The sequence below is a fragment of the Dulcicalothrix desertica PCC 7102 genome (genome assembly GCF_003991905.1).
GTDB lineage: Bacteria > Cyanobacteriota > Cyanobacteriia > Cyanobacteriales > Nostocaceae > Dulcicalothrix > Dulcicalothrix desertica.
Map to the genome: position 1 here is coordinate 1 of NZ_RSCL01000040.1, position 57,671 is coordinate 57,671.

General features: G+C 38.2%; 49 protein-coding genes and 1 pseudogene (1 of these 50 running past the window's edge). 25 read left to right on the forward strand and 25 right to left on the reverse strand.

The features are described from left to right. Positions 1 to 141 precede the first annotated feature (141 nt). Positions 142 to 975: a nucleotidyl transferase AbiEii/AbiGii toxin family protein gene (locus DSM106972_RS45575; RefSeq protein WP_127086911.1), complete on the forward strand. Its 834-nt coding sequence runs from the start codon at positions 142 to 144 to the stop codon at positions 973 to 975. Between the two features lie 219 nt (positions 976 to 1,194). On the opposite strand, the gene DSM106972_RS45580 is transcribed toward DSM106972_RS45575, so the two are convergent. Together DSM106972_RS45580 and DSM106972_RS54455 are read right to left on the reverse strand one after the other, a co-directional pair. Further along, the gene (locus DSM106972_RS45580; RefSeq protein WP_127086912.1) at positions 1,195 to 1,746 is read right to left on the reverse strand and encodes a Uma2 family endonuclease; all 552 of its coding nucleotides are present in this window, start codon (positions 1,744 to 1,746) and stop codon (positions 1,195 to 1,197) included. Between the two features lie 579 nt (positions 1,747 to 2,325). Continuing rightward, entirely contained in the window at positions 2,326 to 2,559 is a 234-nt protein-coding gene (locus DSM106972_RS54455) for a hypothetical protein (protein WP_233787717.1), read from the reverse strand. A gap of 309 nt (positions 2,560 to 2,868) precedes the next feature. Here DSM106972_RS54455 and DSM106972_RS45595 point away from each other — a divergent pair, with 309 nt between their 5' ends. Continuing rightward, entirely contained in the window at positions 2,869 to 4,371 is a 1,503-nt protein-coding gene (locus DSM106972_RS45595) for a hypothetical protein (protein ID WP_127086913.1), read from the forward strand. 23 nt (positions 4,372 to 4,394) lie between these two features. Here DSM106972_RS45595 and DSM106972_RS45600 read toward each other — a convergent pair whose 3' ends face one another. Then, complete coding sequence (locus tag DSM106972_RS45600; protein ID WP_127086914.1) at positions 4,395 to 9,344, reverse strand: beta strand repeat-containing protein; 4,950 nt, start codon at positions 9,342 to 9,344, stop codon at positions 4,395 to 4,397. Positions 9,345 to 9,464: 120 nt separating this feature from the next. Further along, the gene (locus DSM106972_RS45605; protein ID WP_127086915.1) at positions 9,465 to 11,819 is read right to left on the reverse strand and encodes a PhoX family protein; all 2,355 of its coding nucleotides are present in this window, start codon (positions 11,817 to 11,819) and stop codon (positions 9,465 to 9,467) included. 572 nt (positions 11,820 to 12,391) lie between these two features. Between DSM106972_RS45605 and DSM106972_RS45610 the strand changes: the two genes are divergently transcribed. The 8 genes from DSM106972_RS45610 to DSM106972_RS45645 all read left to right on the forward strand — a co-directional run bounded on the left by DSM106972_RS45610 (position 12,392) and on the right by DSM106972_RS45645 (position 21,145). Further along, positions 12,392 to 12,922 carry a hypothetical protein gene (locus tag DSM106972_RS45610; RefSeq protein ID WP_127086958.1) on the forward strand — a complete coding sequence of 177 codons (531 nt, stop codon included), beginning with the start codon at positions 12,392 to 12,394 and terminating at the stop codon, positions 12,920 to 12,922. Continuing rightward, positions 12,923 to 13,291: a hypothetical protein gene (locus tag DSM106972_RS45615; protein ID WP_127086916.1), complete on the forward strand. Its 369-nt coding sequence runs from the start codon at positions 12,923 to 12,925 to the stop codon at positions 13,289 to 13,291. Then, entirely contained in the window at positions 13,239 to 15,986 is a 2,748-nt protein-coding gene (locus tag DSM106972_RS45620; RefSeq protein WP_127086917.1) for a putative type IV secretion/conjugal transfer ATPase, read from the forward strand. Before DSM106972_RS45615 ends, DSM106972_RS45620 begins: the two co-directional genes overlap by 53 nt. Before the next feature lie 3 nt (positions 15,987 to 15,989). Next, positions 15,990 to 16,832 carry a hypothetical protein gene (locus DSM106972_RS45625; protein ID WP_127086918.1) on the forward strand — a complete coding sequence of 281 codons (843 nt, stop codon included), beginning with the start codon at positions 15,990 to 15,992 and terminating at the stop codon, positions 16,830 to 16,832. A 2-nt stretch (positions 16,833 to 16,834) separates the two neighbouring features. Next, positions 16,835 to 17,881, forward strand: coding sequence for a hypothetical protein (locus tag DSM106972_RS45630; RefSeq protein ID WP_127086919.1), 1,047 nt, complete (start codon positions 16,835 to 16,837; stop codon positions 17,879 to 17,881). 33 nt (positions 17,882 to 17,914) lie between these two features. Next, the gene (locus DSM106972_RS45635) at positions 17,915 to 18,730 is read left to right on the forward strand and encodes a hypothetical protein (protein WP_127086920.1); all 816 of its coding nucleotides are present in this window, start codon (positions 17,915 to 17,917) and stop codon (positions 18,728 to 18,730) included. Positions 18,731 to 18,740: 10 nt separating this feature from the next. Then, positions 18,741 to 19,409, forward strand: a complete 669-nt coding sequence (locus DSM106972_RS45640) for a hypothetical protein (protein ID WP_127086921.1) — start codon at positions 18,741 to 18,743, stop codon at positions 19,407 to 19,409. A 119-nt stretch (positions 19,410 to 19,528) separates the two neighbouring features. After that, positions 19,529 to 21,145 (forward strand): TrbI/VirB10 family protein, encoded by a 1,617-nt coding sequence (locus DSM106972_RS45645; protein ID WP_158632985.1) that lies wholly within the window; start codon positions 19,529 to 19,531, stop codon positions 21,143 to 21,145. Between the two features lie 89 nt (positions 21,146 to 21,234). On the opposite strand, the gene DSM106972_RS45650 is transcribed toward DSM106972_RS45645, so the two are convergent. The 5 genes from DSM106972_RS45650 to thrB form a co-directional block, all read right to left on the reverse strand. Beyond that, positions 21,235 to 21,651, reverse strand: coding sequence for a hypothetical protein (locus DSM106972_RS45650; RefSeq protein ID WP_127086923.1), 417 nt, complete (start codon positions 21,649 to 21,651; stop codon positions 21,235 to 21,237). Continuing rightward, complete coding sequence (locus DSM106972_RS45655; protein WP_127086924.1) at positions 21,605 to 22,087, reverse strand: hypothetical protein; 483 nt, start codon at positions 22,085 to 22,087, stop codon at positions 21,605 to 21,607. The genes DSM106972_RS45650 and DSM106972_RS45655 overlap by 47 nt, the downstream gene beginning before the upstream one ends. A gap of 553 nt (positions 22,088 to 22,640) precedes the next feature. Further along, positions 22,641 to 24,233, reverse strand: coding sequence for an NAD(P)H-quinone oxidoreductase subunit 4 (locus tag DSM106972_RS45660; protein ID WP_127086925.1), 1,593 nt, complete (start codon positions 24,231 to 24,233; stop codon positions 22,641 to 22,643). A gap of 296 nt (positions 24,234 to 24,529) precedes the next feature. Then, complete coding sequence (locus DSM106972_RS45665) at positions 24,530 to 25,036, reverse strand: hypothetical protein (RefSeq protein WP_127086926.1); 507 nt, start codon at positions 25,034 to 25,036, stop codon at positions 24,530 to 24,532. Between the two features lie 129 nt (positions 25,037 to 25,165). Further along, complete coding sequence (thrB, locus tag DSM106972_RS45670) at positions 25,166 to 26,086, reverse strand: homoserine kinase (RefSeq protein WP_127086927.1); 921 nt, start codon at positions 26,084 to 26,086, stop codon at positions 25,166 to 25,168. Positions 26,087 to 26,246: 160 nt separating this feature from the next. On the opposite strand from thrB, the gene DSM106972_RS54460 reads away from it, so the two are divergent. The 4 genes from DSM106972_RS54460 (at position 26,247) to DSM106972_RS45690 (ending at position 28,126) form a co-directional block, all read left to right on the forward strand. Next, positions 26,247 to 26,522: a hypothetical protein gene (locus DSM106972_RS54460; protein ID WP_127086928.1), complete on the forward strand. Its 276-nt coding sequence runs from the start codon at positions 26,247 to 26,249 to the stop codon at positions 26,520 to 26,522. Beyond that, on the forward strand, positions 26,494 to 26,883 hold the full coding sequence (locus tag DSM106972_RS45680) for a hypothetical protein (protein ID WP_127086929.1): 390 nt from the start codon (positions 26,494 to 26,496) through the stop codon (positions 26,881 to 26,883). The genes DSM106972_RS54460 and DSM106972_RS45680 overlap by 29 nt, the downstream gene beginning before the upstream one ends. A gap of 314 nt (positions 26,884 to 27,197) precedes the next feature. After that, complete coding sequence (locus DSM106972_RS45685) at positions 27,198 to 27,752, forward strand: DUF433 domain-containing protein (protein WP_127086930.1); 555 nt, start codon at positions 27,198 to 27,200, stop codon at positions 27,750 to 27,752. Beyond that, positions 27,752 to 28,126 (forward strand): DUF5615 family PIN-like protein, encoded by a 375-nt coding sequence (locus DSM106972_RS45690; RefSeq protein WP_201800878.1) that lies wholly within the window; start codon positions 27,752 to 27,754, stop codon positions 28,124 to 28,126. The genes DSM106972_RS45685 and DSM106972_RS45690 overlap by 1 nt, the downstream gene beginning before the upstream one ends. Positions 28,127 to 28,198: 72 nt before the next feature. Here DSM106972_RS45690 and DSM106972_RS45695 read toward each other — a convergent pair whose 3' ends face one another. The 3 genes from DSM106972_RS45695 to DSM106972_RS45705 all read right to left on the reverse strand — a co-directional run bounded on the left by DSM106972_RS45695 (position 28,199) and on the right by DSM106972_RS45705 (position 30,335). Further along, positions 28,199 to 29,479: a hypothetical protein gene (locus DSM106972_RS45695; protein WP_127086931.1), complete on the reverse strand. Its 1,281-nt coding sequence runs from the start codon at positions 29,477 to 29,479 to the stop codon at positions 28,199 to 28,201. A 102-nt stretch (positions 29,480 to 29,581) separates the two neighbouring features. After that, positions 29,582 to 29,923 (reverse strand): hypothetical protein, encoded by a 342-nt coding sequence (locus DSM106972_RS45700; protein WP_127086932.1) that lies wholly within the window; start codon positions 29,921 to 29,923, stop codon positions 29,582 to 29,584. A gap of 58 nt (positions 29,924 to 29,981) precedes the next feature. After that, a complete protein-coding gene (locus DSM106972_RS45705) occupies positions 29,982 to 30,335 on the reverse strand; it encodes a DUF4258 domain-containing protein (RefSeq protein ID WP_127086933.1) in 354 nt (117 codons plus the stop codon). Positions 30,336 to 30,503: 168 nt separating this feature from the next. Between DSM106972_RS45705 and DSM106972_RS45710 the strand changes: the two genes are divergently transcribed. Both DSM106972_RS45710 and DSM106972_RS45715 read left to right on the forward strand, forming a co-directional pair. Then, positions 30,504 to 31,766 carry an AAA-like domain-containing protein gene (locus DSM106972_RS45710; RefSeq protein ID WP_127086934.1) on the forward strand — a complete coding sequence of 421 codons (1,263 nt, stop codon included), beginning with the start codon at positions 30,504 to 30,506 and terminating at the stop codon, positions 31,764 to 31,766. Then, entirely contained in the window at positions 31,759 to 33,399 is a 1,641-nt protein-coding gene (locus DSM106972_RS45715; protein WP_158632986.1) for an AAA-like domain-containing protein, read from the forward strand. The genes DSM106972_RS45710 and DSM106972_RS45715 overlap by 8 nt, the downstream gene beginning before the upstream one ends. A 101-nt stretch (positions 33,400 to 33,500) precedes the next feature. Here the strand turns inward: DSM106972_RS45715 and DSM106972_RS45720 are convergent, their stop codons facing one another. Beyond that, positions 33,501 to 34,175 (reverse strand): exonuclease, encoded by a 675-nt coding sequence (locus DSM106972_RS45720; protein ID WP_127086936.1) that lies wholly within the window; start codon positions 34,173 to 34,175, stop codon positions 33,501 to 33,503. A 500-nt stretch (positions 34,176 to 34,675) separates the two neighbouring features. On the opposite strand from DSM106972_RS45720, the gene DSM106972_RS45725 reads away from it, so the two are divergent. Continuing rightward, positions 34,676 to 37,921, forward strand: a complete 3,246-nt coding sequence (locus tag DSM106972_RS45725) for an NACHT domain-containing protein (RefSeq protein ID WP_158632987.1) — start codon at positions 34,676 to 34,678, stop codon at positions 37,919 to 37,921. Between the two features lie 67 nt (positions 37,922 to 37,988). On the opposite strand, the pseudogene DSM106972_RS45730 reads toward DSM106972_RS45725, so the two are convergent. The 5 genes and pseudogenes from DSM106972_RS45730 to DSM106972_RS51860 all read right to left on the reverse strand — a co-directional run. Further along, positions 37,989 to 38,288: pseudogene (locus tag DSM106972_RS45730) on the reverse strand (PIN domain-containing protein); the annotation flags it as partial. 221 nt (positions 38,289 to 38,509) lie between these two features. Continuing rightward, positions 38,510 to 38,749, reverse strand: a complete 240-nt coding sequence (locus DSM106972_RS45735) for a ribbon-helix-helix domain-containing protein (protein ID WP_127086938.1) — start codon at positions 38,747 to 38,749, stop codon at positions 38,510 to 38,512. A gap of 246 nt (positions 38,750 to 38,995) precedes the next feature. Then, positions 38,996 to 39,250 (reverse strand): helix-turn-helix domain-containing protein, encoded by a 255-nt coding sequence (locus DSM106972_RS45740; protein ID WP_127086939.1) that lies wholly within the window; start codon positions 39,248 to 39,250, stop codon positions 38,996 to 38,998. A 28-nt stretch (positions 39,251 to 39,278) separates the two neighbouring features. Further along, the gene (locus DSM106972_RS45745; protein WP_127086940.1) at positions 39,279 to 39,548 is read right to left on the reverse strand and encodes a hypothetical protein; all 270 of its coding nucleotides are present in this window, start codon (positions 39,546 to 39,548) and stop codon (positions 39,279 to 39,281) included. Between the two features lie 138 nt (positions 39,549 to 39,686). Continuing rightward, on the reverse strand, positions 39,687 to 39,860 hold the full coding sequence (locus DSM106972_RS51860) for a hypothetical protein (RefSeq protein WP_158632988.1): 174 nt from the start codon (positions 39,858 to 39,860) through the stop codon (positions 39,687 to 39,689). Between the two features lie 121 nt (positions 39,861 to 39,981). On the opposite strand from DSM106972_RS51860, the gene DSM106972_RS55205 reads away from it, so the two are divergent. Next, complete coding sequence (locus DSM106972_RS55205; protein WP_267901227.1) at positions 39,982 to 40,110, forward strand: hypothetical protein; 129 nt, start codon at positions 39,982 to 39,984, stop codon at positions 40,108 to 40,110. Positions 40,111 to 40,137: 27 nt separating this feature from the next. On the opposite strand, the gene DSM106972_RS45750 is transcribed toward DSM106972_RS55205, so the two are convergent. Then, positions 40,138 to 40,626: a hypothetical protein gene (locus tag DSM106972_RS45750; RefSeq protein ID WP_127086941.1), complete on the reverse strand. Its 489-nt coding sequence runs from the start codon at positions 40,624 to 40,626 to the stop codon at positions 40,138 to 40,140. Between the two features lie 424 nt (positions 40,627 to 41,050). Between DSM106972_RS45750 and DSM106972_RS45760 the strand changes: the two genes are divergently transcribed. Then, positions 41,051 to 42,151, forward strand: a complete 1,101-nt coding sequence (locus DSM106972_RS45760; protein ID WP_127086942.1) for a serine hydrolase domain-containing protein — start codon at positions 41,051 to 41,053, stop codon at positions 42,149 to 42,151. A gap of 94 nt (positions 42,152 to 42,245) precedes the next feature. On the opposite strand, the gene DSM106972_RS45765 is transcribed toward DSM106972_RS45760, so the two are convergent. Together DSM106972_RS45765 and DSM106972_RS45770 are read right to left on the reverse strand one after the other, a co-directional pair. Then, on the reverse strand, positions 42,246 to 43,445 hold the full coding sequence (locus tag DSM106972_RS45765; RefSeq protein ID WP_127086943.1) for a hypothetical protein: 1,200 nt from the start codon (positions 43,443 to 43,445) through the stop codon (positions 42,246 to 42,248). A gap of 58 nt (positions 43,446 to 43,503) precedes the next feature. Continuing rightward, positions 43,504 to 44,823, reverse strand: coding sequence for an APC family permease (locus tag DSM106972_RS45770; protein ID WP_127086944.1), 1,320 nt, complete (start codon positions 44,821 to 44,823; stop codon positions 43,504 to 43,506). Positions 44,824 to 45,303: 480 nt separating this feature from the next. On the opposite strand from DSM106972_RS45770, the gene DSM106972_RS45775 reads away from it, so the two are divergent. After that, positions 45,304 to 46,428: an acyltransferase gene (locus DSM106972_RS45775; RefSeq protein ID WP_127086945.1), complete on the forward strand. Its 1,125-nt coding sequence runs from the start codon at positions 45,304 to 45,306 to the stop codon at positions 46,426 to 46,428. Positions 46,429 to 46,723: 295 nt separating this feature from the next. On the opposite strand, the gene DSM106972_RS45780 is transcribed toward DSM106972_RS45775, so the two are convergent. The 3 genes from DSM106972_RS45780 to DSM106972_RS45790 form a co-directional block, all read right to left on the reverse strand. Continuing rightward, entirely contained in the window at positions 46,724 to 47,074 is a 351-nt protein-coding gene (locus tag DSM106972_RS45780; RefSeq protein WP_019494768.1) for a DUF1257 domain-containing protein, read from the reverse strand. Positions 47,075 to 47,218: 144 nt separating this feature from the next. Further along, positions 47,219 to 48,730, reverse strand: coding sequence for a stress-responsive protein Ycf46 (gene ycf46 / locus DSM106972_RS45785; RefSeq protein ID WP_127086946.1), 1,512 nt, complete (start codon positions 48,728 to 48,730; stop codon positions 47,219 to 47,221). Between the two features lie 88 nt (positions 48,731 to 48,818). Further along, on the reverse strand, positions 48,819 to 49,160 hold the full coding sequence (locus DSM106972_RS45790) for a slr0373 family blue light stress response protein (RefSeq protein ID WP_019494766.1): 342 nt from the start codon (positions 49,158 to 49,160) through the stop codon (positions 48,819 to 48,821). Between the two features lie 206 nt (positions 49,161 to 49,366). On the opposite strand from DSM106972_RS45790, the gene DSM106972_RS45795 reads away from it, so the two are divergent. The 3 genes from DSM106972_RS45795 to DSM106972_RS45805 all read left to right on the forward strand — a co-directional run bounded on the left by DSM106972_RS45795 (position 49,367) and on the right by DSM106972_RS45805 (position 54,787). After that, positions 49,367 to 50,518 (forward strand): NAD-dependent epimerase/dehydratase family protein, encoded by a 1,152-nt coding sequence (locus DSM106972_RS45795; protein WP_127086947.1) that lies wholly within the window; start codon positions 49,367 to 49,369, stop codon positions 50,516 to 50,518. Between the two features lie 184 nt (positions 50,519 to 50,702). Further along, the gene (locus DSM106972_RS45800) at positions 50,703 to 51,839 is read left to right on the forward strand and encodes a glycosyltransferase family 4 protein (protein ID WP_127086948.1); all 1,137 of its coding nucleotides are present in this window, start codon (positions 50,703 to 50,705) and stop codon (positions 51,837 to 51,839) included. A gap of 272 nt (positions 51,840 to 52,111) precedes the next feature. Next, on the forward strand, positions 52,112 to 54,787 hold the full coding sequence (locus tag DSM106972_RS45805; protein ID WP_127086949.1) for a GAF domain-containing protein: 2,676 nt from the start codon (positions 52,112 to 52,114) through the stop codon (positions 54,785 to 54,787). 75 nt (positions 54,788 to 54,862) lie between these two features. Here DSM106972_RS45805 and DSM106972_RS45810 read toward each other — a convergent pair whose 3' ends face one another. Next, complete coding sequence (locus tag DSM106972_RS45810) at positions 54,863 to 55,129, reverse strand: DUF7219 family protein (RefSeq protein ID WP_127086950.1); 267 nt, start codon at positions 55,127 to 55,129, stop codon at positions 54,863 to 54,865. Positions 55,130 to 55,535: 406 nt separating this feature from the next. Here DSM106972_RS45810 and purC point away from each other — a divergent pair, with 406 nt between their 5' ends. Together purC and DSM106972_RS45820 are read left to right on the forward strand one after the other, a co-directional pair. Continuing rightward, positions 55,536 to 56,276, forward strand: coding sequence for a phosphoribosylaminoimidazolesuccinocarboxamide synthase (gene purC, locus DSM106972_RS45815; RefSeq protein WP_127086951.1), 741 nt, complete (start codon positions 55,536 to 55,538; stop codon positions 56,274 to 56,276). A 191-nt stretch (positions 56,277 to 56,467) separates the two neighbouring features. Next, positions 56,468 to 57,671 carry the 5' portion of a BamA/TamA family outer membrane protein gene (locus DSM106972_RS45820; RefSeq protein ID WP_127086952.1) on the forward strand. The gene runs 1,214 nt beyond the window's last position, so the window shows 1,204 of its 2,418 coding nt (coding positions 1-1,204); its start codon is at positions 56,468 to 56,470; the stop codon falls past the right edge of the window.

Below are 57,671 nucleotides of genomic sequence, written 5' to 3' on the forward strand. Positions count from 1 at the left end.
GGTTCATGTTGAGCGAGTAGCTAGTAGTAATACTAGTAAAAGTCGAGCATGTTCCAAGCGAAAGCGTTAAAACATTTTGATGTCAAGTTACACCGTAGACTTATGCCGAGGTTTACCTAGGTTTTTAGAAGCGGATGAACGATGAATAATATAGAGCAGTTGGTTAAAATTTCCGAAACAACAAATCGTCCTTTAGATGAAGTACTAACATACCACATACTCGAAAGTGTGTTGCGACGAGTATCTAACTCTATATATATAGATGAGTTAGTGTTGCGGGGTGGAATGATGACGCGGTTATGGGTGCCATTAGGACGGAGAATTGCTGTAGACGTAGATTTTCTAGGTTTATACCCATTCGATATTGGCGAAACAACAGCAAAATTTCAAGATATACTTTCGGCAGATTATGCTGATGGTGTGAAATTCCATTTAGATTCTATACGAACCGAAGGTATTTGGATGGAAACAGAATCACCAGGCGCCCGTATCAACATCGATGTTAATATAGACCATTACCAGCGTAACATTCAAATCGATATTGGATTTGGTGACCCACTGGCGCCACCTGCTTCATATATAAAATATCCAGCTTTAATAGGTGAAGCAATATCAATACAAACAGCGCGCGCGGAAACAATGGTAGGCTGGAAACTACACGGGTTAGTAGAACTAGGTGCAAAACGCTGGCATCCAAAAACATTATACGACTTAATGCTATATGCCAAATATCTAAACTTATCGCAACCAGAACTAGCAGAAGCGATAAAAATTGCCTTTAGCAGTCGCAACACACCATTACAAGAAGTGTGGGAAATTTTAGCGGCGCCTGACTGGTGGCATAATAGTAAAAGCCGCAGTAAATGGAAATGGTACATCCGCAAAATGTCAGCCCAAATCTTTGAAGAAGATTTTGAAACTGTAGTGAATATAGTGACGGGACGTTGGGAAAGTGTTATTAGAGAATTATTGTAAATTCATATTTCGCAACAAAACCATAACAAAATTAATGTAGAGACGTTACATGTAACGTCTCTACTACACGTCATAGGCAATCAATTAAATTTATTGTAATTTTCAGTAGTTGAAAGTTTTACCAATCAGTCCTACAGAAACTTATTTGACTATTTTATAAAACTAGAATGTAGGTTGGGTGAAGGCTTTGCGTAACCCAACATATAACGAAATTCTACCCTAAGTGCTAATAATGGCGCCTACAGACACAGCAATATTCGGAAACGCTAAAGGATTAATAGTTCCAGCAGTCAAAGTAAATTTAGAAGTATATTTTTTGTTTTGGGAATTGCGAAAAACTATAAGTTCTTTGGTTCTAAGGTTAACAACCCAGTATTCACCAATTCCAGCTTCTGCATAAATTTCTGTTTTTATTTCTAAGTCTTTTTCTAAACTAGTATTTGAATATTCAATTAGCCAAAAAATATTTTCTGGATACGGATGATGTTGTAAATACTGGCGCCCCAAACGCTGAACAATAGAAATATCAGGCTCAGGTTCCGAACCATCAGGAAGAGTAATTGGTTTAGCTGGACGAACTGTGGCAAGTTCCCCTAATAATAGTGTTAGATACTCACCTGCCTCAGAGCTAAAGTAAGCATGTGGTTCTCCTTCTGGCGCCACCTCAACAATTTCTCCCCTCAATAATTCCACACGCCGATTATCTAAAATACCAGATTCAATCATGCGGTGGTACTCGTCTATTGTCCACTTGGCTACAGCTAATGTCATAACTACAAAGTCCTGATTTTACCTAACGCAAGTCAATACAATAGTAACACCTGATTGCTTCATATCGCAATTCGCTCGTCATTCTGGTTCATGTAGTAAGTGCGCGGCTGAAAATCATATAATATTACAAATACGTTTTAATATTTTCATCACATCGTATAAAGCATTACCTCTATTACGAATTTCAAAAATATCAGAAAGAGCATATTCAGGAGTTTCTGCTTTTATTAGTTTAATAAACACAAAAGTTCCACCTGTGGTAATCATGCCATAACTAGGTTTTTCTGGATTAGGATTACTGTACTAACTATATACCGTACAAATATACTTTTTTATTTATTTAAATAAAATTTATGTAGATGAAGTTTGTTTGCAACGGATGTAACGGATGTTAATCGCGTCGGCTCACGGCATCCTGCCTGACCATTGCACAGGCTATAAGCCTATAGCTACGTTTATTGCTCGACTTAGGCCTTCTTGGTTCATTGGATACATTAGAACCAATATAGCTTAATATTTGTGCAGAAGTATTTGACCAACGTTATTGGTAAATGTCATGCTGAGGGACGAAGCATCTCTTTATGTAGTTTCAAAACCTAGATTCGACCCTACGGAAAAACTCCGTTTACGTTCCGCCGCGCTCCACTCAGAATGACATTTTATACCTGCCTCGACTTTTAAAACATCCTCTAAGTCTTTTTCTAAACTGGTATTTGAATATTCAATTAACCAATAAATATTTTCTGGAGCTATGTTTCCAGAAAAAGCTAAATGTATTATACAGCAGATTTTAGGTATATGAGGTACATACATAATGTTTAAAACGTCGTAGAGACGCGATTAATCGCGTCTCTACATGTACCGCATGAACATGAAATTTGCTGTATCAATGCTTGTTGGCGCCTATTTGAGTTTCCTTCTAATTTACTCTGTGTCCTCTATGTCTCTGTGGTAAAAATAATTACTTGCACAGCACAGGCGAGACGCCTATGCTACGAAATTTATTTAAATGCTCGGCGCCTATAGCAATTTGATAAAAATTGAGTATTATTACGTTGTACATTCGCGTTGATGGTGCGTAACAGCACAATAATACGTTTATTATCTATAAAAACAATACAAATGAATTATTCGAGAATATTTACTATTGGAATGTTGGTTTCTGCGTCTAGCTTCTTGGCGCCATCTGTTGTAAAGGCAGAACCGAAGATTACTTCTGAACCTTCTACTATATCCATAGCAGAGCAAAAGTGTTGGTTAGGTCAATTTTTTTGTCCAAAGGTTAGACGGAATTTGTTTTTACGCTCAAATCAAGTTGTTAAGGATGTTAAAATATTAAGCCTGGATTTAAATCGCTTGGATGGTAATGAGGTATTCCCTGCAAACGCGATTAAAGTCAACCTGAATAATTCTAGTATTAATAGTTTACCTAATAATCAACCTTTACTAACTCCAATTGAGTTTGATTTGAAAGGTGTGAGAAGCGGTGAGTATAATGGTAATCTATTGGTGATTACTCCTGATAGCGAGTTAGTTATCCCGATAAGTATCAAAGTCAAAGACTATTGGCTGATGCCATTGTGTGTTCTTTTACTTGGTGTGGGTTTAGGGATTATTATTTCAATGTATCGTAGTGAATGGATGGCACGCGATGAAGTTGTGGTTCAAGTTGCCCGTCTTCGTAGTAAAGTACGTGTAGATGAAGAATTTAAACAGGATAGCTCTTTTTATAAAAAATTTGAGTCTTATTTAACAGCGGTGGAAACTGCCTTAGAAAATAAGCGCTCTAGTGCGGCAATAGAAGCTGCAAATCAAGCGCAAGACCTTTGGGATAAATGGCATCAAGGTAAGCAAGGTTGGTTAAATTTATTAGATTATGAGTCGAAATTACGTAAAAGGGTAGAAGAAGAAAACCCTCAAAATCAAATTTCTTATTTAGAGCAAGTAACTTGGCAGCTTGACAGTATAAATAAAGGTAGACCATCACAAGACAGTTCTGGTCAAGTAAGTAAAGCGCTACAAGAAGTGCAAGTACAGCTTAATAATTTCCTTTTAGCAAAAACTCAATTAGATGAATTTCGTGAGTTAACTAACCAAGTGCCATATGAGGCAAGAGATGAAGAAAAGTATTGGAAACAAGAAGCGTTAACGCTGCAAAGGCTTTTGTATAACCTTTCTCCCACAGATATAGATTCTTATCATAAATGGCAAGATGATATTAGAACTCGGACAGATGAGATAGTTGAAAATATCCAGAATTTAAAGAGCAATGCACCACCGAGTAGAACCTTTTTAGGGAATGTATCTTCTTCAATTAAGAATCCAAGTCATGCTGGTTTAGTTGAACCTATTCCGAATATCAACTTAGATAACGAGATAAATACGTCAAAGCTAGAAAAATTATCTCGTAATCGTTTGCTTATTTTTAATTCCTTAAGTTATGCAATAGCTATTTTTTTACTTGGTAATGCAGGTTTTACACAATTATACTTGGCAAATGGTACTTTTGGGACTAGAGGAGTTGTAGATTATTTCTCGTTACTCGCGTGGGGTTTCGGCGCCGAAGCTACGCGCGAGACTGTGGCGCGAGTTTTGCAAGAATGGAAATTGCCAGGGTTAAAGTAGGGTGGGCTTCGGCCCACCGAATTTTATGGGCAAGGAGTTGGACGGTTTGTTGTTCCTGGAGTTGAGAAGCTGGCGCCACCATTGCGAGTTGAAAGATTTGCTCTATCTACAACTTCAAGTGTGGAAGCATCGTTAGACCTTAAAAGTGCAGGTCTAGGAGATGCACTAATTGTGTTACTGTCAACAGCAGCGCACATTTTAGAAGAGTTGAATGTTTCTAATTGAATCGCTCTATCACCATTTTCCCCACTGCCGATATTTTGGATAGTGTTGCCAGTGATAGTAACTTTTGTATTGGCTTGGTCTTGAACCTCGAAGTTTATACCATCATCCTTGGCAGTATCAATTGTGTTACCTGTGATGTTGAATTCAGTATTACTACTATTGAACTGATTCAATGTAGGAGAAACCGCTGGGTCGGGAAGGAATAAGTCAACTTCTATGCCGCTATCACCAACATTGGTAATAGCATTATTATTGATGTTGAATACTCCTTTTGAATCTGCGACAGCACCAATAGAAACTCCTTCATCAGGAATATTGCTAACTGTGTTACTTGTAATATTAAAGGTCGCGTCTGCAAATTTTCCTAAGTTCAAGTCAATTCCATCGGCGCCACCAACAACGTTACCATTATGCTTAATTGTGTTGTTGATTATATTGACTTTTGCAGTTGCTGTTGATTGGCAAGGTTTGTCTTGGTAAATTTGGTCAACATCGCGACACAAGTTAAATTCAATACCATCAACCCGGTAATCGGTTGCATTGAAGGTTGTCTCGATTATATTGTTGGCAATCGTATAATCTGAGTCACCTTCATAGTTCCAAACAAAAATACCGCTTTCCAAATCAGTATCTTCTAATGGGTTGCGAGTATCTACGACTTTGTTGTTGTTGATTTCAACTTTACCTGTGGTGTTTTCTAAATAAATACCTTCACCTTCTGCATTGGTAACAGTATTTTTGTTTACAGTTGTATTACTGTCAAAATTATCAATCCTAATACCTTGGTATCCGGTATTGCTAACGTTATTATCTGTTACATTTAGTTCTACGTTAGCTGCATCGCTGTTGTTGGAGGCGCCGATACCATATCCAGTTATATTATTAACTGTGTTACCTGTGATGCTAATTTTAGAACTAGCGCTGTCAAACAACTGTACATCTATACCATCAGCTTCGGCGCTACCTAAGCCGTATAAATCGCTACCCTGAACGTTATCAATGTTGTTATTGGCAATATTGATTTGGGTGTTTGTATTGTTGTTAAGCCCAACACTAATACCATCCTCGGTTGTATTGCTGATGATGTTTTCGGTAATGTTAACAGTTGCAGTTGCTTGGTCAAATGCTCTAAGTTTAATACCTTCTAACGGATTATTGTTGTTAAGAACAATGATGCCATTTTCGGTGATATCTAACTGACTCAAGTTAGCACTGTCACTTAAGCTAACATCTACACCAATACCAGGGTTGATAATCAAATTTTGAGCAATTTCTGCTGTACCTGTTGTAGTGCCTCCTAACTGAATACCGATAGAGTTGAAGTTATCGGTAATGAAGTTACCTGTAACTTTGATGTCGGCACTTCCAGTAGTGTTGCTTAGTAAAAGCGCGCTTCCTGCGTTTTCAGCAATGAGATTGTCGCTGATATCAACGTTACCCGTCACTTCAGATAAGAGTATTGCTTCTCCCTGACCATCAGAATTCGTTCCTGTCAGAGTGGTACCGTAGATAAAGTTATTAGCAATTGTAAGGTTACTAACATTTGTACCGCGAATTCCGGCGCCTGTTGCACCACTAATATTATTAGAACCGCTAATTTCGGCTTTGCCAGTAGTGTTTTCTAAATAGATACCTTCGTATTTGGTATTGCTAACGGTATTTTTGCTAACAGTTATATTCCCGTCAACACCGTCAATTCCAATACCTTCATATTCAGTATTGCTAACGGTATTATTAGCGATGTCTAGCTTTTGGTTAGCTGTGTCACTGTTGTCGGAGATGCTGATACCACTTCCAGTTGTGTTATTAACTGTGTTACCAGTAATGCTAACTTCAGAACTAGCGCTATCAAACACCTGTATATCAATACCGTCAGCAAATTCGGCGCCACCCAAGCCATATGAGTCGCTACCCTTAACGTTTTCGATTTTGTTATTGGCAATATTGACTTGGGTTTTTGTGTTTTGGTTAAGTTGAACACCAATTGCATCGTTGGTTGTGTTGCTGATGGTGTTTCCGGTAATGTTAGCTGTTGCGACCGCTTCGTCAAAAGCTCTAAGCTTAATTCCTTCTAATGGGTTATTGCTGTTAGGAGCAGTAATGCTATTGTTGGCGATATCCAGCTTACTCAAGTTAGCCTTTTCACTTAAGGAAACATCTACACCACTACCAAAGTTGGAAATAGTATTTTTGGCAATTTCTGCTGTACCTGTGGTGGTTCCTCCTAACTTGATACCAATGGAGTTTAAGTTATCGGTAATGTTGTTACCTGTAACTTTGATGTTGGCATTTCCAAAGGTATTGCTTAACGAAACCCCACTTCCTGCGTTTTTGGTGATGGTGTTGTTGCTGATATCAACGTTACCTGTTACTTCTGATAAGAGAATTGCTTCTCCTTGAGTAGGAGATATCGTTCCAGTACCAGTGGTACCTTGGATATTACTATCAGTAATCGTAACGTTATTGAGATTTGTACCTTGTATTCCAGCGCCTGTTGCACCATTAACATTAAGCTTGTTAATTTCGGCTTTACCAGTGACATCTTGTAAGTCAACACCTGTACCCTTGATATTTTGGATACGGCTGTCGGTAATCTTAATGTTATTGACATTTATTCCGCGTACTCCGGCGCCTGCATCCTTAATCTCAAGTCCGCTAATTTCGGCGTTGCCTATGATGTTTCCTAAATAAAGACCATCACTTTTTCCATTGGAAACGGTATTTTTGTTAATAGTGATACTACCGTTAAAACTGTCAATTCCAATACCTTCGTATTCAGTATTGCTAACGATATTACCTGTGATATCTAGTTTTAGATTAGCGACATCACCTATGTTTGAGGCGCTGATACCGCGTCCAGTTGTGTTATTGACTGTGTTACCAGTAATGCTAACTCCAGCGTTCGCACTATCAAACAGTTGTACATCAATACCATCTGCAAATGCGGCGCCACCTAATGTGTATGAGTCGCTACCCTTAACATTTTCAATTTTGTTGTTGGTAATATTAACTTGGGTTTTTGTGTTTTGGTTAAGTTGAACACCAATACCATCGTTGGTTGTGTTGCTGATGGCGTTTCCGGTAATGTTAGCTGTTGCAGTTGCTTTGTCAAAAGCTCTAAATTTAATTCCTTCTAAAGAATTATTACTGTTAGGAGCAGTAATGCTATTGTCGGTGATATTTAACTTGCTTAAGTTGGCGCTGTCATTTAAGCTAACATCTACACCAATACCAAAGTTTGAAATGGTATTTTTAGCTATTTCTGCTGTACCTGTAGCAGTTCCTCCTAAGTTAATACCGATGGAGTTTAAGTTATCGGTAATATTGTTACCTGTAACTTTGATGTTGGCATTTCCAGAGTTATTAGTAAGTAAAAGTGCGCTTCCAGTACTTTTACCGATGGTATTGTTAATGATATCAACGTTACCTGTTACTTGTGATAGAAGGATTGCTTCTCCCTGAGTGCCTTGAATACGGTTATCCGTGATTGTAACGTTACTGATATTTGTACCGCGAACTCCGGCGCCGTTTGCCGCATTAATATCAAATCCGCTGAAAATAGTATTACTGGAAAGAGTTACTATACCTCCAATCTTTGGCACAATACGAGAACCAGAGAAAGGTAGCTTGATGTTACCGATTTCTACTGTGTTGATAAATCGTTCAGGAGTGTTAGTAAGAAGTTGTACTCCACTTAGAAGTGTAAAGCCAGGAATGATGGCTTTTTCATCTCCACGGATATAAACAATAGAATCAGTTTTTGCAGCAGCATCATTAACAGCTTGCTGAATTTTGTCGTAACCGTAGGGTGACTCAGCAGTACCGTTACTATTGCCAGGAGCAACGTGAACAAAACTCCAAGCTTTGTTAGTTGCGGGGTTGGTAAGTGGGACAGAACTAACTGTGTTAACTCCAACTACAGGTATAGCTGCTTGACGTTGGACAAACTCACCCATGCGAGCAAAATTGCTGGGTTTATTATCAGTACCTCTTGTGGCGCCACTTCCTGGGAAACTTAAACCAACGCTGAAAACTGCTCTGGTGTCAAATAAAGAATCATTTTGTAATGAGGCGCCTAAAGATAAGAACTTAGTAGGACGTGCTTCAACTCTTGCCTTCCAACCAAAAGCTTCTTTATTATCATTTCCTAAATAGTAAATACCTGCATAACCACGCAAATCACCACTGCCAATTTTGGTTAAGCGGGTACCAACTTCCGCATCAATTCCATGTAAAGCAGCTTCAAATAAATTTGCTTGTTGAATAACAATGTTATTTTGTTTGAAGAAAGGGTCGCCAAAGTAAAATTGTCCAATTTGGTTACGGGTCTCACCTAAAGGTAAATAACCGTTAATACGTAAATCCCATTTACCTAGGGTTTCAAAACCGATACCAAGTTGTTTAAAGTAGCTTCTACTTGTATCGCGCGCATCAAAAGAAACATAAGCACCAGTAACTCTGTCATCCTTTTTATCGTAAACACGATATCCAAGTAGTACATTTCCTCCCATTTGGGAGTCATCATCTAAAAATAATCTTCCCTGAAGGAAAGTAGCATTTTGACCTGGGGTTTGAAATAAAGGAATAAATCCTTCAACGCTACCATTCGATTCAACACCTGCACCTTCGCTATTGTAGCGAACCTCAAAATTAGGTGATACTGTGGGCGCCTCTTGAGCTGAAGCTGATGCTCCAAGAGCCACAATCCATAACAAGCTTAGATATGCCAGTTGTGTAAATCTATTCATGATTGTAAATTAATATTCTTCACCAGTAATAAATGTGGCGCCGTATATATGTAGAGACGCGATATATCGCGTCTCCAAATATTACAAGACGCGATATATCGCGTCTCTACAACACAATGTTTAGATAAATCTGCCGTTTGAATTTTTGCGACGAATGCCAATTACAGATGGACGAGGCGCACCTGTAGATTGTCCTTTACCACCATCAGCAACTGGAATATTGCTAGGCCAACTACTACCACGCTGTACAGTACGAGTTTGGTTAAACGTTGTACCATTCAAATCAAGCATTTCAACGCTACGACTCAAAACTGTACCATCGTTGATTGGGCAATCTTCACCAGGATGCTGTACAGCAACAATCAAAGTGTCACCAACAAAAGTTGGACCAGTTATTTCACAACGCACTGGACCATAAGCAAAAGGTATTACTTTTCCTGCGTCAGAACCACTGGTTGGAATGAAGAATAACCAGTTGTTACCAAATACACCTGTGAAGTTGGAAACGTTACCTTTTGCGGCATGATTGATAGTATTAGGTGTGCCTGCGGCGCCAATATTAAAACCGTTATGGGTGCTGGTTGACATATCTGTAACACCCCAGACATTTGCTTGAGAGTCAAATGCCAAGTTATCTACGTTAGCAAAACCGGCGCCTGTTTTGGAACCAGCTTCTCCACCTTGTGCAAATTTCTGCCACTTGAAGGTTAAACCTGTTCCATCTGCACTATCTTCAATAATCTTGTAAATTCCACCTGATTGCTGAGTATCGTTAACTGCTTCACTTAACTTAGCAACTTGGAAAATACGAGAGTCTGGATATCCATCACCACCTGGCGCCCCATCGGTATAAGCAATAAATACTTCTTTGGTGCGGGGGTGAACTTCGAGGTCTTCTGGACGCGCGGTAGGAGTTCCACCAGCTAAGTTTGCTGCCAAGAACGCATCGCAAAGAATGGCGCCTTGAGATGTATAGAAGTTAGATAGCAACTTGCCACGGTAACCAGGTAATGCTGTTGCTTCATTTGCACGAGTACAACCAAATGCACCACCATCAGTAGTTTGACCTGCAATACCGTTACGTCTTGGTAGTGGTAGCAGACCGTTACGCTGTGCTGAACCCAAAGCTGCAAATTCTACAGAAGATAATTCAGTTGGTGCGATGGGATTTGTAGGAGTGTTTAAGAGTAAAGGTATCCACTGTCCTGTACCATCTGGATTTAAACGAGCAACATACAATACACCATTTTCAAATAACTGACTGTTGTTCTTACTTGTTGGTGAAGCAATTGTACCTGTGCTAACAAACTTCCAGGTATGTCCACCACGTCTGTCATCACCCATGTAAGCAACTAATTTCTTACCGTTTTCCGCGCGTATTGCAATGTTTTCATGACGGAAACGACCTAACCAGCTATGTTTCTTTGCACGGAAGCTGGGGTTAGCTGGGTCAATTTCTACCATCCAGCCATATTTTTCACCAACTAAACCAAAGGTTTTGCCAACAGTAGAATCTGTGTAATCTGTTTGAGTACCATCTGGTTTTAATCCTTCGGTAACACCAACGAAGAATAGTGAGGCGCCTTGGAAGTTTTCTTCTGCTGTTAGAATGGTTCCCCAAGGAGTTGTGCCACCAGAACAGTTGAAGCCAGTACCAATAATTCTATTACCTAGCCCATCTGCACTTTTTGAGAAAACATCCGTTGCAGCAGGACCAGTACCCTCTAAATAGTTTTGGTCGCCTTGCTGGTAGCTACGACTTCCCCAAGAGGTAATACTTTGATAAGCATCAGTACGCTGACTATTGATTCCTAAACCAGAAAGACCGTGAATGCGGCGATTTTTCGAGTCTTTTACTGGTCTGTAACGCTGTTGTGAATTGCGCTTAGAAATCCGAACGATTGAACCACCTAAATTATAGAGGAATTCACCATCTAACTCAATACCTCTAGCTGTAGGTAGAGAGTATCCAATTACAGGTGTATAAGCATTGGGAAGTGCCTGGACATCAGTAGGTGTTTCTGGCGCCAGACCAGAAAGTGGGAAGCCAACATATTCATGGTTCACCCACAAATAACCTTCGTCGTTAGTTCTGCCGATGGGAACAAAGCCTGTATAGTCGCAGTTGTAACCAAAGTAATCTTCGGGGTTTGGAAATACTCTATCACCCCAACCGACAATTACGTACCGTTCGTATTCTGGTGGTACAACTACGTCATCTATTACGTTATAGGTAGGTAATTGAACATTAGCAGAAGCGTTTAGTTGTAGTCCAATTCCTATTCCTGTAGGTAAAAAACTTTTACTTTCGGTATAAACAGGAAGTGGGTGTGGTAAACGCACAGGTGTAAAAGTCAAAGGTAGTGTAATAGCATCAACCGCACTAAAAACACCACCTAAAACTTGGTCTGCAACTACTGCACCAGCACTTCCAGCAAAAAACATCAGCACCTGTCTACGACTCAGCTTTGACATGAATATCTCCTCTCAAGGGGGCAATTCTTTAGTGTTATTGAAATGATTTCCAAAAACTCGAAAATGCAATTCTTCAGTATTCTCTGTTTTGTATATTAGAGAACACTTTAAAAAATAATGTGGCTAATATTTAGACTTTACGAATTGTTGTTATCCTATCAAAAATAGGATAAACTCTCAGGCAACACTGTTGTGAATCTATACCTTAGACGTTAAGGATAAGTAATCAAATATTTAAGCAATTGATTTATTATATTTTTTGTTGAATATAAATTATTAATTTAATATTTAGTTTATTTTTGAAAAAACAATAAGTTAAATAAAAGAATCAAACGTATTTTGGAAGACAACATAATTAATTATTTATCCATATAATTTCTATGTTTATTGCTTTGATTCCCCCTAACCCCCCGAAATCGTGGGAGGGACAAGAATGAGGTGTCAAAGCCCCTTTTAATTAAAGAGGTTGGATGTTTAAAGCTTCCGTGTTTAAAGGAGAATAGATGTTTAAAGCCCCCCGAATTCGCGGGGGGTTGGGGGGATTAATATCAGAGTCATTTAATAACTTAGATATGATACTTATTAAAGCAACCAAAAAATATATTACCTGCTTGTGTAGGTCTTCACCATTCTTACTTACTTGTGCATGTTTTTTCACAATTATTAGCCTTCATAGTCCAGTGTTATTGTTTTGCCTACTACTTGTAGGTCTAACAACTACATGTATTCAACACTTTGGACAGCGCGCGAAATTATCTTCACGTTGGGTCATCTTACTGCAAACTCTAGCTGTTGCGCTAATTTTGAGCATATTTTGGCTAGATTGGTTTACAAACCCTGCTGCTGCACAGTTTTTTGGAAAAGCAGAAAACTTTTTTAAAAATAATTTAACTGATGCATCTCAAACTGGCGCCACTAGTGCTGTAAGTTTAGTATTTAATGTCATCAGAGCGCTTTATTTACTATATATAGCTATATCGCTCGTTGGTGTAGTTAATGCTGTTCGTAAGGACGAAGACTGGCAAGTAGTTGCTAGAACGCCTTTACTAGTAGTGATTGCCGTTACTGTCGCTGATGTTTTAACGTCTTTTATTACCGGATAAATGGAAGATAAGGAATTTCGACCTGTAAATCAAATATTAGGAACTCAACCATCCCTTGGCCCCATTCCTGCAGACCAAATCTTCCCCTGGATAATAATAATTTTACTTTCTTACTTTATTGTTAATGGTTTTTTGGGAGGTTTATTTGCTGATGCATGGCAAAAATGGTTATGGACGGTGTTAATAGCAGGATGGGGAATGGCGACTTGGTGGATACTGACAGGGGGTAAAAGCTGGCGGTTTTTAAGTAAGTTCATTGGTGTTCCTAACTGGACTAGGGGTGTCGCTCGTTATCGGAGTTTTCTAGAATTTTATTATGAAAGACAAAATCGGAAAACAAAGCGTAGACATCGCAGGTCGCGAAAGTAGATTAACTCCTTTTGAAGATGCTTTACATCTTGCCACCATGCTTAAATTCGCGCTTGGTGATAGAGATATTGGCGCCTATCTTTTAAGCAAAGGTAATCAAAAAGATAAATTTTGCTTTGTTTTCGGCTTTGAATGTAAAGGCATACATACTACATTAGTAAAAGAGCAAATTGATTCAATTTGTAATAATATTGAAGCTGGTTTAAAAGATTTACCTGGTGAAGAACGAATTACTTTTCATCTCAGTTCGTTTGCTTCAGATAAAGCTAGACAAAAAGAATTAGCAGCATTAATTAAAAATACGACTTCGCCTGAAATACAGTATTTATTGACTTCAGAAAGAGCTAGAATACAAGCGCTTACACAAGATGGTGTACGTAAACCCAAGCAGTTACGTATATATGTAACCTATACTGTAGAATCTGATAGTGTAGAAGCGAATGATTGGATTGAAAAACTAATCGCTAAAGCCGAATCTTGGTGGTTAACTTTTAAGGGTGATGCAGTTCAAAGAGAACAAGAACGTATTGAGACGATAATTTCTAATGCTTACCAAGAAGGATTCCGTCGTTGGGAGCAAGTATTATCGAATAAAATGGGTTTGGACGTTCGAGCGTTAACTGCACAAGAACTTTGGCACGAGTGCTGGAAACGCTTTAATGATACTGTTGCCCCAAATATCCCTCAGTTATTAGTACTAGATGATAATGGATTGCGGGAGGAAATTTACTCGGAGTTACCTAGTAGTAAGTTATTACTCGAAAATATTCATAGTACAACACTTTTAACAGAATCTGCTGTACCCGTTGCAGATAGACAATGGATACATTTAAAAAATAAATATGTCGGTGCAATGACATTTTTAGAAAAACCAGGAGGTTGGCAAAATAAATCATCACAACTTCGGTATTTATGGGAATTAATAGCTAGAGACACAGTTGTAGATACTGAAATTTTTTGTCAGTTGGCGCCAGCAAATCCTGCTTTAGTTAAGGCAACTCTTCAACGGGTATTAAAGCAGTCAAACATGACAGCTAAATTAGCACAGCAAAAAAGCAATACTATTGACGTTGCTGCACAGTTAAAGCTTCAGAAATCAGTTGCAGCACAAGAAAAGTTATATGAAGGCGCCGTTCCTATATATACTGGTGTGACAATTTTAGTGCATCGTCCAAGTTTAGAAAAATTAGACGAAGCATGTAGATATATTGAAAACTGCTTCCAACGTCCCGCGCGTGTAGTTCGAGAAGTTGAGTATGCATGGAAGATTTGGTTACAAACTTTACCCATTGTCTGGGATGTTTTGCTTGCTAAACCCTTTAATCGGCGCCAGCTTTATCTTACCAATGAAGTTTGGGGTTTAACACCGCTAGTCACAACTACTTCTGGTAGTGCCAAAGGATTTGAGTTAATCTCTGATGAAGGTGGTACACCCGTCAATCTTGATTTATTCAACCAGCACAAAAATTTAGCACTGTTCGCAACAACGCGCGCAGGTAAATCGGTTTTGGTATCTGGTATATTAACTCAAGCATTAGCTCACAATATGCCAGTAGTCGCACTAGATTTTCCTAAACCTGATGGTACATCTACTTTTAGTGACTATACAGAATTTCTCAAAGGATATGGCGCCTATTTTGATATTTCTAAACAGTCGAATAACTTATTTGAACAACCAGACCTACGTGATTTAAGTAAAGAAGAACAAGCATCGCGTCTTCAAGATTATGTCGCATTCTTAGAATCAGCGTTGATGACAATGATATTGGGTAACAGCAGCGAAAATCAGTTACTATCGCAAACAGTACGCTCAATCATTAACTTAGCGCTAGGTACATTCTTTGCTGACGAAGGAATAAAACAACGCTATCAAGCTGCCCTCGTAGCAGGTTTTGGAACTATCGAATGGCAGAAAACCCCAACATTAAAAGATTTTTTACTGTTTTGCACGCGCGAACATCTCAACTTAAACTCTGTAGGTAAAAGAATTGACGAAGCACTCGAAGTCATTGACTTACGTTTACGCTTTTGGTTACAAAGTCGGGTTGGACAAGCAATATCTGCTCCTTCCAGTTTTCCCACTGACGCACAACTCTTAGTTTTTGCACTGCGAAATCTTTCTGATAGTGAAGATGCTGCACTACTTTCTCTCAGTGCTTACTCTGCTGCACTACGACGTGCTTTGAGTAGTCCTGCTTCTATATTCTTTATCGATGAGGCGCCAATTTTGTTTGAGTTCGACCAAATTTCTGACTTAGTAGGAAGGTTATGTGCAAACGGCGCCAAAGCAGGAGTAAGAGTAATTTTATCAGCCCAAGACCCTGACACAATAGCTAAATCAAAAGCCGCTACCAAGATTTTACAGAATTTAACAACAAGGTTAATTGGACGAATTCAGCCAGTCGCGGTAAATAGTTTTGTAGATATTTTAAAGTATCCACAGGAAATCATCGCGCGCAACGCATCAGAAAGTTTCTTCCCACGTAAAGAAGAAATTTATAGTCAATGGTTGCTTGATGATAACGGTGTTTATACTTTTTGCCGTTACTATCCAGGGTTTGAGCAATTAGCAGTTGTTGCTAATAACCCCAACGAACAAGCCGCACGAAATAAATTTATGCAAAAGCACAGTAACAAATACGAAGCGCTTTCACAATTCGCTCGTCAACTCGTTGGCTCAATTCGCAATAGTTAAAATATGCTTATAACTAAACCTTTAAAAATTATCATCGCATCGAGTACACTAACCTGCTTAGTCATATTACCAGCCACAGCAGGATTAGGAAATGTTTGGAGTGACTTTCAATCTTATAGTAATGATTTGAAAAATTATATTACAAATAATCTATCTGAGCTAAAACCTTATGAAGTTCAGACACAAAGCGCTATAAATAATTCTTCTAGTCCACTAACTATAGGTAAAAGTGTCAGAGAACAAATAACTCAATATTCACAGTCAGATAAATTTGATAATAACCCAGCAGTAAATGGTGCTATGGTAAGTAACCAAATTGGGCGCCAAATGACTTTATCAACAGTCGAAGGTACTTTAGGAAGGAACGGGCAAACACGTATTAAAAACAAATTACAAAATACCGAACAAGTGGTAAATAATATTGCCTCTATGGCAAATGCTGCTGATACTAATAAAAAGCGTAAGCAAATTGAAATTGAAGCAGTAGTAAGTAGTGCAAATGCTTTAAATAACATACCATCTATTGCAGCCAGTGGTAATCCTCTATCATTATTTGGTTCCGTATTAAACAACCAAGCAAAACTTACTCAGCTAACTTGGGAAGGATTAGCAGATTTAGAACTACAAAATATCAATATTCAAAAAGAACAATCAAAAATAGGCGCCGAAACACTTGCAACCACTACTCAAATTCATCATGACTTACAGTATACAAACTTAAACTTAGTAAACATATCACAACAACTAGATGAAACAAATAGAAGTCAAAGAGTAAACACATCCGCAGAAGTCGCACGACTATTACAAGTCACATCACAAACCGACTTAATAGGCAGAAAAAACTAATTATGAATCTGACTTATATAAGCTTTGCTCAATTTGGAAGCACCGATATACTTAGAAACGGCGCCATTACAGCACAAAATATTACAACTAGTTGGGACAAACAATGGATAGAAATTCTTCAAACTAACACCAATAATAACTTATATGGGGCAATAACTAAACTGGGAATATTTTTTGCCGTTGGCACATTACTAGTCTTTGTCACTCAATGGCTTAAAGATTTATTAGAAAGCGAATACTCACGTCCCTTATCTAATTTAATCATGCCGTTTGTAGTAGTGTTACTCTTAGCTAACCCTGGTAACGGTACTACATTATCTCATTTAACTTTAGGTTTTAGAAATTTTCTTAATAGCATTAACCAACAAGTTATTCAAGTCGCAGATAGCAATAAAATATACCAGCAAGCATTAAATATGAGTGTTGCTGAAGAAGTTACTGGCGCCTTATTACGTCCTTGTCAGTCACTAATGGGGGAGCAACAAACACAATGTTTAACTAAAGCCAAAGAAAAAATAGATACCCTATGGCAAAACTACCGCGACTTATACGGCGCCCAACCTTGGATAAGTAGACTTGAAAGGAAAGTAAATTTAATCGTATACAGTAGCAACGCAGTATCAGAGCTTTCGTTTAACTCTTTGCTGGGTTCAACAGTTCAAACTACCTTCAAAAATATATTAATCTCGTCACAACTTGCTTTTCACAACTTAATTGAGGCAACCATGCTGTTAGTAGCAGCACTTGGCCCATTGGCTGTAGGATGTTCTTTGCTTCCTGTAGTCACTAAACCAATTTTTACATGGTTGACAGGTTTTTCGGCAATTGGTATCGCCAAAATATCATTTAATATCATTGCCGTTATTACAGCTAGCGTTATTGTCGATGTTTCTTCTCAAAATATTGATGCAGAACTTGATTTAACGTGGTTTTTGATATGTTTGGGAGTTTTGGCGCCAATTTTATCTTTGACTCTTGCAGCATTTGGAGGTTTTAGTATATTTAATGCGATGAATAATACTAATGTTTGGGTGCGTGGAAGAATATAGAACCGCAAAGACGCAAAGGATGCGAAGAAAGAGATGACAAGATTTTTACCAGAGAAAAAAACGACGGTTAATTTATTAACTGTGTTTGCTTTTGTAACTTTTGGGTTACAAATTTTGGTATTATTGGTATTATTGGTACAGGGTTTGACTATTCGTAATTTGAGTAGTAGAAAACCGCCTAATTTCGTCCAGCTTGATAATGCGACTTCAAAAACAAATAATTTTGACCAACAACCGGAAGCTATTCGGCAATTTGTCAGTCAAACAATGGCTGGGATGTTCAACTGGACGGGCGCCTTGCCAGCAATTACTATAGAAGATGCGACAAATCCGAAACCTGATAAAGGTATATCTATAATTACACCAGAAGGCGCCACAAAAAAAGTGCCTACAACTAGTTGGGTGTCTAGTTTTGCTATTGCCGAAGATTTTCGACAGGGTTTTTTAGGACAAATAGCCGAAATGGCGTCAGCAGAGTTGTTCACAAAAAACCTGAATCAAGAAATCACAACTAAATTATTAATTCAGCGTGCTTATCCTCCCCAAAAAATAGCTCCCAACCGCTGGAAAGTGGGTTTGGTAGCTAATATAGTTCAAATCAGACGTGCAGACAACAAGAGAGTACTAATTCCCTTTAACAAAGATTTTTTAGTACGTTCAATAGATTCATTTGAGCATCCTCTAGCAAACACAAATAATATTAGTGATTTGCAAAAAGCGATATATAACCTGCGGGCACAGAAACTAGAAATATACGAAATCAATAATCTTTGCTTAACCGACGCTTACGATAATCAAAATAGTCAATCTAATCGTTGTGGAGTTAATTCCAGTAGTTTTATCAGGTAATAAATAGATTATGCGCTTAATTCCTCAACCAAGTAACAAACAAAATATTTTTCCTTTATTTGCCATTGCAACATTTAGTGTAAGTGCATTAACTTTACTCTTATTGATATTTCATAGTTCCATCTTAAAAACAGTCAGCACCGACTTACCAGCGAGCTTAGTACAACTAATAGATGGACGAGCAATTACAGTAAACAGCCAAGAAAATTTAGAACGTCACCCAGAAATAATACGTCGCTTTGTTGCTGAAGCAATGACTTTAATGTTTACTTGGTCAAATAAACAGCCAGCGTTAGCTACTTGGCAAGATACATCATCGCTGTTAACAGAAGAGATAAGGCAAACATTTGAATCAGAAATGCAATTTGCTGGTAATGCAATTAATTTGAGTAATAATACAGAAAGTCTTTTTATAATTAAACAACTTACCCAACCAGAGAAAATCAGCGAAGGTAGATGGCAAATCCAAATATCAGCCCATCGTATTTTATCTATAAATAATATTCAACAAGATACAGTACCGTTTATTAAAAGAATCTTAGTAAAAGCTGAAGATATATCATCAATCTCTCTACCAAAATCACCGACTCCTTTACAATCAGCTATTTATCGTTTAAGTGAAGCGCGACTAAGAATATATAAAGTTTGTGATATAAAAGACCAAAAATGTACATTGTAAATAGTTTACTGAGCTTTATTGCCAATAGCATTATCTTTATTTTATTCGTTTGCGTTTTTTATTTTTTTTACGATTCATTGTATCAACATTATATATTACAAACAAGCGGTGAAAACGATATGAAAAAGCCAGACAATAATAATAATTTACAATTAGAAGATTTAGAAGATTTAGAACAGGTACAACAGCATCCTTTGCCACCAGCCACACAAACAACTGACTGGGAAAAGCAAATGGCTGACCTAGTTGGTTTTGAAGACACTGATTTACAAAATGAAGAAACAACTAATAACGCTTTAGTTATTGCGGATAATAACAAAGAGTTATTACCCCCAGCACCGCAAGAGGTAAAAACTCAGCAGTCTTTAGCGTCAAACCCTTTTGCAAAAGTAGCTTTTGTCGGCGCCTCTACATTAATAGGAGTCATAATAGCTGGTACATTCCTATCACAAACCATGAATGGAACCAGTAAACCCAAAAAACTTCAACAGCAACCAATTCAAGCAGCTAATAATCTTAACGAATTAGAAGAAGCGCGACCAGAAGCGCAAATTGAAGAATTAAAAACAAAACTTGCCTTAGCAGAACAAGCTAATGCAGTTAAAGCAGCACAAAACCAATTAAAAACCTTTTCTCCACCACCTACCACTACCACTCCCACCGCACCTCCAAAAACCATAACGCGCGTAGTAGTTCAAAAAGTACCAACACCGGCGCCTACCGTATATATACCAAAAATTGTCACCGTCGAGCGAGTCGTTCAACCGAAACAAGTAGTACAATCTAGACCAGCACCAAATCCACCTCAACCAATAATAACTAGTAGACCAGTTTCACCTCGACCATCAACCCCTTCACAAGTCGCATCTATAAAACCAAACCTTCTAAAACCAGTTCTACCAAAATTACAACCAGTTTCTCCTCAAGTAATTGAAGAAATTGCTAGCGCGAAAGAAGGAGTAGACCCTTCAGTATTAAATAGACAAGAAAACACACAAGAAAACACACAAGATACTGCGGCAAATCTTCTTCCCACCCCAATTAGTAACCCTACCCTAGTAAATCAACCTACTCAAACAACAGAGCGCAGTGGAAAAAGCGTTGCAGTTGGAACCAGCGTTAAAGCGGTTTTAGCAACAGCAATATTCGGAGAAACAAACAAAGCAGCAAATGACAACAAAAACGATAGTACATTCGTAGTTCGTTTAAAACAACCATTAAAAAATATAGATGGCGCCATCGTGTTGCCAGAAGGTACTGAATTACTAGCGCAAATTCGTAACATATCAGATAGTGGAATGTTACAGCTAAATGTAACTTCAGTGATTCGGCAAGAAAACAACAAGTTGACAGAAACTACCTTACCAGAATCTGGCATTAAAATTCGGGCGCCGAAAGGGAAACCATTAATAGCAAATAAATACCCTGACAGAGGTAGGTCAATAGCGGGAATGGATGCAGGGTTATTTGTACTAGGAGGTATTGCAAAAGCTGCTGAGTTATCTAACCGTACAGATTCCCAGGTACTGACCACAGTTGGTGGTAATATCGTCACTCAGACTTCAAAACCTAACATATTAACAGGAGTATTAGAGGGTGGAATGAATTCTGTAGTTCCGCAAATTACCCTTCGTAACCAGCAAGCAATCTCAGAAATGACGGCTCGTGGTAATATTTGGTTCTTGAAAGCTGGTACTGAGGTTGAAGTGTATATTAATCAACCAATCCAATTCTAAATTCACATTCTCCTACGTAGCATATCTGTTTCAGATTTGCAGTGCAATTGATTATTTTTACCACAGAGACGCAGAGGGCACAGAGTATCTTAGCTTTCTTCTACATTTTCTTGGATGGTTGTAAACTCACTTCTCAAATCATCTTCAGGTGGCCTTTTCTCAAACTCCTCGTGTGTATATACCCATACCAAATAAACTGTACACTTTTCTTCACAAAGTACATACATTAAACGACCGCATCCTGCTGCACCGTCTAGCTCAGGGGTTTTAAATTTAATTTTTCTAAATTTAAATTTCGAGTCATAACACCCCTTTGGGAAACTCTCATCTTCTGAAAAAGGATTAGAGCCAGGATTTTCACGGAGTTGCTCAATATAGTAATCAACTAACTCCAAAAAAGAACTTCTAGCTCTTTCATTTTTACGATAATGACTTTTAATTACCTTTTTAAGGCTAGTTTCAAACCTCTTCAAGGGCACTATCTGATAAGCTTCGCAACCACTCACGAGTTTCCTCCGGCTTCAATGCCTTACCCTGATCTTCTAAGGACAGTTGTTCTAGAGTATCAGATAAAACGGCTTGATATCCAGGGTCAGTACGCTCAACAGCATCCAAAATATTTTCAACCAGCAGGTCTAATGCTTCAATACAGGAGTAGAAAGCTTCTTTTTGGTTGGTTACATCTAAAAACAACGTATATGCTGCTATCCGAAGTTTACGTGTTAGGCTAACTATGCCCTTTGGTGGCTCTTCGCGAAGAATATAAGCTAGTTTTTTTAAACTCTCACGGTCTTCATCAGAAAAATTGTTCCACTCCTGCTTAACTGTATTGGCTACTCTACGTAACCTGGCAGCTATTTCATCAAATCGTGATGATGGGCTGACCTTTCTTTGCCAGATACTCCGAATCTCGTAAGAATCAATCACAATTGCGGTGGACACAGCTTTACTCCCAGATATGCTCTGCTTTAACGCTTAAATAAAAAACAAATTTTTAAAGATAGACAAAACAGATTTTGAATTACCCTTATTTTACGACACCAGCTTTTTACTGTCTTCCGCATTAAGGAAATATATTTTACCATTTCTTCACAAGTCTTAGCCTTTGTACCGCAATGCCTGAGTTAGCTGCCCGGTATGGAAACAGGATAATTCTGTCTTAGTTCATCGATTATAAGCTGAACAGTGCCTAATCTTCTGTGTTTTATGCATCCTAGTATATAACGTGCTTAAAAGCACAGATGATTCAAATTATATACATAGGAAAGATTTATTCGTTATAAGCAAGTTTATCAACGGCGCCTTATGCAGCAGTAAATCAAGCACTCCTCTCTATGTTCTCTGTGCCTCTGTGGTAAAAATATTAACTGCACTGCACAGGCGAGACGCCTATGCTACAAGTCGGCAAAAATTTTGGGGGTGATTAGGAAATCACCCCCACTATGCCATACCTCTGTGGTTAAACTATTTAGTTGCACTTTCGCTCTCTTTTGAACTAGTCTGCAACATTTTGAGCAATTACAGGCGCCGTAAACACTTGGCTGTACATGCTAGCGGGTTGTTGTCCGGCAAATACAGGCAGTGCTTCACGCGCGTGTTGAGCAACTTCTACTGTCTTAACATCGTAAGCTTGGGTGACGATTTTTGGATATAAACCGATACCGATGATGGGGAGTATTAAACAAGCGGTGATAAACAGTTCGCGAGGTTTGATATCTTCTACAAATTCGTCGAGGTGTAATTCTTCGTTTTTCTTACCGTAGAACACTTCGCGTAACATTGAGAGTAAGTAGATAGGAGTTAGGATGACACCAACTGCACTTAAGAAGACTACTACAATTTTGAAGCTTGAGCTATATACATCGCTGGTGGAGATACCGAGGAATACCATCAACTCTCCGACGAAACCGCTCATACCAGGTAAAGCAAGTGACGCCATTGAACCAGCAGTGAACAGTGCGAATGTACGGGGCATTACTTTGCCCATACCGCCCATTTTGTCCATCATCAAGGTGTGAGTACGTTCGTAAGTTACACCAGATAAGAAGAATAATGCTGCTGCAATTAAACCGTGAGATACCATTTGCAGAACGGCGCCGCTGATACCAACTTCAGTGTAAGAAGCTATACCGATTAATACGAAGCCCATGTGAGCAACTGAGGAATAAGCCAAGCGACGTTTGAGGTTTGTTTGAGCAAAGGCGCAACATGCTCCGTAAATAATGTTAACTACACCAAGAATTGCGAGTATAGGAGCAAAGTAAACGTGAGCATTGGGGAGCATTTCCATGTTAAAGCGGATTAAGCCATAACCACCCATCTTTAACAACACACCAGCTAAAACCATTGAACCAGGTGCAGGCGCCTCACCATGTGCATCAGGAAGCCAAGTGTGGAAAGGGAAGATAGAAAGTTTTACGCCGAAAGCAATTAAGAAACCAGTGTAAAGAGCTAACTCTAAAGTGATGGGATATTCCTTCAAACCAAGTTGAACCATGTCGAAGGTTAAGGTATCACCATAAAATGCCATTGCTAAACCAGCTACCAAAATAAAGATAGAAGCAGCAGCAGTGTAAATAATAAATTTAGTAGCAGCGTAGCGGCGTTTTGCACCACCCCATATAGAAATCAATAAATATACAGGAACGAGTTCAACTTCCCACATCAAGAAGAACAGCAACATATCTTGCGCTGTAAACACCCCGATTTGAGCGCTATACATCAACAGCATCATTGCATAAAACAATCGCGGCTTGTTAGTAATCTTCCAAGACGCGAAAACAGCAAGTGTATTTATTAAGCCAGTTAACAAAACTAGCGGCATCGAAATTCCATCAACAGCAAGAGACCAATTTAAGCCAAGTTGGGGAATCCAAGAGTGCTTCTCAACAAGCTGATATCCAGAACTTTGAAAATCGTAATTGTGCCAGAAGGCAGCAATCATTAACGCAAAATCAGCAAACGCAACTCCTAAAGTGTACCAGCGAACGGTTTTGCCATCTTTATCAGGGATAAAGGGGATTGCCGCAGCCGCTACTAGCGGTAAGGCAATCATGGCACTCAGCCAAGGAAAATCAAAGCTATTCATAACTGATAATCGTTTTGTGTTTTCGACTTGTTTACATTATATTAAGGAATGTTTACTTTTGTAAACGGCATAAATCCTTATAAAATTCAATCTTAGGCATTTAACACTCGAATATTAGTAGTAAATACCTATTGCCTTTGGTGCAAGTCTATTCTATGCACAAAGAAATGTAACGTCAACGGTTAAGACTGACTTATAACTTCTTCATATATATTTACAATCTTCAGCCCAAGGATTCCTGATTTATTTAAAAAAAAAGTTAGGATTTTAACTCCTAACTCCTAACTCCTAACTATTTAAACGATTCGATTTACAATAGTCCACACCTCACCATCCGAACGAACGTATGGGACAGAAATGGTCTTAAAGCCCGTAATAAAAGGTTTGTAATAAACTTGCCAATAAAGAGGACTAAGTTCATCAGCGCAAGCTTTAAGGTCATGAAGTTCTGCTGCAAGTTCAGCGGCTATATCATTAATACGTTGGGCATGTATCTTAGCTTTGTTACGGGCAATTTCGAGTTGTTCCTCTTGTAACGCGCGCTGGACTCTGGGTGGAAGTCGCTGTAATTGACCTTTTCTTTGTCTAAGTTTGGCTTCGAGTGCGGCAATAGCGTCATCAATACCCTTTATTTCGGCAGCAAGTTGAGGGTTTTCTCTTGCCTGTTGCCGTAACACCTTTACAACATCCTGAAGTGAGTCATCACTCTCACTTAATGTAACGGGAGTTAGCGTCGCGCGTTCTTCACGCAAAGCATCTATCTGTATCTGAAGCGCGACAATTTCAGCTTGAAGTTTTTCCATATGTATATAAGTTATGAGTTTTGATCCCCCCCAACCCCCCTTAATAAGGGGGGGGCGAATGAATCTCTTCTTATTAAGGGGCTAAGAATCCGCTCTTGTTCCCCCCTTATCAAGGGGGGCTAGGGGGGATTAGTCTTTAATAACCCTGGCGCCATCATTATCAATATTTAGCGCACGTACTTGTGCAGCAACACCAATTTCTTTCCAAGCAGTAGCCATAGCAGCCACAACATCAAGAGAGTGAGATGTATCAGTTAGTGCAAGTAAAGTAGGCCCGGCGCCGCTAATTACCATCCCATAGGCGCCTGCATTGATAGCCGCAGCGCTAACTGCATCATACCCATTAATCAATGATTTCCGATAAGGCTGATGTAATTTATCTTGCAAAGCCGCTTGTAACCAACTTGTTTTTCCCGTCTCCAACCCACGTAATAACAAACCAAGGTGTGAAATATTAAAAATAGCATCCGCACGGCTAACTTCAGTAGGTAACACACGTCGCGCTTCTTTGGTCGAAAGCTCAAAATCAGGAATAGCAACAACAGGGACAATACTTTCATGCCAAGGGATATCACAAATCTCCCAACCGTTTACACCTGTTGCAGCAAGACGACAACCACCAATTAAAGCAGGAACAACATTATCAGGGTGTCCCTCCATAGATATTGCCAAGTCCATCACCTGCGATTGAGTTAAAGGTTCCCCAGCTAAAATATTGGCGCCAACCAATCCACCAACAATAGCAGTAGCAGAACTTCCCAACCCGCGCGCGAGAGGAACACCCAAACCAATCTCCATCTTTACAGGTGAAGGTGTTTGACCAAGGTGTTCATACAGTTTTACATACGCGCAATAAAGCAGATTATCCTTATATATATTGTCCACACGCGCAGCTTCACTTCCAGTAACAATAATTTGCGTCTCACCATCAACCAGAGTTAACTTAAAATTATTGTGTAACGTCAAAGCGGCGCCGATGCAATCGAACCCTGCACCCAGATTTGCAGTAGTAGCAGGAACAGTGACAGTAACCGAAGAATTAACAGACATTTACAAAAATAACGTAATCAATCATCCAGCATCCCATGTAATTGACCATTTTTATAATCAAATTCTTGTGGAGCAGGCATACGAACTGCCCATAAAATGAAGCTTAGGTGTCTCACCTGACCAACCACACAAGCAAGGCGCCCGGAGCTACACTAAAAACATGTCATTTCCAAAATACAAACGATTCCCTACATTTTTAATTCTGACAGTACTTGTAATATGGGTAACAGTACCCGTAAACCAGGCAACCATAGCCCAAACACCGATAAACTTGTATGAAAGGGCTAAATTAGAAGTTTCTAAGATAACAGGTATACTGACAGACAAACTTACTATAGTTAAACAAGCTCGTTTAGCTGATACTGGCATTACTAGGTTTAAGCTAAGAGACACCCAAAACAATATTTATGGTATATTCCTTAAATCCAGATGGTAGTAAAACAAGCGAAGAAGCATTAAACCAGGCTATTCAAGCAATCAACAATACAGGTTTTGTAGGTAAACTAGAAGCAGAATTAGCTAATCGTATTAATCAAGGAAATAATAAACCAATCAACGTTGTTATTTGGTTGAAAAATAAAAATACCCAAGGTCTAGGTAATTTTAACATCCCTAGCGGCGCCTTTCTTCAAGAACCGCTCATAAATCTACTTAAAGAAAATAACCAGCAGATTATCCTCCAATCTTCTTATGCTCCGGTAGTAGTAGCAGCAGTTACCCCTTCTTTTATTATAAAAATAGCCGAACGTTCAGATGTAGAGCGGATTTATCTTGAGCGGCGGAGAGTTCCAAGGTAAAAGATATTACGAGGCGCCTGAAAAAGCATGAAGTTTTTGATTGACGAAGACCTATCACCACCTGTCACACGATACCTAACCCAAAGTTTTGGTGCCAGCATGCCCATCCCACAAAAGTCTTATCTCCGAACAGCACAACTCAATGCTTTTGAGCTACTGTTACACAGCTTAAATTTGACGTGACATAATTTTTCATGTTAAACTATTCCCTAACTGGGGAATAGTTTACTATTTTCTAGCATTACTCAAAAATCACGTTGTGATTGTAATTTTATTTACTACTGTTGTATTTCATGATTTGAGAGGCAACAATTATGCTTATTGAGTCTATTTTTACTCCCTCAGAAGCTGCTGCATTCGTACAATTACCTACAAAACGAGTTTACAAGGAACTAGAATTTAAAGTATTGGCACCAGTATCTCCACCAGCAAATATTCCTTTTGCTGCATTGATTTATTTGCAAGCTCTTAAAGATGTAAATTTTGAATTCTCTGTTGAAAATAGGGCTATTTTATATCAACGTTTAGTTGAAGCATTGGGGTTAAGTTTACCAAGCCTTGGTATCGGGAATTACTTTGAGTTAAAGCTCAACTTGATTAAAACTGAGCTATCAGAACTAATTACACGCTTTGAAGCATGGAAAAAACAGTTAATATCTGATCCAAATATTATGGGTGGAGAGACTGTTTTCTCAGGTTCGAGACTTACTGTACGCCATGTTGGAGCAATGGTATCTCAAGGTGAGCAAGTATCTATCATCCGCGAAGATTATCCTTACTTATCTGATGAAGATATAGAGTTTGCTCATATTTATTTCAAAGCATACCCAAACGTAGGGCGCCCAAAAAAGCATGAAGTTCCTGATTGATGAAGACCTATCACCAGCGGTTGCATAAATACCTATGTGAAAATCTTCTGATTGATGCAGTTGCGGCTAGAGACCGTGGTTTACTTGGTTTCACTGATTACCAAATTCTACAATATGCTTTTGAAGAGGAGCGTATAATTATTACAGCGAATGTATGTGATTTTGAAAGGTTTGCTCGTAGCTGTGAACTTCATGCTGGTATTGTTTTTATCCGTAATGGTGCATTACTACGTAACGAACAAATAGCTGTTGTTGAAAAAGCTATCAACGCTATAACTAACGAATTAGAATCTGGACGCGATATGATAAATCGTGTTCTTTATATTGAGTTGGATAATACAATGATTTTTGAAACTCTACCACCAACACTTTAAAAATAAAACTTTGCAGATCAAGCTTGGGTCTAAAAGGACAGGCAAGGATGCCCGTCCCACAAGAGTGATGCTTTATACAGTGATTGAATCTTCTATGCAGTCGAGTGCATCTCTAATTTCAAGTTTGAGAGAATCTATTTCAGATGCAATTGTGTTGCAACTTTCGCGCAGCTTGTTGATGTGAGTATTTATGTTGGTTATACGTTTTAGGGTTGTGCGAATACGTAGGATTTGAGCTTCTACAGAGGTTGTATCAATACCCTGTTGAGATGCGCGCTGTAATTCTAGCTTTTGCTGCACTACTAAAAAACGGATGGCGGTAGGTAATAAATGGTGAGTTGTAGCTACCCAAGAACCCTGACCACAGGCGCCTTCTCCCCATTCTCCAATTTCTTGGGCTAAACCGTTGCTAGTACGACTGAGAAAAATTGCTGCTGAAGCGTTATGGTAACTCATTGCTTTGGAAAGATGCTCAGAAATACGCTTACGTCCCCAACCTTCAGATTCTCTATCCCTGACCTCGATAACTATCGAAGTATCTGTTGTTGTTAAAGATTTACTTGAAAATTTAACGATAATATCGCCAGGTTTATTATCGGTTGCAACATAACTAATTTCGGCGCCCATCAATTTTGACAAAGCTTGTAATTCCTGTACAACTTCTTCTTCGTAAGTGGCGCCTTTAAAAGTAGTATTTAACAAAGCTTCAGTTGCAGCATCATGACCCCGAATTTCTTTAGCTAGTTTATCAACTTCATCAGCAAGTGGTTTTACAGATTCTGAAACAGCACTTTTTACAGCTTTAGCTAAGGCGCCGTTTTCTGATGTTACATCTACAACAGCAGCAGACAACATTCCTTGGATGGAATCTTTACGGCAAGGGTCTAGCAAATTTTTGATTTGTTTAATGGCACTACCAATTACTGAAGATTCTTTAAAAGGGTCGATATCGCGCGCAATCATATTTTTGACATCATCAAGCTGACTTTTAATTACAGTCGAAGTGAGTTTGACCTGCGCTTGAATAGGTGCTAAAACTCCATCGTTGGCGCCAATCTTTTTAGTTAACTCAGCTTCCACAGTTTGAGGTACAACACCAACAACAGCAGCAACATCTGTAAGTAAAGCTTGTATTTGGCGTTTCACAAAGTCTAAATCTTGTGAGTTTTGAGTTCGTTGTAAACAGTAAGTACCAACTTCAAAGATTCGAGTAATTGCTTGCAGTCGGTCTTCTGGTGCTATTGGTAACAAGTATTCAGCAGCGTCTTTGCTAGTTATCTCTAAATTTTGAATCGAGACGCTGTTATTCTTGACTTGGATGTTGAAAGACTTTGTACCGTTTGTTAAAACCATGATTTTAGTTAGAGGTATGATGTGAATATTTCAGAAATTGGGTTTGTTGTGTAGAGACGCGATATATCGCGTCTCTACATTTACGGCGCCAATAAAATCGAATTACCGTCCCAGGCGATTTTTATCAACAAATTGATTGTTAGGATTATTCCACCAAAGCTCTCTTGCCGTTTTCTCTCCCACATAGCAAGCTGGCTCATTTTCACCTGGTCTTACATAAGCAGACCTTTTACCGCAGATACTGCCTTTATATGCTCTGTCATACGGACATTCGCAATTAGGATTTTGCTTAGTGCTGGGTTGTGTCGCGAATTTCGGCGCCCGAATACGAGTTGGCTTTATGAGAGTGGTATTACCTCCTGTATATTGGGCATAAGTTGGAGGAACGAATGCAGCAACAGTGAAAGGTAGAATTAAAGCCGTCTGAAGTAATTTGTTAAGCATTGTAGTTTTGTTGTTAACTTGGTTAATAAAGGTAAGGGATACTCACCTTGCATGTACGTTATTTCCTTACTCGGTTTTTAATTTCTTTGTCCCAATAAACTGTCAAAATCTGAGGATTGGGAAGCCCAGATAAACACACAACCCTTAAACCTCTCAAAGTATCCTTATATTGGGAATAAGGCGAATTATCCAGGTTGCGGTCATTAAGAGTGAAAAGCTGGGCGCCGTACCGATACTTCTTTTGCCCATATAAAAGAGCAATTTTTATCATCGCTTCGCTAATTGCCCTTTGTTGCTGGCGCCGTTGTACGTGGGTGCTGTCTTTGTGTTTGGGCGCAATTCTGAGAGTATAAATTTTAGCCTTTTTCTCATCTTTTTCAAATATCAAGCTTAGGCGTTTTTTGCTATTCATGCAGGTTTGATACCGCTCGATATTTTTAATTTACTGGGAGTAAAGTAGATTTTCCAGACCAGGATAGTTCAGATAAACTAGAGAAAACTGAACCAATCTGACCTTTTCAATTAGGCTCATAACAAGATAAGCTATACGGAAGGAAAAATGTAGCAAACATTACAAGTAATGCATCAACCTAAATCCAGTACAGTTAAAGTCAGTCCGATGGGACAACAGAAACTTAGAGACGCGAAAAAAGCTCAACGCTCAAATATACATGGCACTTTAAAGCGATTGACCTACGAAAAACTTGCTGAAAAAGCTAACGTGTCCTTAAGTACAGTAAAGCGCTTATTTAAAGGAGAGACATTACTAACTGAATATGCAGAAGCAATAACTGATGCTTTAGGTGTTAATTTGCAAGATGTTATAGTAGAGGAATCAGCAAATGTGGATTTTCCATATGATGTTGAACGCCCTAGCCTTGAATCATACTGCTACGAAGCACTTTTTGATTCAGGTTCTCTAGTTCGCATTAAAGCACCTCATGGCATGGGTAAAACTTCATTAATTCAAAAAGTTATTTGCAAGTTTCAAAATCATGACTATACTACAGTAATCATAAGCTTCAACGATGCAGAACAAGAAGATTTCTATAGTTTAGAAAATTTTTTACGATGGTTATGTCTAATTATTGGTAATGAGTTAAATTTGCAAAATAGGCTAGATGAATTGTGGGATTGTAAAAATAGTAACAAAATTAACTGTACAAGTTACTTTCAAGATTATTTATTAAATTCAGTTAAAAATCAATTAATTCTGTGTATGGATGACATGGATTTAGTTTTTCAAAATTTGGAAGAATACGAAGACTTTTGTGGACTCCTACGTTCCTGGTATAATAAAATGCAGATTCGTTCTGCGTGGAAAAAACTCAAGTTAGTTGTAATACACTCAACTGAAGTGTATATGATAAAAGATATTAATCAATCTCCATTTAATGTTGGTATTTCTATAGAGATACCTGAATTGTCTTTACAAGAACTAATTAGTTTAGACAACTTGTATCAGTTAGACCTAGAGGTATATCAAATAAAACAATTTATGGATATTATTGGAGGACACCCTGAATTAGTCAAACAAGCATTTGTTAAACTTAAACATGACCAAAATATTAGTTTCTCTTCCATCTTAGAATATGCTCATACCGAGCAAGGTATATATAGAAATCATTTGCGTCAACACTTATTGAATTTAAAAAAACAACCAGAGCTACTTCAAGCTTTCAAAAATATAGTCATGACAAATAGTTCAGTTTGTTTAGAAGATGAAGTTAAATATAAGTTACTAAGCACAGGACTAGTAGTATTAGATGGAAATAATCTAAAAATTCGTTGCAAGTTGTACAGCGAATATTTTCGTAATAAACTAGGAAATGCCAATGAATAATGCATCGAAATCAATATATAGAGTTGGAGGGACTTTACCTGCTAATCATCCTAGTTACGTTATACGGCAGGCAGATTATGAACTGTATAACTTATTGAAGGATGGAGAATTTTGCTACGTTTTAAATTCTCGACAAATGGGTAAATCTAGTTTGCAAGTACAAACTCAAAGCACATTAGAAAATGAAGGTATTATTTGTGCGAATATAGATTTACAAGCAATTATTGAAAAGCAAATTACTTCAGAACAGCTTTATAAAGGTATATTATACGAGCTAGTGGGACAGTTAGACTTAGATGTGCATCTAAACGACTGGTGGCAACAGCATAATCAATTATCAGCAATACAAAGATTTAGTTTATTTGTAGAAAAAATATTATTAATTCAAGTTGATAAAAACATTGTTATCTTTATTGATGAGATAGATAAACTTCTGAGTTTAAATTTTCCATGTGATGATTTTTTAGGAGTAATTCGTAGTTTTTACAATAAAAGCGCTACAAATCCAGACTATAAGCGTTTAAGTTTGTGTTTACTGGGAGTAGCAAGACCTTCAGATTTAATACAAGACAAAGAACGTACACCCTTTAACATAGGTAAAGCAATTAATCTAAGTGGATTTCAATTTAAAAAATGCGATGCATTGATACAAGGTTTATCTATTATCAGTCAACACCCTGAAACTGTTTTTCAAGAGGTATTAAATTGGACGGGTGGGCAACCTTTTCTGACGCAGAAACTATGCAACTTAATTTTACAGTCGTCTGAATTAATTCTTACTGGCAATGAAAAAGAAAAAGTTAAACAAATCGTTAAGTCAAGAATACTTGACAATTGGGAAAGTCAAGACAATCCTGAACATTTAAAATCTATACGTGACAGAATACTCAATAATAAACGGTATACAGGACGTTTATTAAATTTGTATAATAATATTTTAGATTTTGAAAATAATCAGAAGGGAAAAGTAACAGCTTCTGATAGTTATGAGGTATGGCAATTAAGATTATCAGGTTTAGTCATTAAAGAAAATGATAATTTAAGAATATCTAATCAAATATATAAACGTGTTTTTGGCAAATTATGGATTAATAGGGAATTAAATCAGTGGCTCCCTTTTACCGAAAGTTTAAGGCAATGGGAAACTAACCAAGATAAATCACGATTATTAAAAGGACAGGAATTAAAAGATGCCTTACTATGGGCTACTGACAAGAACCTAAATGACGATGCTTATAAATTTTTAATTACTAGTCAAGGGTTAGAGAATAAAGAACTTCAAGGTTTGTTAGATTCACAAGAATTAAAATCAAGCTTAACGTATGTAAATCCTGACCCTGAAATTTTGAAGAGGGAATTAGAAAAGCAGCAGAATTTATTAGAAGAAGAGAAGGAAAAAAATAATATAGTTCAAAAGCAGATAAAACGAACTAAATTTTATTTTAAAATAGCTAAGATTCTAATATGTATATTATTTTTTCCATCTTTACTAGGATTTATAGTAGGATATTCCTACATAAATTCAAATCTCCATAAATTTTATCCAAGAGCTATTGAAGCAGAAACACTTAAAAAGAATCAGCCAGGTATAATGCAAGAACCACAACAAAGAGATGATTGTAAATGCCCTTAATTTAGGCAAGCAACATACATGTGGTCAAAACATTTTAATGCATGGTGCAGGCGCCACTTTTTCTCACGACTGCCCCAGTCATAAAAAGCATATTTCAATTTTTATGACGCTGTCATACACGAAGCTTCGCTGTTTTGCCAAAAATCATCTACTTTCTGCTTCCATAAATCCCAGCTATTAATAACCTGTTCTGGTTCAAACCAAGTTACGCTAGCTTCATCGGGAGTAGTGACAATCACCAGCGCGTTCTTTAATTTCAACCCATACTGACGATTAACGGCGCCGCAGTAAGCAGCTAGCTGTAAAGGCTCATCGTACAATGGCTTTAGACGTTCGGCTGACTTAAACTCAATCACACTAGGTATACCAAGAAAGTTGGCAACGCAATCAGCCCTGCCAGCATATCCTAAATAATAGTGAAACAAGTTTCCTTCAACCAGCCTGATATTATCGATATTATCTAGTATTGGCAACAATTTTTCCCAATAAGGTCTGACCAAGTTAGGGCAGGAATAAGGCTGACCTAGAAGGTGCTTTGAAACTAGTTCGTGGATAATAGTTCCGCGTTCCTTGGATGCTTTTATTATTCGGTCGGCTTCAGTAGAGCCAACTTTTTCACGCCAGCGAACCAATTGCGCTTTCTGTAGTGGAGATTTGGTAGCTTGCAAAATGCTCGTTACACCTGGAAGACGAACACCGCGATTATCTACAAGGTATCCAATACCATTTTCCCAGGAGGGTTTGCCATGATAGTAAGGAAGAAGTTTAGTTTCCATATAAATACGTTGGGGTGAATAATTACAGAATATTTTGGTAGCCAGCACTTTTCCAGAGCAGTTCGGTTCAGCTCAGTCCTAAATGAACTGAACTTTTTAAGTAACAGTAAGTTAGCTATGCTGTGTTTAGTCGTTAAAAAATCCCCTCAGCAATGGCTAAACCTAATCAATCCGCTAAACCCCGTGGTGTTGCAGCAACTTCGGGAGGAATTAAGAAAATTAAACAAAGGATTGCTGAACTAGAGAAACAAGAAATTCACAAATTAAATAGAAAGATTTGGACACAAGATTATATTGTAGAGCGCACTGGTGTATCATTAAGTACATATAAGCGTTTTTTGTCAGGAAAGCCTGTAGAACCTGATTTTATTACTTGGATAACTCAAATATTTGGTTTAGAACCGCTAGATGTCGTTTCTTCAGATGAGTGGAACCAAGCAATAGTAAATTTACAACCAAAGCAGAGCAAAGATATTGACTGGCGCCTGGTTTGTAGTAAAATGCTGGAAAAACAGCAAGAAACCCAAAGACTCAGAAGAAAAGCAACTGAGATGGGGTTTGAATTAAATATATATGCCCGTCTGGGTTTGGTAGAACGAAAACAACAGCAACGTCGTGCAGGAAATATTGAACCAAAGCAGTTAAATCAACTACAACCAGAAGTCATTGCCAAAATCTATCAACATGATGAATTTCTCCAAAGGTTTACAGAGCAAAACCAAGGTTGTAAAAATAGACATACTGCAATCATTGGAGAAGCAGGAGCAGGAAAAACCACTTTATTAAGTAAAATTGCATCTTATATTCAAAAAAACACAGAAAATTTATTTGTCTTTATCTCTTTGTCCAACTTAGAAGGACGAAGCTTACAAAATTACCTTATTAAACAGTGGCTTCCTGAAGCTATGGGGGTAAGCTACCCTGAACTTGATGTTACGCCAGAAATAGAAAAAAAATTTATAAAGCGCTTTCGTCAAGGTAGTGTGCGGCTGCTATTAGATGGCGTAGATGAAATGCAAAATACTACACCTTTACATTCGATTCAATCTCAATTAAAAGATTGCCTAAATCAGATAAGGGTCGTATTAACCTGCCGCAATAATGTTTGGGATGCAAGTGTTAATAATGAAATTACGGGGTTTGATACATTCAAAGCCCAGGAATTTGAATCAGAGCAAGTTAATGAATTTATCGAAAACTGGTTTGATGGCGCCAATGATAAACAACAAGGCGATTTACTAAAAGCTAAATTGCAAGAACCAGGAAGAGAAAGAATCCGGGACTTAGTAAGAAACCCTCTTCGCTTATCACTACTGTGCCAAACCTTTGATGTTAATAAAGGCAGCTTCCCAGAAACTAAAGCTGCTCTGTATAAACGGTTTATTTTGTATCTTCAGGAGTGGAAGCAACATTTTTATTCTGTAGATTGGGAAATTCAAAAAAAATTACATAAAGCATTGGGCAAATTAGCATTGGCAGGAATTAATAGCGATACTAAATTTATATTTAGAGAAAGCGTGGCACGTCAAGAAATGGGCAATAGCCTATTTGAGTTAGCTCGTGATGTTATTTGGTTACATCAAGTACACAGAGATATACAAACCGATGAGCCTGTTTTTGCATTCTTTCATCCTAATTTTCAAGAATATTTTGCAGCTTTAGCAATCGATGATTGGGATTATTTTCTTAAGCATGTTCCGCTTAATCCAGAACAAGGCACTTATCGAATTTTTGAGCATCAATGGAAAGAAGTAGTTCTATTATGGCTTGGAAGAGATAATATCGCAGAGGCTAAAAAAGCAGAGTTTCTCTCAAGCTTATGCGAATTTGAAGACAAATGCGGAGGTTTTTATAAATGTCAAGCTTTCTTTTTAGCTGTTGCTGCAATTGCTGAATTTAAAACTTTTCCGTGGAGCGATAGTATAATAGAGCAATTAGTAAAGTTTGGTGTTAGTGAAGCTTATAGATATCTTAATCCAATTCCTTTAGAAGCAAGAAATTTAATAATACAAACTAATCAACAAAAGATAACTCAAGCTTTAGTTAATTTAATTAAAAAATGTCAAGACGAAAATATTATATTACTAGCGATAAAAGAGTTAATTAAAATTGAGCAAACAAATCAAATTATCAAACCAATTTTAAATCAGTTAATAGAGAAGACTAAAGATGAGTATAATTATTTAATGTTTGTATGGAACTTAGGTAAAATAGATAAAAATAAACAGATATATATAAAATTGTTAGCAGAATTCATTCAAAAATCTAAAAATGAAGAAAACCTATGGCTTGCAGCACATGCTTTAAGCCAATTAGAAATAGAAAATTTAATAGCTATCAACACTTTGCAAGATTTAGCAGAAAACTCACAAAATCAAAAAGTTTGCAAACATTGTATATATACTTTAGTAGGTATTGCTAAATTTAATCCAGAGGCTATTATTGCTTTAGGTTTGATTATTGAAAGTACACAAAATGTAAATGTTATTAAGCTAGCTATTTATTCATTAAATGATGTTGCTAAACATAATTCAGATGTCATTTATATTATAGTAGAAATAATTAACAATGTCACTAATACAGACATCGCTACGCAATTAATACTTGTGTTACGAAAAATAGCTCAATATAATGTAAACGCTATAATTGAATTAGGTAGATTAAGTTTTGAAAATAATAATCAAGAAATTCAATTACATGCAATGTGTCATTTAACAGAGCTATCAATACTTAATCCTTCGGCTAGTTGCATATTTAAACTAATTTTGAACAAATTAAAATTAGAAAATTATGAACAGTATACAATCATGTTATACTGGATTAATATAATTGTTAAAGATTATGATGTTCTCTTAAATAAAGCATTAAAATCTAAAAAATATGAAAATTATCAATTTTCTGAAAAAGATTTAGAATTTTTACGGTTATATGCTGGTGAAGATAATAAAAAAATTGTTTCTAATTATTCTCGACAAATTCAAAATCCTTTAAATAATGATGATATTATTCAAACAGCAGTGTTTATATTAAGCGACAAAGGGATAGGAGATTACCAAGCTTGTACAACTTTATTGAAATTAATAGATAAATCTCAAAGCCAAGAAACTCGTTCAATCGCAATATATTCTTTGAAAAGCATCTTAACACAAGATTTAATTCTGAAAATTCTTACTGAGTTTAAAATTAAATTATCTAGTGAAATTTTTGAAACAGACTTTGAATTATATCATGAGTTTTATCAGTTGGCATGGTACTGTGCTAGAAATATAGCTTATCCAGATTTTTTTAAAGCTTGGCACTATGAATCTTCTCTAATTCAAAGTTTCAAAAGTCAATTTACAAATATTCGCTTACAATTGAAAGCTATGGAAAAAACATTTCCTATTCTTATTAACGCTTATGCACTAGAAAATGAAACTGATACAAGTGCTATATCTCAAGAAATATGCAACCAAATCTATCTCGAAGCTTTATCTGATGTAGAACCGCTAGAAGTGAACAATGCTCCTCAACTAAAGCGTCTTATCCTTAGATTTAAAAACCAACTGAAGACGCAAAAATTAGCTATTATTATTGAAAATTGCCAGCCAAGTCAAGAACTGATAGCTTTTTGCCGCAAAATTACTGATGTAGTGAGTATTGCTTGGATAACTGACGAACCTCTAGAAGCACCCTTGCGAGGATTCCCACCTAATCAGCCAAATTTACTCAATGCAATTCAAAGCTGGATTAACGAAATAGAGTAACAAACCAAAAATGCAAACTCCACGAAGTAATATCTATGTTGGAGTTTGTACTAAACATGCAATGTCCTCACCCAAGCGCGAAATCATTGGGATTAAGTGTTAGTAGTCTATCTACATTACCCTTAAGCGCAGCTTGGGCGATTAATGCATCATAAATTCCTCCACCAGGAAGATTCAAGCCGAGCATTCTGGTTATAGTTGCTTCATAATCTTCGGCGCCAAGAAATACTTTTTCAAATCTTTGGAGGTTTTCATTAATTAAGCGTTGGGCAACCATTGGACTTATTCGAGGAGTGCGTGGAAGCCGTGTAAGTATAGCATAAAGTTCAGCTAGAGTGTGAGTTGAAACAACACCTTGTATTTCTTCTGAGGCAGCACGCTGTAGCCAAGGTAGGCTGTCTAAATATCTAGGATGGTCTTCAAGAAGCGTAGCTTATATCTTGCAGCATTCAAGGGCAAGCTCAAAGAAACCGGGCATATGAACGACAAACCAAGGGTTTCTAGTAAAATCTTTCTCAAGAAGCCCGGTTTCTCGGACTGGTGCAAGATGTAAGGTAGCAACTAGAATTGATGTGTCAAATAATATTTTCACTCTGGTATAAATTGATTTATTCTTTCTTCACGTAAGTCATTAATTACTGCCTCATAGTCTACATTATTTTGAGCCGCTTTTACTACTAAAACTTTACCAACATATTTAACAGGGCAGTGTTCTTCAACTAAACCCCGTAAGGCTGTTTCAATTACTTCATCAATATTATTAAATTTTCCTGTTTCGAGTAGGACTTGAATCATCCCTTCTTGCTCAGGTGTTAATGTTATGCTCATGACTATATTAATATCCTCATTAATATCCTCTGGTAATCTGCTTTTATAATAAAGCTTTACTGCAATCTCGACATCATACTCTGAAGAAGCAGTATAAGTAAATCGGCACCTATCCTGTTAATATTTAGTATAACTGGTCGTGCTTATTAACCCAATTGCTTGCAGATACTTTACAACTCTCTCGTACTCAAGTTCGTTTATACTCTATAATGCTAAGAATTTATGCTTCTTTTATAGTAACTATTTTTACATTCTTGTCTTGACTAGCATATTAATCAATTTCTCCACACTAAATAGATCAATCTCGCCATTCATCAAATTATTTATTTGTCGCTGCGTCTCACCTAACAAGGCAGCTGCCTGTTCAGTAGTTAAGCCTTGGTTTAGAATATATCGGCGCAGTTTTATCATGAGGTCAGCGCGCGCTTTTAAATCTGCTGCCTCCTCGGCGCCAAAACCTAAATCCTCAAAAACATTGTCGCCACCTTGAGTCATTGTCATTGCTTTACCCTCTATTATATGTGGTAAATTATTTCCGATATGATGAGTAACCGAAGCGGCGAATAGTTCGAGAACCTATTCGCACAAACCAAATTTGTGGATCTGGGTACTTAGCCCTAAGACGGTTTGAAGCGATAATTTCATTAGTATCCATTTCCCAAGCACCTGTATCGATATAAATTGCAACAATCTTACCTCGGTTAGAAGCTTCAACTTGTGGTTTGATATTAGTCTCGTAAATTTCGTCACCACGGCGAGCAAAATCTTCAAAGCTATATCTCGGTTGTCGTGCTGTCATTTTCTTAAATCTTAATTTTATAAACAGTAGATATAAATTTAAATCTATTTTATCACTGTGTGTAAATTTAATTGATGATTTTGGTTTCGTAACCACGTCTACAATTTGCACTTGGAAGTAAATAGTGCGTTAACTTCATCAACTGTTACGTTTTGTTTCAGCTTTTCGTCTTGGAATAGAACAGTTAAAGTTCCAATTTAGGTATCTAAAAGTTGGGCGCCTTAAAAAAGCATAAAGCATATAGACAGCTTTCGATGGGGAAGGCGCCATTAATGCAAACGGCGCCACTATAAAGTAAGTGGTAGGATGCATGGTATAAATAACTCACTCAAACACAAGCTTTTGATAAATCAGGGCGCCTCTAAACGCTGACAATAACTGGGGGTTGTAATGGGTAAATTGATTGCACCAGCAGAAGTACGAGCTAAACACCTTGAAAATCTTAGAAAAACTCGCGCTCTCCATAGCTCAGGCAAACGAGATGATGGATAAATTAATAGTACATCTCGATGCTCAAATTGCAGCCCAACCGCAACGAACAAAGCATTTTAAGGCTAATTGAATTAATTAAGGTAGAAAAAGACTTACTCTAAAAACCAGAGTATACTAAATTTTCTTTCTGACAACGGATTTCAAAAGCTAATAGTTTGTCGGTTTCTGCATCAACTACTTTTTTTGCTCTTGCGTCTCGCTTACAATAAGCTCTCCCAAAATCTGCTCCCTTTGGTAAATTTACCTCTACTTCCCAAATTTGACGATTCCCATCAATATCGTGAAAATTGCCATTAGTCCCTTTTTGGTAATCTTTCCAAGCTTTGCGTTCAGCTTTAATAAGTGTGGCGCCATCTTTTAGCTTACCAATTGCGACTTCTTTAGAAATCAGTTTGCTTTCCGGGACTCTACTGTTATCTTTATAAGTAGGTTTTTTCGGTGGTTTAACTTGATTTTGATTATTTGGATTAATTTTATTTTGAGAAGTTATTTTTGCATTACCAGACTGATTGCGCGTTTGTGCGTAAGCCGAACTTGCACCAATTGTCAAACTGATAATGGTGGCAAAAATGATTATTTTTTTCATAGTAGTCGAAGTGTATAGTTGGTTGCTCAATTTACAAAGTTCAGTAATAATAAGCATTACTGAATCTTTGGACTAGCATCGGGATATAAATTCTCCAAATCTTTACATACACTGTGTTTTGGCAACCCATGAATTTCACAATAGAGACAGAGCGTGAATAAAACGGACTTTGGATAGCTGAGGTAATAGAACTACCAGGTGTACTAGTTTACGGACAAACACACTTTGAAGCAGTAGCAAAAGTCCAAGCTTTAGCTTTGCACGTGGTCGCAGATAGATTAGAACAATAAGAAGTAACGCCAGATTTAATTAGCATCTCATTCTTGCTCTCTGTGTACTCTGGGTCTCTGTGGTAAAAAATACATCACTGCACAGGCGGGACGCCTATGCTACAACGTCATAAGTCATAAATTCCTAAAATCAAATGTCCGAATTTTTATCTCGCAGACAATTTTTCAATTCCACAAAAACAGCTTTAGTTGGTTTCTCTAGCTTTACTTTGGCTAGTTTACTTCGTAATAATTCGCTGTCAGCAGCAGACAAAGTTATAAAAAATCTCGAAGCGCAAGTTCCTGTTTTGATGCGAAAATCTTTGATACCTGGTCTTTCTGTTGTGGTGATAAGAAACGGTGAAGTTTTCTGGAGTCGAGGTTTTGGTGTTACTAATCAAGTTAATAAAAAACCTGTTAATAATGACACTATATTTGCTGCTGCTTCGTTGAGTAAACCTTTTGTTGGTTACGCTGCTCTAAAAATGATTGAGCGAGGTCAGCTTGAGTTAGATAAACCTTTATCTGACTATACTGCTAAACCTTATATTTCTGACCCACGTTTAAAATTAATCACTCTACGAAGAGTTTTATCTCATACTACTGGTTTTCCTAATTGGAGTGGTGATGCTCCTTTACGCATTTTAAGGGCGCCTGGTAGCAAATTTGTTTACTCTGGAGAAGGTTTTCTATATTTACAACACGTAATTGAAGAAATTACCCAAATACCTTTAGCCCAATATTTACAGCAAAATTTCTTAGACCCTTTAGGAATGAAGAGTAGTAGCTTTATTTGGCAACCTGCTTATAATACACTTGCTTCTGATGGACACGACCGCCAAGCAAAGCCCAAACCAATGCGTAAACCTCGACAAGCAAGTGCAGCAGGTAGTTTACGCACTACTGCAACTGATTACGCTAAGTTTATTATTGCCATGATGGCACCGGGAAAAGTTGATAGTCCAAAACTTAGTGAAGCTAGTTTGAAAAATATGCTCACTCCCCAAATTAAGATTAATCAGAAACTCGATTGGGGTTTGGGTTGGGGATTAGAAAAAGCTTCTAATGGAAATTTCTTTTGGCATTGGGGCGACCTTGTGACGTTCAAAAGTATTATTATTGCATCTTTTGATTTAGGCGCCGGAATTGTTATGCTAACTAATAGCGAAAACGGTTTAAAGATTAGTAGAAATGTTGTCCAGCAAGCAATTGGTGGACAACATCCTGCTTTTGATTTTTGGATGATTGAGTATTAGGTTAAGAAATTAATCCCCCCAACCCCCCTTAGTAAGGGGGGCTAAAAGGACTCTTCTCCCCCCCTTAGTAAGGGGGGTTAGGGGGGATTTTCAACTATCTACTAGCAACCTTTTTGGCTGCGGCTAACATTAAATTTGATTCATTTACACCAAATTTATAGCCAATGCCAAAATTCAAAGGTTCAATGCTGTTATTCGATTGGTAAATTTTTCTCAAGTCAGCTTGATAGCTATTACTGAATAAACCGATGGGACGACTGTAAGAACCATAAAATTTTAAGTTCCATTGCGATGAAGCAAATGACCTGAGTGGCATTCCAGAGTCATCTTGGAGTAAGTAATTACTATCAGCTAATATCAAGTTTTTAATTTCTGAGAAGCTTTCATTGTGCATCAAATATGAAGCAGCTTTGAGGTAAGTGACTTTATTGTCTAACTGGTTTACAAATTTAACAAACTCCGGTCGTTTCTTTAATCCATCATTCGATAAATCTGTAGAAAAGTAGTATAAATCACGAGCTTCAGTTTCACCTTCGGGAATAAAAGCAATTTTTACCCCTGACACCATCCCCTTTGCAAATTGTTGAACTTTGCCGTCTTTATCTAAACCTATATATTGGACATTCTGGATACGATTATTAGTACGCGCGAGAAAAACGTATAAAATTGGTAGAACTCCTTGTTTTTCCAAGTCTACCTTCATATCGTTAGTACGGAAAAAGCTAAATTGCAAGATTGCATATAGCGAACTTCTTGCTTCCTGTAGCTTTGTGTTCTTCTGACTCTCGTTCAAACTGGTAAAATCAGGCACATTACCCACTGGTTCTAAACCAGCTAAGACAAATTGTTTTGCTTTAGGAAATAGAGAATAGGAGTATAAAAAATCAGGCCCGCTAAAAGGATATAAAATTGTTGGAGAAGTTGCATTAACATTTTGTAGCTCTTTTTTCGTCCAATCTCTAACCTTAGTTAATTGCTGTGCATCTAATTTTGACCAAGAGTTTTGATAAAATTTTTGATGGCTTTGCCAACTATTACTTTTTTGCAATGCAGCTAGTTTACTTCCCGCATCTACATTAATTCCAGCTAGGGTTTTTGCTGTATCTGTTAAAAGCTCTGATTTAGATTTATCAACTTCTTTTTTAGGTTCTTTGTTGTCTTTAATCGCTAATTGCTGGTCTGATTGCCGTGCTTCATTATTACCACCTGTATTTTGGCAGGCACTAGAGCAGAAAAGTAAAGCGGTGAATGCTATACAAGCCGGAAAACATGAATAATATTTCTTATTGTTCATAGTTGTAAATAGTTGATAATTTCGTATGGTGGCTTAAGCCACCGTACATATTGGTGAGTTAAGATGCTTTGAGTTGTTTTCTGGCAACTAGTAAATAAACAACGGCGCCAATGAATAATGTGCCAATACCCGCTAGTGACTCAACAGGTTTATTCATCAGAATAAAAGCTAATATCCACACACTGATAAGCAAAAATATGATTGGTGTGATGGGATAACCCCAGGTTTGATAGGGACGAGGTGCATCGGGATATCTCAAGCGGTATACAAAAACACCTAAAACTGTGATAAATGATGACAAATTTAGAGTAAAGCCAAGGTAGGTAATTACTGCCTCAAAGCTAGAAGTAATCAGTAATACAATGACAATCGATAATTGCAGAAGAATCGCATAGAAAGGTGTTCCCTGAGAATTCTTTTTCGCAAGTACTTTAAATACAGGTATATCTTCTCCAATGATTTGGGTTACTCTGGGCCCAGCCAAAACCATCGAACTAATCGAAGAAATTAGACCAAAGGAAATCAACAACCCCATTAATTTAGCTCCGGATGAACCGAAGATTTGATTGGCAGCAATGTAACCCACTTCAAGTTGACCCGCTAGTTCACTAATTGGTGTGGTGCGAAGGAAAGTCAAGTTGAGCAGTAAATATAACCCCATCACAATCAAGGTTCCGATGATTAAAGAGCGAGGTAAGTTCTTTTCTGGCTTTTCAACTTCGCTCGCTAGGTATACTGCAGCATTCCAACCTGAGTATGAATAGGTGACATAGACAAGAGATACAGCAAAGGGTGAACTGAATATCAGGTTGAAGTCTGTACCAGATGGTAAGAATGTTAGTTCTTGAGGTTGGGTGAAAAATAAACCACAGCCAATCACCACCACAATCAACATCACTTTCAGAATCGTGGATACCTGCTGAAAGTAACTGCCAAATTTGACAGTGGTGGTATGAATCAGCGACACACCAACCACAACCAACAACGCGATTACTTTTGGAGGCGCCATTGGAAATACACTGTTAAAATATGCTCCCAACGCCATACCCGAAGCAGCTATGGGTGCGGCAAAACCCACAGTCACCGATATCCACCCCGACAAAAAACCAACAATGGGATGATAAATACGAGATAAGTAATAATACTCACCTCCCGACCTTGGCATCGCTGCACCTAACTCTCCATAAGCTAAGGCGCCGCAAATCGAAAAGACTCCACCTACTATCCACAAAAATAGAAGAGCGAAACCTGATTTAATACCTTCTAATTGAAAGCCCAAACTAGTAAATACACCGATGCCAATCATGTTAGCTACAACTATACATATGGCTGTAAATAAGTTAATACTCTTAGAGTGTTGCTGTTGATCTAAAGACATTCAATTAACCTAAGTGTTAACACTGAATATAAATATAAATTTAGTAGTTTTTCGTACTAATCCTCCTTTGTTCTGTTGTATTCCATAAAAAAGCAATATGCCAAGTGTCATGCATAGACTTAATACCCAAGGCGCCAAGTCAATACTGCTCGGTTAAGGATTTTTTGCAATGATTACCGACATGCAGAAACCGAATTAATACGGTCTCTACAAGGTTTTGGGTTTATAGAATTTTCTTAACCGAGCAGTATTGGGCACCAAGTGATATTAAGATTATTGTCGTAATCGTAGAATTTTTATCACAAAACGCGCGATTTAGCTATGACTATTTTTTAGGTTGTTGCTGTTTACATGCGCGTTTTTTATCTATAAACCAATCTTTTTAATATCAAATTTTTGCAATCAGCTTAAGTCCTCATTTTATAGTTTTATATGGCTGAAGTGATAATATGATTTTATAAAATACTGGGTGATTTTCGTATGGTACAGCTTTCTCCAATATATATAAACAAAGAAAAAACCAAGAGTAGAATTTATTATTACGATGCGATTAAAGCTTTGGCTATTTACTTGGTTTGTATATATCATTACAACAATCTTAATACCAATATTCTCGACAATCCTAATTTTGGAGTTTATATAAATTACTTTTTTTATGGCATCTCAAGCATTGCAGTTCCATTATTTTTTATGGTAAATGGGGCTTTGTTATTGAATAAGTCATACAATCTTAGAAGCCATCTTAAAAAAGTACTTTATCTATATATTTTGGTTTCTGTGTGGAGTTTTATTTACTCAGTAATATTTATTCCCATTGAAGGAGTTTCATATTCTATAAAAGAGTTCTTGATGGCATGGTTTTTTCTGAAAGAAGGAACAAGTGAGCATTTATGGTTTTTAAAAGCATTAATATCGGTATATTTGCTATTTCCATTTATCAAGGAATTTTATGATGTTCCAGGACGTAAGCTTCTAAAATTATTTTGCTGTATCGTTTTTGTTTTTTCTTTCGGTAACTTATTTTTGATTAACTTGTTAAACTCAGCAAAATTTGTTTTTGGTTCTAATTATCTTAATGACAATTCTTTTGATTTCTTTCCTATGGTAAATCCATTTGGAAACTACAGCTATACTTTGTTTTATTTTATTGTTGGCGCCGTTCTTAGTGAAAAAATTAAAAGCAACAAAATCAATGTGTCAACCAAAGTGCTAGTCACATCTTTTTTCACTGCTTTATTTGCGTTATTTCTGTACGGCGTTTTAATGACTGTTTCATCCAATACTTTTTATGACACTGTGTGGAATGGCTACTACTCCATAATGACGCTAATCATGTCAGCTTCGACTTTTGTGTTTTTTTCTAAGCTCACTTATGCAAATGACAAGGTTAATAACTGTTTGACAATAATTGGTGCTAGTACGCTCGGTATATATCTTGTTCATAGATTTGTAGGCGCCGTAACTATTCCATATTTCCGTGGTTTAATTTTATCCAACGGTTTAGTGTTAAATATTATTTATGGTTTGTTGTTGGTGCTTGGTTCGTTATTGATTGTGCTTTTGCTTAAAAAGTTACCTCTTCTGAGAAAAATAGTAAATATTTAAGTCACATCTTGTGGGATGAAGTCGCATCTTGTGGGATGGGCATCCTTGCCCGTCTCTTTAATCAACAATCTTGTAAGGCGGGCAGGGATGCCCGCTCCACAAGACAAGATGAACAATTATATTTTTTGTAAGTGAAGCGTAGGCGACTTGATTAACTGTTAAGAAATGCTAAATTAAGTTTATGAACGCAAAAAATATGGACTAGGAGTTAATGCCTCCTAGTCCTTTTAAAAAAGCGGGTCAACCGCTACCAATGTAGGTTAACCCGTGCAGCTTTGGGAACGCGCAGAAATGCTTATTGCAATACCAACTTAACGTTAGCGTTTTGCAAACCGCGTTGCTTAACTTCTGATAATGTTTTGTTTACAGCGTACTTTTGGTTAATCGAGTTGATTAATTCGGTTTGGTTGTGCTTTTTAGCAACGCCCCAAAGGTCTGCAATCAAGTCGAAGGAACCATCGCTGTTGCGTGACCAACCTAAGTCATATTCGCCTTCGAGAACAGCAACGATATCAGAGCGAACGCGCTGACCGTTGTAACCACGAACATCTGCTTCGGTTTTAACGGAAATACCTAGGTCACGCAGTGATGCTTTGAGGATTTCTGCGTCGGTGATTTTGGTGCGGAGTGTGCTAAAATGAGACATTTGGGTTTCCTCCAAAGAGAAGATAGATAATTTAAGACGTTTCTATCGTTCGTCGCAGCTTAAATGTATTAAGTTGCGGCTTTTTTCGTTCGGCGCTAGCTTTTGAGACTAGCCTTTCCCCCTGTGGTAGCAGAGGAAAGCTTTTTAGAACTCCATTCGCTGATATTCAGCTACGGAGGACGCTGCGGGTCGCGCACGCTGTCTTGCCCAGTCTCGCAGGGCTGTTACCTGCTCTTGCATCGTTCGAGACAATGGCAATGTGGCTTTTAGTGCAGCAATAATATCTAGTTGTGTGAACTCGCGGTCTTGGGCGAATGCTTCGTACATCGCTGCGACTAACGCTTGTTCAATTTCTGCTCCCGAAAATCCATCGGACATCTTCGCCAGTTGTTGTAGGTCGAAGCGGGATATGTCTGTCCGGCGTTTCGTTAGGTGAATTCTGTATATATCTTGACGTTCTTCGGGTGTAGGTAAGTCTACGAAGAATATTTCGTCAAAGCGACCTTTCCGCAAAAACTCTCCTGGTAATCTTTCAACTCGGTTGGCTGTTGCCATCACGAATACTGGAGATTTTTTCTCTTGCATCCAGGTTAAGAATGAACCGAAGATTCGACTCGATGTTCCACCATCGGAGTCACCGGAACCCGAACTGCCTGCAAACGATTTATCCAACTCATCGATAAACAATATCGCTGGAGAAATTGATTCGGCTGTTTTTAATGCGTTCCGTAAGTTAGCCTCTGAACGACCAACCATTGAACCATCGTACACTCTTCCCATATCTAAGCGTAACAGTGGCAGACCCCACAACCGAGAAGTTGTTTTGGCTATTAACGATTTACCACACCCAGGAACACCTAGTATTAACATCCCTTTTGGTTGGGGTAGTCCATACTCTCTGGCTCTTTCGGTAAATGCGTTCGAGCGCTGTGTTAACCACTTCTTCAGTTCTTCTAACCCACCTACCGCTTCAATGGTTTCATCTTCTTCGATGTACTCTAGAATTCCATTGCGGCGGATTAACTGTTTTTTCTCAGATAAAACTATGTCTACTTCATCTTCCGTCAGGCGCCCCGTAGTTACCTGTGCCTTACGGTAGACTTTTTCAGCTTCGTCTTTTGTTAAACCTAAAGCTGCTCGTAAAAGCTTCTCTCTTGCTTCAGTTGTTAAACGACGACCGCGATTTTGATCTATATGATATGTTAAAACTTTATTTAATTCACCCATATCTGGGAGTTGGAAGTCAAGAACTACTACTTCTTTCTCCAACTCGATGGGCACTTGCTGCATCGGCGACATTAATATAATATTTTTGTTAGTACCTTTGAAGGATGCTATGGCATCGCGCAAAGACCTGGTTGTCGCAGGTGCATCAATAAATGGATGTAAATCTTTAAGTATAAATATAGCAGGTTCTTTCTGGCGAATTATCCACTCAATCGCCGCTTCGGGTGAAACGGTATTGTGCTGGGTTACGTTTCTTGGCTGACCGTACTCAACTATTCCGTGAGTTACTGTCCACACATATACCCGCCGTTGCGGCTTCGAGGACTGGGCAATTGCAGAAATTGATAGCTCTGCTCGCTCTTCCTCTGAGGTCACAAGATATATTAGGGGGTACTGAGCCTGAATTAGAATGTTTAGCTCTTCTTTCATACATCGACCTTCTTGAGACCTGGACTGAGACTTTAGAACACCGCGTGTACTTTACTTTTGGCGCCGGAACGAACTAAGCGTTTGTCACCTACTTCAAACAAGGAACTAATTCCTCTCCCTTTGAAGATTCCTCTTCCTCATCGATTTCCTCTAAAGTGAGATGCTCGATAAGTCCTGGCTGGTTTCCCAGTGACACCAGTTCTCCGTCACGTATTACGAGCGAACTGTCGCAACTTGGACATGAGTAAACTCGATGTGTTCTTCCGTATGATGATTCGATTTCGTCAATTAACTCCGAATTTTTTAGGTAGAAAACTAACGCTCTCTCCGCAAGTTCGGACATCGGCTCAGAATCAACTGCCGCACGGATTTTTAATCTCCTATGCAGTTCTGGCGATAAATATAGCGTAACCTTTTGCTTAGCTTGCATATAACTTGTTAACGGTCTTACCCGGGTATGTATTTCAAGTTATCGCTTTGTTTCCCAGTTGTCAATATGCTAAAACGTTTTGACGGCAATTTCGTAATATTTCTTTACAATTCGAGGCAGTTAACATCGTAATCTGTCACAAAAATGGAATATAGGGGCCACAAAGGGTGATAGATTAAGCTATCAGCGAGTAAAAACTGGTGAAAATGAAAGTCCTGGTTATAGGTGGCGATGGTTATTGCGGTTGGGCAACCGCTCTATATCTTTCTAATCGAGGTTATGAAGTTGCGATATTAGATAGCTTGGTGCGACGGCACTGGGACAACGAGTTGGGTGTAGAAACGCTTACGCCTATCGCCTCGATTCAGCAACGCCTCCAGCGCTGGAAAGATTTGACGGGTAAAAATATCGACCTATTTATTGGCGATATTACAAACTACGAGTTCTTGAAGAAGGCGCTGCATACGTTTGAACCAACTGCAATCGTGCATTTCGGTGAACAGCGAAGTGCGCCGTTTTCAATGATTGACCGCGAACACGCTGTGGTTACGCAGGTCAATAACGTAGTTGGGACTTTGAATTTGCTTTACGCGATGAAAGAGGATTTCCCCGACTGCCATTTGGTTAAGTTAGGGACGATGGGTGAATATGGTACGCCGAACATCGATATTGAGGAAGGCTATATCACCATTGAACACAATGGGCGTAAAGATACCCTACCGTATCCAAAACAGCCTGGTTCAATGTATCACCTGAGTAAAGTTCACGACAGCCACAACATTCACTTTGCCTGCCGAATTTGGGGTTTACGTGCAACCGACCTTAACCAAGGGGTGGTATATGGTGTTTTAACCGAAGAAACGGGAATGGACGAAATGTTAATCAACCGTCTCGACTATGACGGTGTGTTTGGCACTGCGTTAAATCGTTTTTGTATTCAAGCAGCAATTGGACACCCGTTAACTGTTTACGGTAAAGGTGGACAAACACGCGGCTTTTTAGATATTCGTGACACCGTGCGCTGTATCGAAATTGCTATTGCAAATCCTGCGAATCAAGGAGAATTCCGCGTATTCAACCAATTTACCGAACTATTTAGTGTCGGTGACTTGGCGATGATGGTGAAAAAAGCTGGTAACGCAGTCGGTTTGAACGTAGAAATCAACAATCTTGAAAATCCCCGGATTGAAAAAGAGGAACACTACTTCAACGCCATCAATACTAAATTACTAGATTTGGGGCTACAACCACATTACCTCTCAGATTCGTTACTTGATTCGCTATTAAACTTTGCCGTCAAGTATCAAAATCGCGTTGACAAAAACGAGATTTTACCGAAGGTTAAGTGGCACAGATAGCACTGGGCAAAGGGTAAAAGCTTATTCCTGCTTTACTCTAACCCCTCTTTTTATCTTTTTGTGTAGAGACGTGATTCATCACGTCTCTACTAACGAAAATTTTAAATAAATGTTTATTTAGTTCTAGATGCAGCAATTGTAGAAAAATTAGAATTATCTAAACCAATCGACAAACGACTCATTTATGAAAATAGCCCTGTTCACGGAAACCTTTTTGCCCAAGGTCGATGGCATTGTGACGCGCTTAAGTCATACCGTTGACCATTTGCAACGTAATGGTGACCAAGTATTGGTTGTTTGTCCTGAAGGTGGAATGACCGAATATAAAGGAGCGCAAATTTATGGTGTCTCCGGTTTTCCCCTACCTTTGTATCCTGAACTCAAAATGGCATTGCCGCGTCCCGCGATTGGTGAAGCTGTTGATAATTTTCGACCTGATATAATCCACGTTGTTAACCCGGCAGTTTTGGGAATATCTGGGATATTTCATAGCAAAATCAATGATATTCCACTCGTTGCCTCTTACCACACTCATTTACCGCAATACCTTCAACATTATGGTTTGGGGATGCTCGAAGGGTTATTGTGGGAATTGTTAAAGGTAGCACATAACCAAGCAGCTTTAAATTTGTGTACTTCAACCGCAATGTGTGACGAGCTTACTGGGCATGGTATCGAACGGGTAGATTTGTGGCAAAGGGGTGTTGATACTGAGACATTTCACCCAATTCGAGCTAGTCAGGTTGTGCGCGCGCATCTATCACAAAATTCTCCTGAAAGTCCATTATTACTTTATGTCGGGCGCCTGTCAGCAGAAAAAGAAATCGAGCGGATAAAACCAATATTAGAAGCTATACCAAATGCACGGTTGGCTTTAGTAGGGGATGGACCACACCGTCAAGCTTTAGAAAAACACTTTGCTGGTACGAATACATTTTTTGTAGGCTATTTAACAGGGGTAGAATTAGGTAGTGCATTTGCTAGTGCTGATGCGTTTATTTTTCCATCACGTACCGAAACTCTAGGTTTAGTACTACTCGAAGCAATGGCCGCTGGGTGTCCTGTAGTTGCCGCACGCTCTGGTGGTATTCCTGATATTGTTACTGATGGAGTTAATGGTTATTTATTTGACCCTAATACCTCCGATGCAGGCGCCATTGCCGCAACAATGAGATTACTATCCCAGAAACACGAACGTGAGACGATTCGTCAAAATGCTCGCAGTGAAGCCGAAAAATGGGGATGGGCAGCAGCAACAAGCCAATTACAGTCATATTACCGAAAAGTCGTTTATTCGGTAAAACAGAAAGTTGTGGCTTAACTTGCCAGTAAGAAACCCGGTTTCTTTGTTGAGAAACCGGGTTTCTAAGATGCAAAAACACAGATGGAAAGATTTGCAGAAATCCATCTGTGTTTGTTTACGTACTAAAATATCATTAGTACTTATAAATTAATTAAATTAATTAACTAAATTATCCGTATCAGTATATATTGCAATAAATGGAGAAAAATCTAATACTTAAATTTGTTATTTAAAATCTAACCTCTAAAATCTAAAGCTAGAAATATAAACTTCTTTCATCACACACTCCCATGACACTTCCCAGTCCCGGTAGCGTCTTGGCTACTTTAACTGAACTGACGCAGGTAAACCGCACTCACGCCCTTTTACGTCGCGTTAAAGACCTGTCAGTCACTGAATTCGTTTGTTTGCTTGACTTTATCACCGCCGAATTTCAACAATTTCTGCGCGCGATAGAGTTAATTAACAATGAAGCTCTAGAAACAATGCTAGAGAGGGTTTTAGAAGCCATAACCCTCAAAATCGGTCAAATTCTTCAAGCCCAACATACCACCATCTTTCTAGTTGATTACGATAAAAATCAATTATGGACGAAAATAGTACAGGAAAACGTCCATAAACCAATAGAAATTAGGACTCCTATCACCGTTGGTATTCCTGGACATGTAGCTAGTACGGGTCAATACTTAAATATTTCTGATATTTCAAGTCACCCTCTATTTAGTCCCGAATTAGAAAAACAAATGGGCTACAAAATCAAAAATATTTTGTGTATGCCCGTAATTAGCAGCAAAAATCAGACTGTTGCAGTTGTGCAACTGGCAAATAAAGCAGGTGATACGCCGTTTGACCAGGAAGACGAACGACGGTTTCGTGACTTTGCTGAGTCCATAGGCATTATTTTGGAAAGCTGTCAGTCTTTTTATGTTGCCGCACGTAACCAACGTGGCGCCACAGCTTTACTACGCGCAACTCAAACTTTAGGGCAAAGTTTAGATTTAGAAGCAACTTTGCAAATAGTGATGGAACAAGCGCGTATCCTCATGCAAGCTGACCGCAGTACGTTGTTTCTACACCGCAAAGAAATGAATGAACTGTGGACGAAAGTCGCAGCAGCAGATGAGGAAACAATGATGGAAATCAGAATTCCCTCAAATCGTGGAATTGTGGGATATGTTGCATCAACTGGTGACGCTCTAAATATTCCTGATGCCTATAAAGACCCCCGTTTTGACCCTACTACCGACAGAAAAACAGGTTACATGACGCGGAATATTCTCTGTTTACCTGTATTTAATTCCGCAAACGAGTTAATTGGGGTTACGCAGTTAATCAATAAGCAACAAGGCAGCTTTACTGCTTCAGATGAAGAATTTATGCGCGCTTTTAATATCCAAGCGGGTATCGCACTGGAAAACGCGCGTTTGTTTGAAAATGTATTGCTTGAAAAACAGTATCAAAAAGATATTTTACAAAGTCTTTCTGACGCCGTTATTTCAACTGATATGGAAGGACGAATTGTTACAATTAACGATGCAGCCCTAGGGTTACTTGGATGTCCTCTAAGTGATGCTTATAGTAAATATAATAAACCCTTATGGGAACAGAACCTAATTGGGCGCCTAGTTTGGGATGTAGTACCAATTGACAATTTACAAATGCGACTCCAAGACAGCTTAACGTTAGGAGCTAGGCATTATGTACCCGAACAAAATTTAACAGTAGGAATTTATACATATACTCAAATTCAGCCAGAAAATAGCTTTACAGACCAAACAACTTCTTCAAAGGCGCCGGGTAAAATACCTACATCTCGTGCAAAAGCTGCAACTACAGAAGATACAACAGATGTATTACCTAATTCGAGTTCAATACAATGCTCAATACTAGCGATACGCGACCGTAACAATCAAGATATATTTATTCCTTGGAATCATCCCTTAACTCCACAGTCAGAATTACTACAAGCTTCGCAGATTGAAGCTATTGAGCGCAGCATGAATTTAACCGTAAACCCCTTGACAAATCCTGAAGGAGGTGTACGTGGTGGACTTGTAGTTCTAGAGGATATCAGTCGCGAGAAGCGGATGAAAACCACTATGTATAGATATTTAACGCCTCATGTTGCAGAACAAGTCATGGCGTTAGGCGAAGATGCATTAATGGTAGGTGAGCGTAAAGAAGTTACTATTTTATTTTCTGATATCAGAGGATACACCACACTTACAGAAAATCTTGGCGCCGCTGAAGTAGTTTCGCTGCTCAACCAATATTTTGGAACAATGGTTGAAGCAGTATTTAATCACGAAGGAACCTTAGATAAATTTATTGGTGATGCGTTAATGGCAGTTTTCGGCGCCCCATTACCATTAAATGAGAATCATGCATGGAAAGCAGTACAAGCAGCCTTAGAAATGCGATGCCGACTGGAAGAATTCAACCAGCGTCGAATTATACAAGAACAACCAATAATACATATAGGTATAGGTATTAGTTCAGGCGAAGTTGTTTCAGGTAATATCGGCTCACACAAACGCATGGACTACACAGTTATTGGCGACGGAGTAAATTTAAGCTCTCGATTAGAAACAGTAACAAAAGAATACGGTTGCGACATTGTATTAAGCGAATTTACGTATCAACTTTGTAGCGAACGAATTTGGGTACGTCAACTCGATAAAATCCGTGTCAAAGGAAAACACCAAGCCGTTAATATATACGAACTAATTGGCGACCGTAGCACACCACTAGATGATAAAACCCAAGAATTTTTATCACACTATCATGCAGGACGTTCCGCGTATATATCACGTAACTTTCGAGACGCAGTTATTTGCTTTGAAGCAGCCAAACAACTCAGACCTTTCGACCATACCACAGACGTTCATCTCGAACGCGCCCGCAATTACCTAAATCAACCCCCATCCAGTTCATGGGACGGAGTATGGACAATGAGTACTAAGTAATGAGTGCTGAGTAATGAGTGCTGAGTAATGAGTTCTAACTTTTAACTTCCACTCAGCACTCAGCACTCAGCACTTTTAACTTTCTTCTGTGTTGCCAAAAGGATTCTCACCAATATGTAACTCTTTCTTCGCTCGTTTTAACTGCTTCCACAGTGCCTTAACTTGCTCATACGCATCTTCGGGAGATATTTTACCAGAAGTTTCCAAGCTGCAAATAAAGCTAATTTTCTGTGCGAACTCTTGCAAGTTAGCATTAAATACCAAGTTTTCTGGTTTTACTTGACCATAGTAACGACTGCGAGGGTAAAGAAAATCGTCTTTGTTCACTTGTGCTGTCTCCATTTGAAAAACCCTGTATTTATATAATGTGGGAAAGTTGAGTGTAGCTATAATGCCACTAGATGCATTTTTATGCTTATTAATAATCTTTCTTATATAAAATTAATATTAATTATCACTATGCCGTAATTAGTTTAAGTAATAAGTATCAATAATTACTATTTAAAGTGTTACATTTCTGTCTTGACATCCGCGAATCAACTGATTTTATAAATTACACAAATACTTTTTAATCGCAACATACTTAGGTACAATAGCTACAAAGTAGAAAAGTTACTATTTGGTTATTTCCAGATACTAGGGGTAAGTGAGGCGCCGGAATAGGAATTTTTAACGCGCGTTTGGGACAACTAAAGATAAAATGGTTGAGCATCAAAGCGTCGAACGCCCAGATATCTAATTTTCTATCATGCCTGTTCACACTAAGTTATACGAAGGCAAAGCCAAAATTATCTACTCTACGGAAGAACCTGATATTTTGCTTGCCGACTACAAAGACGATGCCACCGCCTTTAACGCTCAGAAGCGTGGTAGCATTCTTAACAAGGGAGTCATCAATTGTACCATCTCTAGTAAGCTTTTTCAAGAACTAGAAGCGTTGGGTATTAAAACCCATTACATTGATACTCCGACGCCGAACCAAATGCGGGTTAAGGCAGTAAAAATTATTCCACTAGAAGTTGTAGTACGAAATATTGCCGCAGGCAGCTTATGCCAACAAACAGGATTAGCGCTAGGAACAGTGCTATCTAAACCTTTGGTGGAATTTTATTATAAAAATGACCAACTAGGAGACCCACTTTTAACACGCGAGCGCTTATTATTACTTGAACTAGCCACTGTGGAACAAGTAGAGCAAGTAACTCATCTAGCATTAAACATCAATCAGTTTTTACGTGACTTTTGGGTGCGCTGCGATATAACCTTAGTTGACTTTAAACTGGAGTTTGGTTTGGACTCACAACAGCAAATTCTGCTGGCAGACGAAATTAGTCCCGATACATGTCGTTTGTGGGATACCTCACAACAAACTGACCCCGACCGTCGAGTTCTTGACAAAGACCGCTTTCGTCGAGATATGGGAAATGTAGAAAATGCTTATCAGGAGGTTCTAAATCGCGTATTAAAGGCAGTGGAAACCAAAAATTAATCTATTTGAGCTTATTACTCGTTCTTTTATAGTTTCGGTTATCCTTTGTAGTTGCTAGCCTTGACTATTAGCCGTTAACTAGTAAACATTAGCTGATGACTAACGTCAAAAACGCGAATCGCTTACTATTAACTACCGACATTAACTACTTTTTTTGATGGTGTGTGGACGTGAAGAGGAAACTAGATAAAATGCGCTTATCTCCCGTTTTGGTGACTGTGGTGGCAATTACCGCACCACTAGCCAGTTCGATTGCAAATGCACAAACTCCGCAGCAAAAGTTAGTACAAAAATTAATACAAAGTAGCAATAAGACCAATGAAGTTGCTACCTTAGCTCCGACTGTTAATAATGGGCATCAAGTAGTTGCAGTTTTTCCAGCAGCATCTGAAGCTTTAAAAACAATACCTGCGAGTGCCAAACCAAATACTGTGGCGCCAAATGGTAGTCAAATAAAACTTTCTCCAACGAGTCAAGTTCCAACTCCACTACCTAACCCCCTTCAACAGCAACCAATTCAACAGCAACCAATTCAACAGCAACCAAACCAAATACCTAATACGGTTCCAAACCAGCAAACACCGCTACCACCGATAGTGCCAGAAACACCATCGCAGCAACAAGTTCCTCAACAAGTTCCTCAACAAGTTCCGCAACAAGTTCCTCAACAGGTTCCTCAACAGGTTCCTCAACAGGTTCCGGCGCCAGAAAATCCTTCAACGCCTCAATTTAACCTGCCTCCGCAAAATCAACCGGGTCAAACACCTGCCCCAACAGAACCGCGCGTTTTAGTATCAGAGGTGTCAGTTAGACCTCAAAGCGGACAATTGGCGCCTGAGCTAGAAAAAGAAGTGTATCGTGTAATTAGGACACAAGCAGGACGTACCACAACACGCTCACAATTACAAGAAGACATTAACTCGATTTTTGCAACTGGCTTCTTCTCAAACGTACAAGCATTACCAGAAGACACACCACTAGGTGTGCGCGTTAGCTTTGTTGTTCAACAAAACCCAGTCTTGACAAAAGTTCAACTTCAAGCTAATCCAGGTACAAATGTAGCCTCAGTTTTACCACCAGCAGCGGTAGATGAAATATTTAAAGAACAATACGGCAGAATTCTTAACCTACGTGATTTACAAGAAGGAATTAAAGCATTAACCAAACGCTATCAAGACCAAGGTTTTGTACTGGCAAACATTATCGGCGCCCCTCAAGTAGCAGAAAATGGTGTAGTGACGTTACAAGTAGCAGAAGGGGTTGTTGAAAACATTCGCGTTAGATTCCGTAATAAAGACGGTCAAGAAACCAACGAAAAAGGTGAACCAATTCGTGGTAGTACACAGACGTATATTGTGACGCGGGAGTTAGAATTAAAACCTGGCACAATCTTTA

Excerpts from the sequence above, each read along its gene's own strand:
- DSM106972_RS45575 (WP_127086911.1), top strand. The coding sequence starts at position 142 with ATGAATAATATAGAGCAGTTGGTTAAAATTTCCGAAACAACAAATCGT.
- DSM106972_RS45580 (WP_127086912.1), bottom strand. The coding sequence starts at position 1,746 with ATGACATTAGCTGTAGCCAAGTGGACAATAGACGAGTACCACCGCATG.
- DSM106972_RS54455 (WP_233787717.1), bottom strand. The coding sequence starts at position 2,559 with ATGTATGTACCTCATATACCTAAAATCTGCTGTATAATACATTTAGCT.
- DSM106972_RS45595 (WP_127086913.1), top strand. The coding sequence starts at position 2,869 with ATGAATTATTCGAGAATATTTACTATTGGAATGTTGGTTTCTGCGTCT.
- DSM106972_RS45600 (WP_127086914.1), bottom strand. The coding sequence starts at position 9,344 with ATGAATAGATTTACACAACTGGCATATCTAAGCTTGTTATGGATTGTG.
- DSM106972_RS45605 (WP_127086915.1), bottom strand. The coding sequence starts at position 11,819 with ATGTCAAAGCTGAGTCGTAGACAGGTGCTGATGTTTTTTGCTGGAAGT.
- DSM106972_RS45610 (WP_127086958.1), top strand. The coding sequence starts at position 12,392 with ATGATACTTATTAAAGCAACCAAAAAATATATTACCTGCTTGTGTAGG.
- DSM106972_RS45615 (WP_127086916.1), top strand. The coding sequence starts at position 12,923 with ATGGAAGATAAGGAATTTCGACCTGTAAATCAAATATTAGGAACTCAA.
- DSM106972_RS45620 (WP_127086917.1), top strand. The coding sequence starts at position 13,239 with ATGAAAGACAAAATCGGAAAACAAAGCGTAGACATCGCAGGTCGCGAA.
- DSM106972_RS45625 (WP_127086918.1), top strand. The coding sequence starts at position 15,990 with ATGCTTATAACTAAACCTTTAAAAATTATCATCGCATCGAGTACACTA.
- DSM106972_RS45630 (WP_127086919.1), top strand. The coding sequence starts at position 16,835 with ATGAATCTGACTTATATAAGCTTTGCTCAATTTGGAAGCACCGATATA.
- DSM106972_RS45635 (WP_127086920.1), top strand. The coding sequence starts at position 17,915 with ATGACAAGATTTTTACCAGAGAAAAAAACGACGGTTAATTTATTAACT.
- DSM106972_RS45640 (WP_127086921.1), top strand. The coding sequence starts at position 18,741 with ATGCGCTTAATTCCTCAACCAAGTAACAAACAAAATATTTTTCCTTTA.
- DSM106972_RS45645 (WP_158632985.1), top strand. The coding sequence starts at position 19,529 with ATGAAAAAGCCAGACAATAATAATAATTTACAATTAGAAGATTTAGAA.
- DSM106972_RS45660 (WP_127086925.1), bottom strand. The coding sequence starts at position 24,233 with ATGAATAGCTTTGATTTTCCTTGGCTGAGTGCCATGATTGCCTTACCG.
- DSM106972_RS45665 (WP_127086926.1), bottom strand. The coding sequence starts at position 25,036 with ATGGAAAAACTTCAAGCTGAAATTGTCGCGCTTCAGATACAGATAGAT.
- thrB (WP_127086927.1), bottom strand. The coding sequence starts at position 26,086 with ATGTCTGTTAATTCTTCGGTTACTGTCACTGTTCCTGCTACTACTGCA.
- DSM106972_RS54460 (WP_127086928.1), top strand. The coding sequence starts at position 26,247 with ATGTCATTTCCAAAATACAAACGATTCCCTACATTTTTAATTCTGACA.
- DSM106972_RS45680 (WP_127086929.1), top strand. The coding sequence starts at position 26,494 with ATGGTATATTCCTTAAATCCAGATGGTAGTAAAACAAGCGAAGAAGCA.
- DSM106972_RS45685 (WP_127086930.1), top strand. The coding sequence starts at position 27,198 with ATGCTTATTGAGTCTATTTTTACTCCCTCAGAAGCTGCTGCATTCGTA.
- DSM106972_RS45690 (WP_201800878.1), top strand. The coding sequence starts at position 27,752 with ATGAAGACCTATCACCAGCGGTTGCATAAATACCTATGTGAAAATCTT.
- DSM106972_RS45695 (WP_127086931.1), bottom strand. The coding sequence starts at position 29,479 with ATGGTTTTAACAAACGGTACAAAGTCTTTCAACATCCAAGTCAAGAAT.
- DSM106972_RS45700 (WP_127086932.1), bottom strand. The coding sequence starts at position 29,923 with ATGCTTAACAAATTACTTCAGACGGCTTTAATTCTACCTTTCACTGTT.
- DSM106972_RS45705 (WP_127086933.1), bottom strand. The coding sequence starts at position 30,335 with ATGAATAGCAAAAAACGCCTAAGCTTGATATTTGAAAAAGATGAGAAA.
- DSM106972_RS45710 (WP_127086934.1), top strand. The coding sequence starts at position 30,504 with ATGCATCAACCTAAATCCAGTACAGTTAAAGTCAGTCCGATGGGACAA.
- DSM106972_RS45715 (WP_158632986.1), top strand. The coding sequence starts at position 31,759 with ATGAATAATGCATCGAAATCAATATATAGAGTTGGAGGGACTTTACCT.
- DSM106972_RS45720 (WP_127086936.1), bottom strand. The coding sequence starts at position 34,175 with ATGGAAACTAAACTTCTTCCTTACTATCATGGCAAACCCTCCTGGGAA.
- DSM106972_RS45725 (WP_158632987.1), top strand. The coding sequence starts at position 34,676 with ATGCTGGAAAAACAGCAAGAAACCCAAAGACTCAGAAGAAAAGCAACT.
- DSM106972_RS45735 (WP_127086938.1), bottom strand. The coding sequence starts at position 38,749 with ATGAGCATAACATTAACACCTGAGCAAGAAGGGATGATTCAAGTCCTA.
- DSM106972_RS45740 (WP_127086939.1), bottom strand. The coding sequence starts at position 39,250 with ATGACAATGACTCAAGGTGGCGACAATGTTTTTGAGGATTTAGGTTTT.
- DSM106972_RS45745 (WP_127086940.1), bottom strand. The coding sequence starts at position 39,548 with ATGACAGCACGACAACCGAGATATAGCTTTGAAGATTTTGCTCGCCGT.
- DSM106972_RS51860 (WP_158632988.1), bottom strand. The coding sequence starts at position 39,860 with ATGCATCCTACCACTTACTTTATAGTGGCGCCGTTTGCATTAATGGCG.
- DSM106972_RS45750 (WP_127086941.1), bottom strand. The coding sequence starts at position 40,626 with ATGAAAAAAATAATCATTTTTGCCACCATTATCAGTTTGACAATTGGT.
- DSM106972_RS45760 (WP_127086942.1), top strand. The coding sequence starts at position 41,051 with ATGTCCGAATTTTTATCTCGCAGACAATTTTTCAATTCCACAAAAACA.
- DSM106972_RS45765 (WP_127086943.1), bottom strand. The coding sequence starts at position 43,445 with ATGAACAATAAGAAATATTATTCATGTTTTCCGGCTTGTATAGCATTC.
- DSM106972_RS45770 (WP_127086944.1), bottom strand. The coding sequence starts at position 44,823 with ATGTCTTTAGATCAACAGCAACACTCTAAGAGTATTAACTTATTTACA.
- DSM106972_RS45775 (WP_127086945.1), top strand. The coding sequence starts at position 45,304 with ATGGTACAGCTTTCTCCAATATATATAAACAAAGAAAAAACCAAGAGT.
- DSM106972_RS45780 (WP_019494768.1), bottom strand. The coding sequence starts at position 47,074 with ATGTCTCATTTTAGCACACTCCGCACCAAAATCACCGACGCAGAAATC.
- ycf46 (WP_127086946.1), bottom strand. The coding sequence starts at position 48,730 with ATGAAAGAAGAGCTAAACATTCTAATTCAGGCTCAGTACCCCCTAATA.
- DSM106972_RS45790 (WP_019494766.1), bottom strand. The coding sequence starts at position 49,160 with ATGCAAGCTAAGCAAAAGGTTACGCTATATTTATCGCCAGAACTGCAT.
- DSM106972_RS45795 (WP_127086947.1), top strand. The coding sequence starts at position 49,367 with ATGAAAGTCCTGGTTATAGGTGGCGATGGTTATTGCGGTTGGGCAACC.
- DSM106972_RS45800 (WP_127086948.1), top strand. The coding sequence starts at position 50,703 with ATGAAAATAGCCCTGTTCACGGAAACCTTTTTGCCCAAGGTCGATGGC.
- DSM106972_RS45805 (WP_127086949.1), top strand. The coding sequence starts at position 52,112 with ATGACACTTCCCAGTCCCGGTAGCGTCTTGGCTACTTTAACTGAACTG.
- DSM106972_RS45810 (WP_127086950.1), bottom strand. The coding sequence starts at position 55,129 with ATGGAGACAGCACAAGTGAACAAAGACGATTTTCTTTACCCTCGCAGT.
- purC (WP_127086951.1), top strand. The coding sequence starts at position 55,536 with ATGCCTGTTCACACTAAGTTATACGAAGGCAAAGCCAAAATTATCTAC.